The following is a 56,460-nucleotide window of genomic DNA, read 5'->3' on the forward strand; positions in this document are numbered from 1 at the left end:
GAAGGCCAGGAAGTCAAGGAAGGCGACCTCATCGTCGTCCTCGAAGCCATGAAGATGGAACAACCCCTCAACGCCCACCGCTCCGGCACCGTGAAAGGCCTGTCCGCCGAAGTCGGGACATCGATTTCCTCCGGCGCGGTCGTGTGCGAGATCAAGGACTGAGTGTCGGCATTCCGTTCGTCTGCGCTGCGGAATTCTTGCACGGCCTGACAAAGCCCTGACACAAGCTCCGTTGAAAACCCCTTACGGGCCTCGGATACTGAAATTGAATTAATGAGCAGTGAGGAGAGGGAAAGCATGCACAGCACTCTGATCGTGGCTCGTATGGACACCGCTTCCAGCATTGATGTCGCCAAGATTTTCCGTGACTTCGACGACACCGAAATGCCTCACCGTATGGGCACGCGCCGGCGGCAGCTCTTCGAGTACCGCGGTCTCTATTTCCACCTGCAGGACTTCGACGAGGACCAGGGCGGCCGGCAGATACAGGAAGCCCGCCACGACCACCGCTTCCAGCAGATCAGTGAGGACCTCAAGCCGCTGATCGAGGCGTACGACCCCGCCACCTGGCGCTCCCCGGCGGACGCGATGGCGAAGCGCTTCTACAGCTGGGAGGCTTCCGCGTGAACGGGCGACGCGTGGTCATCACCGGCATCGAGGTGCTCGCGCCCGGAGGCGTCGGGGCGAAGGCCTTCTGGGACCTGCTGAGCGACGGCCGTACCGCCACCCGCGGGATCACCTTCTTCGACCCGAGCCCCTTCCGCTCCCGGGTCGCCGCGGAGATCGACTTCGACCCCCGGGAGCACGGTCTGGGGCCGCAGGAGATCCGGCGCATGGACCGCGCCGCGCAGTTCGCGGTGGTGGCCGCGCGCGGTGCCGTGGCCGACAGCGGCATCGACCTCGCCGCCTACGACCCCTACCGCGTCGGCGTCACCATCGGCAGCGCCGTCGGCGCGACCATGGGCCTCGACGAGGAGTACAACGTGGTCAGTGACGGAGGCCGGCTCCACCTGGTCGACCACGAGTACGCGGTCCCTCACCTCTACAACTACCTGGTGCCCAGCTCCTTCACCGCCGAGGTCGCCTGGGCCGTGGGCGCGCAGGGTCCGAGCACGGTGGTCTCCACCGGCTGCACCTCCGGCATCGACTCGGTGGGCCACGCCGTCGACCTGCTCCGTGAGGGCTCCGTGGACGTGATGATCGCCGGTTCCTCGGACGCCCCGATCTCGCCGATCACCATGGCGTGCTTCGACGCGATCAAGGCGACCACGCCCCGGCACGACGACCCCGAGCACGCCTCACGCCCCTTCGACAGCTCCCGCAACGGCTTCGTCCTGGGCGAGGGTTCGGCCGTGTTCGTCCTGGAGGAGCTGGAGAGCGCGAAGAAGCGCGGCGCGCACATCTACGCCGAGATCGCCGGCTACGCCACCCGTTCCAACGCGTACCACATGACGGGTCTGCGGCAGGACGGCAAGGAGATGGCGGAGGCGATCGGTGCCGCCCTCTGCGAGGCACGGGTGAACGCGACCGAGATCGACTACATCAACGCGCACGGTTCCGGCACCAAGCAGAACGACCGGCACGAGACCGCCGCGTTCAAGCGGAGCCTCGGGGACCACGCGTACCGCACCCCGGTCAGCTCCATCAAGTCCATGGTGGGGCACTCGCTCGGGGCCATCGGGTCCATCGAGATCGCCGCCTCCGCTCTCGCGATGGAGCACAACGTCGTGCCCCCGACCGCGAATCTGCACACCCCGGACCCGGAGTGCGACCTCGACTACGTACCGCTGGTGGCACGGGAGCAGCTCACCGACGCGGTGCTGACCGTGGGCAGCGGCTTCGGCGGATTCCAGAGCGCCATGGTGCTGGCGCGCCCCGAGAGGAGTGCGGCATGACCCCCTCAGTCGTAGTGACCGGCCTGGGCATCACCGCGCCCACGGGCCTCGGCACCCGGGACTACTGGGCCGCCACGCGGGCCGGGAAGAACGGCATAGGCCGGGTCACCCGCTTCGACCCCTCCTCCTATCCGGCGACCCTCGCGGGGGAGGTCCCCGGCTTCGCCGCGGAGGAGCTGCTCCCGAGCAGGATGCTGCCGCAGACGGACCGGATGACCCGCCTCGCGCTCGTCGCCGCGCAGTGGGCGCTCGACGACGCCGGTGTGGACCCGAAGGACCTCGCCGAGTACGACATGGGCGTGGTGACGGCCAGTTCGTCGGGCGGTTTCGAGTTCGGCCAGAACGAGTTGCAGAAGCTGTGGAGCCAGGGCAGCCAGTACGTCAGCGCGTACCAGTCGTTCGCCTGGTTCTACGCCGTCAACAGCGGCCAGATCTCCATCAGCAACGGACTCAAGGGCCCCAGCGGGGTGATCGTCAGCGACGAGGCGGGCGGTCTGGACGCCCTGGCTCAGGGGCGCCGGCTGATCCGCAAGGGAACCCGGATGATCGTCTCCGGTGGCGTCGACGCCTCCATCTGCCCCTGGGGCTGGGTGGCGCAGCTCGCCGCCGACCGACTGACCAGCAGCGACGAACCGGCGCGCGCGTTCCTGCCGTTCGACGCCGAGGCCTCCGGTTACGTGCCCGGTGAGGGCGGCGCGATCCTCATCATGGAGTCGGCCGACTCGGCCCGTGAGCGCGGGGCGCGCGTCTACGGAGAGGTCTGCGGCTACGGCGCGACCTTCGACGCCGCTCCCGGCAGCGGACGCGAGCCCGCGCTGCGCAAGGCCATCGAGTTCGCCCTCGACGACGCGGGCGTACGGCCGGAGGACGTGGACGTGGTCTTCGCCGACGCGGCCGGGGTGCCCGAGCTCGACCGGATCGAGGCCCGGGCCCTCGTGGACGTGTTCGGCGAGGGCGGCGTCCCCGTCACCGCGCCGAAGACGATGACCGGCCGGCTCTACTCGGGCGCGGCGCCGCTGGACGTGGCGACCGCCCTGCTGGCGATCGAGGAGGGGCTCATCCCCCCGACGGTCAACACGCGGCCGGCCGCCGAGTACGGCCTCGACCTGGTCACCGAGCACCCGCGCACCGCCGATGTGCGTACGGCGCTGGTGGTGGCCCGCGGCTACGGCGGTTTCAACTCCGCCGTCGTCGTCCGTGCGGCGGACTGACCCGCCGCACCCCGAGAACCGCCCCCCGCCCACGGTCTCATCCCCCGTGCCTGCGGGTGGGGGGCGCCCTTTCCCCCGTACGTACGTCCCGTGACGGGCGCGGCTGCCCGGAACCGCCGCCCGCTCCCTCCACCGGGCCCGCCCCCCCAGGAACCACCCGCGCATCCCGGGCCTCCGGCCCACCCACGCATGACCATGACGAAAGGACGACCCACATGACCACGCACGAATTCACCCTGGACGACCTGCGGCGCATTCTCCTGGAGGGCGCGGGGGCCGACGAGGGCGTCGACCTCGAAGGAGACATCCTCGACGTGCAGTTCGAGGCGCTCGGCTACGAGTCCCTCGCCCTGCTGGAGACCGGCAGCCGCATCGAGCGCGAGTACGGCATCGTCCTGGACGAGGACCTGCTCACCGACGCGGACACCCCGCGCGCGCTGATCACGGCGGTCAACGAGCACCTCCTGGCGGCACCGCGCGCCGCCTGAGCCGGCCGGCCACTCCTTCCCGCGTCCGGGCGGGGCGCACCCACCTGCCCCCGCCCGGACGAACCGCTCGACGAACCGCCAGGGCGAACCGCCCGACGAACCGCCGGGGCGAACCGCGCGAAGCACCCGCCGGGGCGAACCGCGCGAAGCACCCGCCGGGGCGAACCGCCCGGGCCCACCACTCACGGAACACACGGAGAAGAGACATGTCGTTGCAGGAGAAGCGGGTCGCCCTGATCACGGGCGCCACCAGTGGCATAGGCCTCGCGAGCGCGCGGGCGCTGGGCGCCCAGGGGCACCGGGTCTTCATCGGGGCGCGTAACGCGGAGAACGTCGCCGCCACCGTGAAGGAGCTCCAGGCCGAAGGGCTGGAGGCCGACGGGGCGGTCCTGGACGTACGCGACTCGGCGTCGGCCGCCGCCTTCGTCCAGGCCGCGGTCGACCGGTTCGGGAGCGTCGACGTCCTGGTCAACAACGCCGGCCGGTCCGGTGGCGGCGTGACCGCGGACATCGACGAGGAGCTGTGGACCGATGTCGTCGACACCAACCTCAACAGCGTCTTCCGGCTGACCAAGGAAGCCCTCAACACCGGTGGCATGCGCGGCAAGAGCCGTGGCCGCATCATCAACATCGCCTCCACCGCCGGGAAGCAGGGCGTGGTGCTCGGCGCCCCGTACTCCGCCTCCAAGCACGGCGTGGTCGGCTTCACCAAGGCGCTGGGCAACGAGCTCGCCCCCACCGGCATCACGGTCAACGCGGTCTGCCCCGGTTACGTCGAGACGCCGATGGCCCAGCGGGTCCGGGCCGGCTACGCCGCCGCGTACGAGACCACCGAGGACGCCATCCTCGACCGCTTCCAGTCCAAGATCCCGCTCGGCCGCTACTCCACCCCGGAGGAGGTCGCGGGGATGGTCGCCTACCTGGCCTCCGACACCGCCGCCTCCGTCACCGCCCAGGCCATCAACGTCTGCGGCGGCCTCGGCAACTTCTGATCCGTACACCGAGGGTGCCGAGGCATCCCAGATCCCGAAGAGGAAGTCCCATGACAACCCGCGAGGTTGAGCACGAGATCACCATCGCCGCGCCCGCGCCGGACGTGTACCGGCTGCTGGCCGACGTCACCAACTGGCCGCGGATCTTCCCGCCGACGATCCATGTGGACCAGGTGGAGTCCGACGGCTCGCAGGAGCGGATCCGGATCTGGGCGACCGCCAACGGGCAGCCGAAGAACTGGACGTCCCGCCGTGAACTCGACGCCGAGGGCCTGCGCATCACCTTCCGCCAGGAGGTCACGGCGCCCCCGGTCGCGGCCATGGGCGGCACCTGGATCATCGAGCCCCAGCCCGGTGGGTCCGCTTCCTCACGCGTACGGCTGCTGCACGACTACCGGGCCGTCGGCGACGACCCGCACGACCTGCTCTGGATCGACGAGGCGGTCGACAGGAACAGCCGTTCCGAGCTGGCGGCGTTGAAGGAGAACGTGGAGCGGGTGCACGCCACCGACGACGTCACCTTCTCCTTCGAGGACACCGTCCACATCGCCGGCTCCGCCAAGGACGCCTACGACTTCATCGACCAGGCCGGACTCTGGCCCGAACGCCTCCCCCACGTGAAGAGCGTCACCCTCACCGAGGACACCCCCGGCCTCCAGACCCTCACCATGGACACCCGCGCCAAGGACGGCTCCGTCCACACCACCACCTCCCACCGCGTCACCTTCCCCCACCACCGCATCGCCTACAAACAGACCACCCTCCCCGCCCTCATGACCCTCCACACCGGCCTCTGGACCTTCACCGACACCCCCACCGGCACCACCGCCACCTCCCAGCACACCGTCACCCTCAACACCGACAACATCACCCGCATCCTCGGCCCCCAAGCCACCACCCAAGACGCCCGCACCTACGTCCACACCGCCCTCTCCACCAACAGCCTCGCCACCCTCAACCACGCCAAGGACCACGCGGAGAAGAAGTCCTGACATGGCAGCGGACCACCGGGGCGCCGCCCAGGACACCGCGCTCGCCCTGAGGACCGACGTCCTGGTGGTCGGGGCCGGCCCCGCCGGACTCATGCTCGCGTGCGAGCTCAGGCTCGGCGGGGCCGAGGTGATCGTCCTCGACGAGCGCCCGGGACCGACCACCGAGTCACGGGCCACCACCCTCCACGCCCGCACCATGGAGATCCTGGACAGCCGCGGCCTGCTGGCCGCGCTCGGCACTCCGCCGTGCGAACCGCGCGGCCACTTCGGCGGCATCGGGCTCGACCTCACCCTGCCCAGCTCGCACCCCGGGCAGTGGAAGGTGCCCCAGGGCCGGACCGAGGAGCTCCTCCAGGACCGGGCCGCCGAGCTCGGCGCGGTCCTGCGCCGCCGTCACCGGCTGACCGGGCTGACCACCGGACCGGACGGGGTGAGCGCCGACGCCCTCGGCCCGGAAGGACCGGTCCGGGTCTCGGCCCGCCATCTGGTCGGCTGCGACGGCGAGGACAGCACCGTGCGGCGGCTCGTCGGGGCGGACTTCCCCGGCCGGGACGCCGGACGGGAGCTGCTGCGCGCCGACGTCTCCGGCATCCGCACCCCGGACCGGCGCTTCCTGAGGCTGCCGGACGGCCTGGCGATCTCGGCCACCCGCGACGGCGTCACCCGGGTGATGGTGCACGCCTTCGGCAGCAGGGCCCGCCACCGTACGGGCGCACCGGACTTCGCGGAGGTAGTCGACGCCTGGAAGCGGGTGACGGGCGAGGACATCGGCCACGGTGTCCCGCTGTGGATCAACGCCTTCGGCGACGCGAGCCGCCAGCTCGACCGCTACCGCCACGGCCGGATCCTGTTCGCGGGGGACGCCGCCCACCAGCAGATGCCCAGCGGCGGACAGGCCCTCAACCTGGGGGTGCAGGACTCCTTCAACCTGGGCTGGAAGCTGGCCGCCGAGGTCCGAGGCGACGCACCCGCGGGCCTCCTGGACAGCTACCACACCGAGCGTCACGCCGTCGGCGCCGACGTCCTGGCCAACATCCGGGCGCAGTCCCGTCTGCTGCTCGGCGGACCGGAGGTCGAACCGGTGCGGGCGGTCATGGCGGAGCTGATCGCCCTCGACGACGTACGGATCCGGCTCGCGGGGGCCATCAGCGGCCTGGCCGTCCGCTACGACCTCGCCGACGGCGGTGACCACCCGTTGCTCGGCCTCCGGCTGCCCCCGGCCGGACTCATCGGCCACCCGGCCGCCGGCGCCGCCACGGTCCGTACGGCGGAGCTGCTCCACGGGGGCACCGGCCTGCTGCTCGACCTCGGCGCGGACACGGACCGGGCCGCCGGCGGGAGCACCGATGCGGACCGCGCCCCCGGCGGCTTCCCCGGCGCGGCACGGTACGGGCGACGCGTCGTACGGGTCTCCGCGCGGCCCGCACCCGGTTCCCCGCTGCATGCCGGCGAAGCCCTGCTGGTGCGGCCCGACGGTTACGTCGCCTGGGCCGGCCGGAGCGCCGGTGACCCCGCTCTGCACACCGCGCTGCGCCGGTGGTTCGGGGAACCGGACCGCGTGCGCAGCGCCCCGCACCAGTCCACCGAAACCGCTGCCGCACGCTGAGACGACGGCAGGAACCAGGAAGGCACAGCCATGGATGCCGACGTCACGGCCGAAGTGATCGACGCCGAAGCGATCGACGCCGAACAGCTCGACGCCGACGTGATCATCGCCGGCGCGGGGCCCACCGGGCTCATGCTGGCAGGGGAGTTGCGACTGGGCGGCGCGGACGTCGTCGTCCTCGAACGTCTGGAGCGCCCCACCGGGCAGTCCCGGGGCCTGGGGTTCACCGCCCGCGCCCTGGAGTCCTTCGACCAGCGCGGTCTCGTGCCCCGTTTCGGCGGGCTGGAGACGAGCCCGATGGGGCACTTCGGCGGGGTGCAGTTCGACTTCACCGCGCTGGAGGACGCGCACTTCGGGGCGCGCGGCATCCCGCAGTCCCGGACCGAGGCGGTCCTGGAGGAGTGGGCGCTGGAGCTCGGCGCCGAGCTCCGCCGTGGCTGGGAGCTGCTCGGCCTCACCCAGGACGCCGACTCGGTCACCGTCACCGCCGCGACCCCGGAGGGCGAGCGCCGACTGCGCGCCCGCTATCTGGTGGGCGCCGACGGCGGTCACAGCCTGGTCCGCAGGAGCGCCGGCTTCTCCTTCCCCGGTACGGACGCCACGCGCGGCATGTACCTCGCCGACGTCGTCGGCTGCTCGATCCCGCCGCGGTTCCTCGGCGAGCGGGTCCCGGCAGGGATGGTGATGGCCGCGCCGCTCGCCGAGGGCGTGGACCGGATCATCGTGTGCGAGCACGGCGCACCGCCCGCCGACCGGAGCAGTACCCCCGGCTTCGAGGAGGTCGCGGCGGCCTGGCAGCGGCTGACCGGCGAGGACATATCCGGGGGCAGCGCCGACTGGGTCAGCTCGTTCACCGACGCCACCCGGCAGGCGAGCGAGTACCGGCGCGGTCGCGTGCTGCTGGCCGGGGACGCCGCGCACATCCACCTGCCGGCCGGCGGCCAGGGGCTGAGCACCGGCGTCCAGGACGCCGTCAACCTCGGATGGAAGCTGGCCGCGGTGGTGCGGGGCTGGGCGCCCGAAGGGCTGCTCGACACCTACCACGGCGAGCGGCACGCGGCCGGTGCGCGCCTGCTGGCCAACACCCTCGCGCAGGGCACGGTGTTCCTCGGCGGCGAGGAGTCGGAGCCGCTGCGGACGCTGTTCGCGGGACTCATCGAGCTGGACCCGGTGAAGCGGTTCCTCGCCGGGGTGGTCAGCCATCTCGACGTGCGGTACGACGTGGGCGGGGAGGGCGGGGGAGACCACCCGCTGCTCGGACGCAGGCTGCCGCCGCGTGTCCTGACGACGGCGTCCGGACCCGTCGGCACACCGACTCTGCTGCACTCCGCCCAGGGGCTCGTCCTCGATCTGGCCGACGACCCGGACGTACGGGAGGCGGCCGCCGGGTGGAAGGACCGGGTGTCCCTCGTCACCGGTGTGCCCCAGGATCCCGGTGTCTTCGCGGGCGCGGCGGCCGTCCTGGTCCGCCCCGACGGCTATGTCGCCTGGGCGGGCGCCGGCCCCTCGGGGCTCCGCGACGCCCTGCGCCGCTGGTTCGGCACCCCCGCCTGACCGGCCCCTACGCACGGCCGCGCAGCCATCCCCATCAGGTACCAGGAGGAGAACATGAGCCGAGCACCACAGCTCACCCGCACCGTCCGGGCCACACCGTGACCGCGCCCGCGGCCGAGCCGGTCACCGCGCCCGCGATGTCCCCCGGTGTGAGGCCGGTGGTCCTGGAAGCCGGGTCCTGCCGGCTCTCCGCGCTGATCGCCCAGCCGCAGGGCACCCCGCGTGCCACGGTCGTCGCGGTGCACGGCGGCGGCATGCGGGCGGGCTACTTCGACGGCCAGGCCCACCCCGACGTCTCCCTCCTCGCCCTCGGTGCCGCACTCGGCTACACCGTCGTCGCGGTGGACCGTCCCGGATACGGCCTGTCGGCATCCCAACTGCCGTACGGCCAGGACCTGTCGGAGCAGTCCGCCCACCTCGGTGCCGCGCTGGCCCATCTGGCCGACCGCTGTCCCACCGGCGCAGGGGTGTTCCTCGTCGCGCACTCCTTCGGCGGGAAGCTCGCCCTGACGTACGCGGCCGCCCAGGACCGCCGGGACCCGGCCGCGCCACCCCTGCTCGGGATGGATGTCTCCGGCTGCGGCCGGGACTACGCCGTCGACACCGGCGATCTGCGCGACCCCCACCGGCACGGTCACTGGAAGCGCAACTGGGGCGCCCTGCGCTTCTATCCGCCCAACACGTTCCGGGACGCCGCCGCCCTGGTCGCGCCCATGCCGGTGCGGGAGCGGGCGGAGGCGGCGCACTGGCCGGCGAGCTTCGCCGCGGCCGCCGCCCGGGTCTCCGTACCGGTCCGGCTCACCTTCGCCGAGCGCGAACTGTGGTGGCGGCACGGCGAGGAGGACCTCGCCGAACTCGCGGGTCTGTTCACCGCCTCGCCGTTCGTCACCGTCGACCGGCAGCCGGAAGCGGGCCACAACATCAGCCTCGGCTGGGCCGCCCGCGCCTACCACCTGCGGGCCCTGGCCTTCCTGGAGGAGTGCCTGGCCCGTGCGGGGGCGCCCGCCTGAACCGCGTACGGCCCCGGGAGGGCCGCGCCGAACGCACCGCGTACGGGCGAAGAAGCGGGGAGGGCCTCGACGACCGGCACCCGCCACCCGTGCACCGCCGATACAGACAGGAGACCCGCACATGCCGCCCGCGACACCCGACGCACTCACCGAACGGCTCACCGGACTGGAGTCCCGCAAGGAGGAGGCCAGGCACGGACCCGATCCCCGTGCCACCGACCGCCAGCACGCCAAGGGCAAGCTGACCGCGCACGAGCGGATCGAACTGCTGCTGGACAAGGGCAGCTTCTCCGAGGTGGAGGCGCTGCGCAGACACCGGGCCACGGGCTTCGGCCTGGAGGCCAAGAAGCCGTACGGCGACGGCGTGGTCACCGGCTGGGGCACGGTCGAGGGCCGGACGGTCTTCGTCTACGCCCATGACTTCCGGGTCTTCGGCGGGGCGCTGGGCGAGGCCCACGCCACCAAGATCCACAAGATCATGGACATGGCCATCTCGGCCGGTGCCCCGCTGGTCTCGCTGAACGACGGCGCCGGCGCCCGTATCCAGGAGGGCGTCTCGGCGCTCGCCGGGTACGGCGGGATCTTCCAGCGCAACACCCGCGCCTCCGGTGTCATCCCGCAGATCAGCGTGATGCTCGGCCCGTGCGCCGGCGGCGCGGCCTACAGCCCGGCGCTGACCGACTTCGTCTTCGCCGTCCGCGACATCTCCCAGATGTTCATCACCGGACCGGACGTCGTGAAGGCGGTCACCGGCGAGGAGATCACCCAGAACGGCCTCGGCGGCGCCGACGTGCACGCGGGGAGGTCGGGCGCGGTCCACTTCGTCCACGACGACGAGGAGACCTGCCTCGCGGAGGTCAGGTACCTGATCTCCCTGCTGCCCTCCAACAACCGGGAGCTGCCGCCGACCGTGCTCACCGGGGACCCGGCCGACCGCCCCGGTGACGCGCTCCTCGACCTGGTGCCCGTCGACGGGAACCGTTCGTACGACATCCGGGGCGTCGTCGAGGAACTCGTCGACGACGGGGACTTCATGGAGGTGCACGCGGCCTGGGCGCAGAACATCGTCTGCGCGCTCGCCCGGATCGACGGGCACACCGTGGGCATCGTCGCCAACCAGCCCGCCGCGATGGCGGGCGTCCTGGACATCCGGGCGAGCGAGAAGGGCGCCCGGTTCGTGCAGTTCTGCGATGCCTTCAACATCCCGCTGGTCACGCTGGTGGACGTGCCGGGCTTCCTGCCGGGCGTCGACCAGGAGCACGAGGGCATCATCAGGCGCGGGGCCAAGCTGCTGTACGCGTACTGCAACGCGACCGTGCCCCGGGTGTCGGTGGTGCTCCGCAAGGCGTACGGCGGCGCGTACATCGTCATGGACTCGCGATCGATCGGTGCGGACATCGCGCTGGCCTGGCCGGCCAACGAGATCGCCGTGATGGGCGCGGAAGGCGCAGCCAACGTGGTCTTCCGGCGGGAGATCGCCGCGGCCGACGACCCCGAGGCCATGCGCAGGGAGAAGATCGAGCAGTACAGGGAGGAGCTCGTCCATCCGTACTACGCGGCCGAACGCGGCCTGGTCGACGACGTCATCGATCCCCGCGACACCCGCTCGGTGCTGGCCCGTTCGCTGTCCATGCTCGTCGCCAAGCACGCCGACCTGCCGCGCCGCAAGCACGGCAACCCGCCCCAGTGACCCGAGGAGCAGCCATGAGGACGGACACGCACACGGAGACGGACACGGGGGCGGACGTGCGGTCCGCCGGGCTCTCGCTCCGCGTCGTCAAGGGGAACGTCTCCCCGGAGGAACTGGCCGCTCTGACCGCGGTCCTGATGGCCCGTGCGGCCGCCGCCGGCGTGGAGCCCGACGACCTGGCCCGCCGCCACCAGGCGGTCGCCCTGTGGCAGCGCCCGGACCGGGTCGCCGGCTTCGACGGCCCGCGCACCTGGCGGTCGGGCCCGGGGCCGGTGGCCAGGGCGGCCTGAGCGCCCTTCGCACACAAGGAGCACCGAGGGGCCGGGGAGGAATCCCCGGCCCCTCGGTGCTCCTTGCCGTGTCAGGCCCGCGTGTCAGGCCGCTCGTGTGCTGTCCCGTGCCCCGCCGACGGTGTCCCGCAGCAGGGCGTGCAGGCCCGGCTCCACCGTGGCGATCCGGTCGGCGGCGTCATGGGCGTACAGGAGGGGTTCGGGTACGGACCGGATGAGGACGCGCCGGTCGCCGCCGCCCATCACCGCCACCGCGGCGATATGGCTCTCGCACAGCGGGAGGTTGCCGACCACCCAGCCGTCGGGGCGGTCGCCCGTCCCGTACTCGCCCAGGTAGTCGAGATGGACCCCTCGGCCCAGCCCGGTCCCCAGCCCCTTCAGATACGCCTCCTTGCGGGTCCAGAGCCGGCCGAACGCCCGGGTCCGCTCGGCCCCGGACAGCCGCCCGAGCTCGTCCCGCTCGGCCGGGTGCAGAGCGGGCAGGCAGGCCTCGGCCGTCGCCTCGGACGGCAGCCGCTGGACGTCGGCGCCCACCCGCGGCCGGGTCACCGCCACCACGGCCAGGCCGTGGCTGTGCGAGAGGGAGAACTCCGGGGCGCCCGGCATCCCCAGCACCCGCGGCCTGCCGTGCCGGCCGCCGGCCCCGTCGTAGCGCTCGCCCGCGATGGAGAGCAGTCGCGGCTCCACACCGGTGTAGACGGCGAGCACGCGGCGCAGGCCCACGTGGGCCGCGGCGTACATCCGCTGGTTCTCGGCGGTGACGTACGCCGCCGCGCGCCGTCGCTCCAGCGCGTCGAGCTCGCCGATGGGCACTTCACGGGGCGAGAGCGGCGGCGGCAGCAGCCACAGATGCAGCTCCCCCTCGCCTATGGACAGCGCCTCGCCCACCGCCATCAGCGCTTCTCCGCGTGGTCTTTGGCGTGGTTGAGGGTGGCGAGGCTGTTGGTGGAGAGGGCGGTGTGGACGTAGGTGCGGGCGTCTTGGGTGGTGGCTTGGGGGCCGAGGATGCGGGTGATGTTGTCGGTGTTGAGGGTGACGGTGTGCTGGGAGGTGGCGGTGGTGCCGGTGGGGGTGTCGGTGAAGGTCCAGAGGCCGGTGTGGAGGGTCATGAGGGCGGGGAGGGTGGTCTGTTTGTAGGCGATGCGGTGGTGGGGGAAGGTGACGCGGTGGGAGGTGGTGGTGTGGACGGAGCCGTCCTTGGCGCGGGTGTCCATGGTGAGGGTCTGGAGGCCGGGGGTGTCCTCGGTGAGGGTGACGCTGTGGACGTGGGGGAGGCGTTCGGGCCAGAGTCCGGCCTGGTCGATGAAGTCGTAGGCGTCCTTGGCGGAGCCGGCGATGTGGACGGTGTCCTCGAAGGAGAAGGTGACGTCGTCGGTGGCGTGGACCCGCTCCACGTTCTCCTTCAACGCCACCAGCTCGGCCGTGGCGCCGCTCCCGACCTCCTCGGCGGCCCGGTCCAGGGCGGCCTCGTCCCCGGAGACCCGGAATTCGTGCAGCAGCCGGACCCGCGCGGAGTCCTCCCCGAGCGGTTCGACGACCCAGGCGCCGCCCAGTGAGGACAGCGGCGCTTCGACGTGCAACCGCTCGAAATTGACGCGGAGTTCGGCGTCCTGGACGATCCGGCGCAGCCGCCGGGACCGCAGCGGTCCGTCGCCGGCCTCCCAGATGCGCAGCAGCTGCTCGCCCTCCGGCGCCTCGTCGTGGGCGACGTGGACGGTCGCGGGGAAGACCCTCGGCCAGTTCTCCACGTCGGCCAGCAGCCGGTGGACCGTGGCGGCCGGCACGGCCACGGTGATCTCGTGCGCCGTCCGGCGCACGCCTGATTCATTCATGTGCGGACTCCTCGTCCGTGAAGGGCGCGGGGAGTGCGGGTGCCGGATCAGCCCATGGGGCGGTGGCCGTCGCCGTGTCGACCCGTGACGACGGCGCGGCCCTCCCGGGGAGTCCGGCGCCCGATTCGCCCGCGAGGGGAAGAACACTGTCTGCCCGGTCCGCCGACGGGCCGGAAGCCGGGACTGCCGCTGCCGGTCGGTGCCCGGCAGCGGCAGTGCGGGTGGTCCCGTCCGGGACCGCCACGAGGCGTACGTAGCGCTACGCGCGCCCGGCCGGGACCCCGGCCGGGCCGGCCGTCACTCGCCCGCGGCGCGGGTGTGGACGACGCGGTAGGTGTTGGAGTCCTGCCAGGTCGCCAGGGCGGCGACCCGGGCGTCGACCTTCTGACGCTCCGGAGCGCGGTCCGCCTCCGGCGTGCCGCGGAAGGCGTCGTACGCCTCCTTGCTGTCCCACTGCGAGTAGGAGACGACGAACTTGCCCTCGACGCCACGGGCGCGCAGACCGCGGAGCACGGTGTGGGTGCGGTAGCCCGGTACGTCCTGGAGCCACTCCTGTGAGGTGCCCAGCGCGTCGACGAGGTCCTCCTGCTCCTCCTCGGCGACACCGAACAGCTCGATGGCGGTGTAGTCGTCGCGGTCCGGGGAGATCTCGGTGCCGTCCAGCCCGGGCTTCGACTGGGTGAAGGCGATCTCGTTCTGCAGCAGCCGGATCGAGGTGGTGATCTCACCGAACAGCGGCAGCGTGCGGTGCTTGAACTCCTCGCCGGCGTAACGGGCTTCGAGGTCCTCGGCGCTGTTCCACTGGATGAAGTTGGCGGTGCCCGGCTTGTCCTCGCCCGCGTGGACGGTGCTGGAGATCCAGCCCTCGTAGGCGGCGGAATCGACGATCTCCCGCATCGCGGCGAGAAGCTTCACCTGCTTCTCCGGGACGTCGGTCGAGAACAGGTTGAGAACAGTCAGATGCTGACCGTCGGCTGCAATCTTCGGCATTCTCTTCTCTTCCATTCGAGGAAAGGGATGTGCGAACGGCCATAAACACTCGGGCCGGGTGTTCCCGTCACAGCCTGGCAGGGGAAAAGTGGCGCGGGAAAGGCCTCACCCGTCATGATTCGGCGCGGTTCTGTCAAGTTTCCGGTGCGCGCGTAAGATCTTCCGCATATTCGTCAGGTCTCTGAAAAGCGGCCTTGGCCCGCCATTGGAATGGCGGCCATGCTCGGGTAATGCATCCAGGCCAGGCAATAGCCGACATACGTACGCTGCTTGACCGGTATCTCATCGGTCTCGACGACGAGGAACTGGACGACGCGTGGGCCGCGGCGCTGTTCACCCGTGACGCCCGGGTCGAGTTCCCCATGAGCGGCCACAAGGGCCTCGAAGGGCTCGCCGCCTATCACCGTGATTCGCTCGCGGCCTTCGCCGCCACCCAGCATCTGGGCTCTCCCGCGGTGGTGGACATCGAGGAGGAGGGGCGCGCGGTGCTGCGTGCCAACCTCGTCTCGACCCATGTGCACCACCCGGGCACCGGAGGCCGGCCGCTGTTCACCGCCGGCACGCTGGCCACGGGCGAGGCCCGGCTGACCGATGAGGGCTGGCGGATCTCGGCGCTGTCGTTCCGGGTCCTGTGGACCGAGGGTGCCCCGCCCGGGTCCCAGGAGTCCCGGTGAACGCCCTGGCGGCCGGCGGGGTCAAGGAGTCGACCCTCGCGATGCTGCTGCTCGGGATCGGCGTGGTGCTGCTGGCGGGCGCCCTGCTCGGCCGGCTCGCCCAGCGGTTCCGTCAGCCCGTGGTGGTCGGTGAGATCACCGCGGGCATCCTGCTGGGACCCAGCGCTCTCGGGCTGCTGCCGGGCAACGTGTCGGAGCGCCTCTTCCCCGCCGAGGTACGCCCGTTGCTGTCGGCGGTGGCCCAGGTCGGGCTCGTCCTCTTCATGTTCGTGGTCGGCTGGGAGTTCGAGAGGCGCCTGGTCCGGCCGCACGCGGGGCTCGCGGCCGGCGTCTCCATGTCGTCCATCGTCCTGTCGTTCGGCCTCGGTGTCGCGCTCGCGCCCGTGCTGTACGACGAACACGCGACCGTGGCCGGCAAGGAGATCTCCTTCGTCGCCTTCGCCACCTTCCTCGGCACGGCCATGTCGGTGACCGCCTTCCCGGTGCTGGCCCGCGTCCTCACCGAGAACCGGCTCCTGGGGACCCGGATCGGCTCACTGTCCCTGGCCAGTGCCGCCGTCGACGACCTGCTGGCCTGGTGTCTCCTGGCGTACGTCTCCGCCCTCGTGAGTTCGGACGGCGACTACACCCAGCTGGGCCGGATCGCCCTGCTCAGCGTCGGTTACGTCGCGCTGATGTTCCTGGTCGTCCGGCCGCTGGTGGCCCGCCTGGTGTGGCGCTGGGCGGCGGCGGAGCGCTGGCCGATGCTGCTGGCGGTGCTGAGCGCGGGCGCGCTCGGATCGGCGGTGCTGACCACCTGGATCGGCATCCACGCGATCTTCGGGGCGTTCCTCTTCGGCTTCGTGATGCCGCGCGAGCCCGCCCGGGTGCTGACCGAGCACCTGCGCAAGCCGATGAGCAACGTGAGCACCGTCCTGCTGCCGGTCTTCTTCATCGTCACCGGTCTCGGTGTGGACCTCGGCGCGCTGACCCGCTCGGACTACGTCGGGCTCGCCCTGATCATCGGGGTGGCCTGTGCGGGCAAGCTGATCGGCGCCATCGTGCCGGCGCGGCTGGCCGGCTTCACCTGGCGGGACTCCATGGACCTCGGCCTTCTCATGAACACCAGGGGCCTGACCGAACTCATCATCCTCAACGCGGCCGTCAGCCTCGGCGTCCTGGACGGGCGCATGTTCACCATGCTCGTGATCATGGCGCTGGTCACCACCGCGATGGTGGGCCCGCTGCTCTCCCGCCCCGCGCTCCCCGCCGTCCCCGCAGGGCACGGCACGGACCCGGACGTACCCGGGAAGCAGCGCGTGCCGGAGGACGCCGCGCACCTCATCACCCCACGCACCTGAGAAAGGGCATGTCGTGATCCCTGTCCAGTCAGCAACCACCAAGAAAACGGCCCCGGTCGACGGGCGCGCCCTGCGCGACGTGTGCGGGAACTTCGCCACCGGCGTCACGGTCATCACCTCCGGCGCGGGGCAGGAGGCCGCCGGCACCACGGTGAACTCCTTCACCTCGGTCTCGCTGGAGCCGCCGCTGGTGCTCATCTGCCTGCACCGCGCCTCCCGACTGCTGCCGGTGGTCCAGGAGTCGGGCGGCTTCGTGGTCAACTTCCTGACCCAGCACCAGCAGAGCCTGGCCTGGGCGTTCGCCGGCCGCGCCTCCGCGCGGATGGACGAGGTCGTCCACCACCGCTCGGAGGCCGGACTGCCGGTCCTCAGCGAGGCACTGGCCTTCCTGGACTGCCGTCTGATCACGGAGTACGACGGCGGCGACCACGCCATCCTGCTCGGCGAGGTCGTCGAACTCGGGGCACCGGCCGCCCAGGAGGATCCGCTGATCTTCTTCCAGGGGACCATGCGTGAGCTGGACGGCGATGCGGCAGCCGCGCGCGCGAGCTGACGCCCCGGGCGCGGCGCGCCGCCGCCGGACCGCCCGCTCAGCGACCGCGGCCGGCGGCCGTCTCCTCCGCGGTGTCGAACTCCTCCCGTGCCTGCTCCACGCGCGGCAGGTTGTCGGCGGACCAGTCGGCGAGGTGGGCGAAGAGCGGCGCCAGGCTGCTGCCGAGCTCACTGATCTCGTACTCCACCCTGGGGGGCACCTCGGGGTGGTAGGTGCGCAGGACCAGCCCGTCGCGCTCCATCTGCCGCAGACGCTGGGTGAGCACCTTCGGGGTGATCGTGCCGATGTTGCGCTGCAGCACGACGAAGCGCTGGCGGCCGAAGGCGTGCAGCGTCCAGAGGATCGGCGTCGTCCACCGGCTGAAGACGATGTCGAGCACCGGGGCGATCGGGCACGCCTGCGCCGAGGTCGCGCCGTGTGCGGGGGCGCCCCCGACGGCTGCCATGGCGGTGCTGCTGGTGGTCATGCGAACCCTCCAGGTAGTCACTTTCCTCTAGGTACCTACTTTACCCAGGATGCTAGCTTCCTGGAAGACGTCACAGAGCACCGCCGTCGTCACCGACAGTCAGCCATGCCGTTCTCCCCGCGCCACCGGGCTCCACCCCGGCTCCACCGGCTCCGAGCATCGCCCGGGACCCACCCGGTCCACCGGCTCCATCCGCTCTCCCCGTCCCGTCCCCTCATCCGTTCCGCGTTCCCGTAGGAGTTGTCATGTCAGTCCAAGAGTCCCCGAGCACCTCCGCAGTGAAGCCGGACGGCGGGCCCGCCCACCGCCCCGGCCTCATCCTGGCCTTCCTCTGCCTGGCCGGCTTCATGACCTTCCTCGACGTGTCGATCGTGAACGTCGCCCTGCCCACCATCGAGGACGAGCTCCACATCTCCCAGACGGCCCTGCAGTACGTCGTCACCACGTACGGCATGCTCCTCGGCGGCTTCCTGCTGCTGACCGGCCGGCTCGCCGACACCCTCGGCCGCCGCCGGATGCTCCAGACCGGCCTGGTCCTCTTCGCCGTGTCCTCGCTGCTCGCGGGCCTGGCGCAGAACTCCGCCATGCTGATCGGCGCACGCGCCGGGCAGGGTCTGGCCGCCGCCTTCATGGCCACCGCCGCGCTCAGCCTGCTGACGAACAACTTCGAGGAGGGCCCGGCGCGCAACAAGGCGCTCGGTGTGTGGGGCGCGCTCAGCGGGGTCGCCGCCGTCGCCGGTGTCACCCTGGGCGGGCTGCTCACCGACGGGCCCGGCTGGCGCTGGATCTTCTTCCTCAACGTGCCGATCGGTCTCATCGGCGCCGTCGTCGCCCCGATGATCGTCGGTGAGAGCCGCGCCGCCGAGCGCACCCGCAGCTTCGACGTCGCGGGCGCCGTCGTCCTCACCGCCGGCCTGATCCTGCTGATCTTCACCCTCGGCCAGACCGTCGACGACTCCGACGTCCCGATGGCCCGTATCTACGGCGGGTTCGCGCTCTCCGCCCTGCTCCTGATCGGCTTCCTGCTGATCGAGCGCCGCGCGGCCGCCCCGCTGATGCCGCTCGGCGTCTTCCGCCGCCCGTCCCTGCGTGCCGCCAACATCATCGCGATCCTGCTCCTGGGCACCTGCGTCAGCCTGTTCTTCTTCGCCAGCCTCTTCATGCAGCAGGTGCTCGACTACTCGGCCATCACCACCGGTCTGGCGTACGTCCCCCTCGCCCTGACCACCGCGGTCGGCGCGGGCATCGCCTCCCAGGTCGTCACCAAGGTCGCCGCCAAGCCGGTCCTGATGACCGGTCTGACGCTCGTCGGCACCGGCATGCTCCTGCTGTGGAGGGCCCCGTCCGACGCGGCCTACCTCGTCGACCTGCTGCCCGCGTTCATCATCTGCGGCCTCGGTCTCGGTGCCTCCTTCGTGCCGCTCCAGATCTCCGCCTTCGCCGGCTCCGAGGAGCACGAGTCGGGTCTGGCCGCCGGCCTCATCAACACCTCCCAGGAGATCGGCGGCGCCCTCGGCCTCGCCGTCGCCGCCACCTACGCCTTCCGCCGGATCGACGAGCTGGAGGCACAGAGCAAGGGCGTCCCCGAGCTGGTCGACCAGGCCCGCACCACGGTCTTCCACGACGCCTTCCTCATCAGCGCCGGATTCGCGGCGGCCGGGCTCCTGGTCACCCTGGTGCTGCTGCCGCTGACCAAGGCCAAGGACCTGCCCGCCGGCACCCCGGCCGCCTGAGGAACGGAACATCCCATGGCACCGACACGGACACCGACGCCCGTACTCTCCGCCGAGGCCCAGGCGTTCCTGACGGAGAACCACCTGTGCACCTTCACCACCCTCCGTCCCGACGGCAGCCCGCACACGGCGCCGGTCCGGTTCACCTGGGACAAGGACACGGGTCTGGCCCGGGTCATGACCGCGGTGACACGGCGCAAGGCCAGGAACGTACTGGCCCGGCCGGGCAGCCGGGTGTCGGTCTGCCAGATGGCCGGCTGGCACTGGATCACGCTGGAGGGCACCGCGACGGTCTCCACCGAGCCGGCCCGGGTCGCGGAGGGCGTGCGCCTCTACACCAAGCGGTTCTGGTCGCCGCCGCCCCGGCCGCCGGGGCTGGCCGTCATCGAGATCCGGGTCGACCGGGTCCTCGGCGGCTGACCCGGCGGGGACACGCAGAGCCGTGAGGGTGCCGGAAGCCGCGCTTCCGGCACCCTCACGTGTCTTCCCCGGGCAGCTCCGGAGCACCGGCTGACACACATACCGGAGATCTGACGAACTTGTCAGAGCCCTGTACCGGAGACCGTTCAGCTTCCCCGGTCCCGTCGGAATACTGAAGAAAACACCAGCGGGAGAGGGAAGATGGACGACTTGAATGCCGATGTGATTGTTGCCGGAGCGGGTCCCGCGGGACTCATGCTCGCCGGCGAGCTCCGCCTTTCGGGGCTTTCCGTCATCGTGCTCGACCAGCTCACCAAGCCCATGCAGCAGTCCCGCGCCCTGGGATTCTCCGCCCGAACCATCGAGGAATTCGGGCAGCGCGGACTCCTCGAGGAATTCGGCGAGCTGGACACCATTCCCGGAGGCCACTTCGGCGGCCTCCCCATCGACTACCGCATCATCGAGGGCGGCAACTTCGGCGTACGGGGCGTCCCGCAGTCCCGCACCGAGGGCATCCTCCACACCTGGGCCGTGGGCCTGGGTGCCGAGATACGCCGCGGCCACCAGGTCGTGGGCATGACCGAGACCGCGGACGGCATCGAGGTCGAGGCCGAGGGCCCCGACGGGTCCGAACGCCTGCGCGCCTCCTACCTGGTGGGCTGCGACGGCGCACGCTCCACCGTCCGGCGTCTGGCCGGCATCGACTTCCCCGGCACCAACGCCACCATCGAGATGAAGATGGCCGACGTGACGGGCGTACCGCTGCGGATCCGCCCGACCGGTGAGGTCGGCGAGGCCGGCATGGTCGTCGTCCTGCCCCTCGGGCCGAAGGCCACCCGGGTCGTCGTGTTCGAGCGCGGCGCCGGTGTCCGCCCGACCCAGGAGCCGCCCACCTTCCAGGAGGTGGCCGAGTCCTTCCAGCGGGTGACCGGCGAGGACATCACCGGTGCGACACCGCTGTGGACCAGCTACTTCACCGACGCGAGCCGGCACGCCGCCGAGTACCGCAAGGGCCGGGTCTTCCTCGCCGGCGACGCCGCCCACATCCACCTGCCCATCGGCGCGCAGGGCATCAGCGCCGCCGTCGGCGACGTGGTCAACCTGGGCTGGAAGCTCGCCGCGGTGGTCAAGGGCCAGGCCCCCGACAGCCTGCTGGACACCTACCACGCCGAACGGCACCCGGTCGGCGCCATGATCGTCGCCAACACGCTGGTCCAGCGCTCCCTCTACCTCGGCGGCCCCGAGATGCAGCCGCTGCGCGACATCTTCGCCGACCTCGTGAAGATCGAGGAGGTGCAGCGCCACCTCGTCGGCCTGGTCACCGGCCTGGACATCACCTACGGCGCCGCCCCCGGCGACCACCCGCTGCTCGGCCGCCGTCTGCCGGACCAGGAGCTGATCACCGGCGACGAGAAGTCCTCCACGTACGCGCTGCTCCACCAGGGGCGCCCGGTCCTGCTCGACCTGCACGACAGTGCCGAGCTGCGCGCGGCCGCCGCGGGCTGGGCGGACCGCGTCGACATCGTCACCGCGACCCGCGCCGACGCCGACGCGCCGGCCGCGAGCCTGCTGGTCCGCCCCGACGGCTATGTGGCCTGGGTGAGCACCGACGGCGCCCCCGAGGGGCTCGGATCCGCCCTGACCCGCTGGTTCGGCGAGCCCCAGCCCGCCGCCTGACCCGACCTGCCCGGCGCCGTGCGAGCGCCGCCCGGAACGACGAAGAAGAAGGAGTGCGGTCTTGTCCACCAAGGATCAGGCAGTCAAGGCTCAGGCAGAGAAAGAGGCCCCGCGGGCCGGCGAACGGAACGAGTGCGACGTCCTGATCCTGGGGTCGGGCCTCGCGGGCTCCATCACCGGCGCCATCCTGGCCCGGCAGGGGGCGAACGTCGCCCTCATCGACGCGGGCCAGCACCCGCGGTTCTCCATAGGCGAGTCGCAGAACCCGCAGCTCGTCGAGTGGCTGCACATACTCGCCGCGCGGTACGACGTGCCGGAGATCAAGCACATGCTCGACGTGAAGGCGATCACCGAGCACATGGGGCCGCACCACGGCCGCAAGCAGAGCTTCGGCTTCGTCTCGCACCGGAAGAACCGCGAGCCGGATCCGCGCGAGGCCAACATGTTCGTGATCCCCAAGATGCTGACGGAGGCCATCCACCTCTACCGGCAGGACACGGACTCGTACTACCTCAACGTCGCCGCGAAGTACGGCTGCACGCTGCGCCAGAACTGGCGCGCCACCGACCTGGACTTCGACGACGACGGCGTCACCGTCACCGGCGCCAACGGCGAGGTCTTCCGGGCCAAGTACCTCATCGACGCCAGCGGTTTCCGCTCCCCGCTCGCCGAGAAGTTCGACCTGCGCGACAACCCGCCCCGGCACAAGCACCACGCGCGGTCGCTGTTCACCCACTACGTGGGCATCAAGCCGTACGACGACGTGTGCAACTACCCCGAGGCGCTGCGCCCGCCGGCGGAATCGCCCTTCCACGGCGGCACCCTGCACCACCTCATCGAGCGCGGCTGGTTCTGGATCATCCCGTTCGACAACTACAAGGACTCCAAGAACCCGGTGTGCAGTGTCGGGCTCACCTTCGACGAGCGGCTGTACCCCAAGCCGAAGGACATGACGCCGGACGAGGAGTTCAACCACTACCTCGACATGTACCCGGCGGTGAAGCGCCAGTTCGACGGCGCCAAGCGGGTGCGCGAGTGGGTCTCCACGGACCGGATCCAGTACTCCTCCAAGCAGACCGTCGGCGACCGCTGGTGCCTGATGTCGCACGCCGCGGGCTTCATCGACCCGCTCTTCTCGCGCGGGCTCTCCAACACGTTCGAGGTGGTCGACGCCCTCGCCTGGCGGGTCCTGGACGCGCTGCGTGAGGACGACTTCAAGGCGGAGCGCTTCGAGTACGTGGAGCGGCTGGAGCAGGGGCTGCTGGAGTACAACGACAAGATCGTCAACAGCTCCTACATCGCCTTCAGCCACTTCCGTCTCTGGAACGCGGTCTTCCGGGTCTGGGCCTGCTTCACCACCCCGGCCACCATGCGTCAGATCCAGGCGCGCCAGAGCTTCGAACTCGACGGTGACGACCGGCACTTCAAGGAGATGGAGAAGTCCCCCTACACCGGGCTGTGGTGGCCGGACAGCCACGCCTTCAAGCACCTCTTCGACATCACGGCCGAGACCTGTGAACGGTACGAGGCCGGGGAGATCGACGGGGACAAGGCGGCCGACATCGTCTTCGAGGCGATCCGCGACTGCGAGTCGGTCAACACTCCGTTCGGCTGGAAGGGGCCCGAGGACCTCCGGTTCTTCCGCGCCACCACCCCCACGATGATGAAGTTCATGTGGTGGGCGAGCACCTCCGGCCCCAAGGAGATGCGCGATCTCGGCCGCTCCATGCTGAAGGGCGTCGTCAAGCAGGGCATACGCGGCCGCAAGGTCTCCTGACCCTCCGCCCTCCCCGAACGCGGCGCCGGCCGCCACGGCCTGCGGGTGCCCGCACAGCGTGAACACCTCCCCCGGGGGGGGGGTGCCCGCACAGCGTGAACACCTCCGGCCCTTCCCTCCCTCCGGGCACGGGAGCCGTGGCCCGGCGCCGCCCCTCCGCACGCCCCCTCCCGCACGTCTTCCCTCACCTCCGTCCGCCCACCTCGACCCATGGGACACCCGTGATCACTCGCAGAGCACTTCTCGGTGCGGGCACGGCCGTCGCCGGCCTGGCCGCCCTGCCCAGCACGTCCGTCGCCGCGAGCACCGGGGCCGGCACGGCCCCCTGGGCCCAGCTCGCCCGCAACCTCCGGGGCACGCTGGTGCTGCCCACCGACGCCTCGTACGGAGTGGCCCGGCAGCTGGAACTCGCGCAGTTCGACGCGGTGGCGCCCAAGGCCGTCGCCTACTGCGCCGGTTCGGCCGATGTCTCCGTCGCGCTCCGGTTCGCCCAGGACAACTGCCTGCCCACCGCGGTGCGCAGCGGCGGCCACAGCTACGGCGGCTACTCGACGACGCCGGGCCTGGTCATCGACGTGTCCAGGATCAACGCGATCACCGTCGGCAACGGCTCGGTCAGCGTCGGTCCCGGTGCCAGGAACGTGGACATCCTGGGCGCGCTCTCCCCGCACGGTCTCGTGGTCAGCGAGGGCGGCTGCCCGACCGTCGCGAGCGGCGGCTTCCTTCAGGGCGGCGGCTTCGGCTTCCTGACCCGGTCCACGGGCATGGCCTGCGACGCGCTCACCTCGGCCGAGGTGGTCCTGGCCGACGGCCGGGTGGTGACCGCCTCCCCGACCCGCTACAGCGACCTGTTCTGGGCGATACGGGGAGGGGGCGGCGGCAACTTCGGCGTCGTCACCCGCTTCACGGTCACCCCGCACGTCGGCGACCAGATAGCCATGGCCAACCTGATCTTCCCGTACGACCGCGCGGCGGACGTCCTGGACGCGGCCTCCCGGTGGCTGGTGGACGCGCCCCGCACCATCGGCGGCGGCGGATACGTCGTGCAGCCGGACGCCGCGCCGGGCTCGGTGCCGAACGTCAACATCATGCTGGCCTCGCGCGGCACCCCGACGGAACTCGCCTCGGAGACGGCCCGGCTGCTCTCGCTGACCGGTCCGGCCGTGGACCGCCAGGAAGCCGTCATGACGTACCAGCAGCTGATGATGATGGTCTTCGGCTGCGGCACGCTCAGCCAGGACGAGTGCCAGCGCTCCGGGAAGACCCCCACCGGGGTCCTGACCCGCCCCGAGTTCGGTCTGGAGCGGACCAGGCTGGGCAGCACGCCGTACACCGGCAGTGGCTGGGCCGACGTGATGACGGCCTTCGACGCCGACCGGGCGGCCGGCCAGGCCCGTTACCTCGACCTGCACTTCTTCGGGGGAGCGGCCAACGACCCGGCCCGCACGGACACGGCCTATGTGCACCGCGACTCGCTGTTCTCGGTGAACTACCGGGCGCTGATCAACGATCCGCGGCAGAACACCGCCGAGGCGAGGGCCGTCGCGGGCCGCTGGGTGGACAACGGGTTCAGGGTGATCGACCCGCTGTCCAACGGTGAGACCTACCAGAACTGGATGGACCCGTCCCTGAAGGACTGGAAGCGGTCGTACTACGCCGAGAACTACGCGCGGCTGGCGACGGTCAAGACGACGTACGACCGCCACCGGTTCTTCTCCTTCGCGCAGGGCGTCGGATCGGCCGGCTGACCCCGGACGCACCGGAACGGAAAGGGGCCGCCGTCACCGGACGGCGGCCCCTCCCCTCCGGCGTCTCAGGGGCGACGGCCGTACCAGCCCACCAGCTTGTCGATGTCGGGAGCGTCCTCGTGTACCTCGACCACCGGTCCGAACGGGACCTGCCCGCCGCGCGGCTCGGCCGGCACGGCACGGTGCATCACCGCCAGCGGTGCCGCGAGCACCTCCGGGTCCCACTGCGGGCTCTGGCCCGTGGCCTTGGCGATGTCCCAGGTGTGCAGCACGAACTCGTTGGTGTAGATCACCGAGGCGACCGCGCCGGGGACCGGGCCCCACGGCAGAGCGATCTGCCGGCCCAGGACCGCCGGGTCGGACCACACGGCGTCGAACTCCTTCGCCGCGCCGGTCCAGGCTTCGGCCCACGTGCCGTCGGCGACGTCGGGGGCGAGGTTCGGGACGCTCATGAAGGAGCCGCCGTTGCCGAGCACGGTGAGGCGCCGCAGGACCGAGACCACGTGGTTGGCGAGGTCGCGCACCGAGTACTCCGGACACGGGGTGGCCTGGTCGTACTGGTCGGGGCGGATGGCGGCGAGGACGCCGGTGGCCAGCTCGACGGCCTTGAAGAGGCCGCCGCGCGGGTCGGCGGGCGGACGGGTGGCGGAAGCGCCGGAAGCCTGCGAAGTATCAGTCATAACTTCATCTTCCCTATAAAACAGGTCACCTCATGGCCTATTAGAAAGAGCTGGACAAAATGAAGGCAGACCGTCTGGTGGCGACCCTGCTCTTCCTCCAGGCGCGCGGCCGCGTGACGGTGCGTCAGGTGGCGGAGGAGCTGGAGATCTCCGAGCGCACGGCCCGCCGGGATCTGGAGGCGCTGTCCGCCGCCGGTGTGCCCGTCTACTCGCAGCGTGGGCGCGGCGGGGGATGGAGCCTGGTGGGAGGCGCCCGTACCGACCTCACCGGATTCACCCAGCGTGAGATCGGCGCGCTGTTCCTGGCGGCCGGCCCGCTCTCCGCCTCGCCCGAACTCCGCGCCGCCCTCCGCAAGCTGGTGCAGGCGGTGCCCGCCCCGATGCGGACCCATGCCGAGGCGGCGTCCAAGGCGCTGGTCGTCGACGGCCTCGACTGGTCCCGCGCGGCGGTGCGGGCCGCCGGCGGCCCGCACCACCACGCGCTGGAACAGGCGGTGCTGGACCGGGTGCGCATCACCGTCGGTTACGCGGACGAGGGCGGCCGGTGCCGGGAGCGGACCGTCGACCCGCTCGGCCTGGTCTGCAAGGCGGGCCGCTGGTACACCGTCGCCGCCGACGGGGAGGGGCTGCGCTCCTTCCTGCACACCCGGGTCACCTCGGTCACCGTCACGGGTGAGCCCGCCCGGCGGCCGGAGGGCTTCGACCTGGCGGAGGCCTGGCAGGGCCTCGCGGCCGAGGCCGAACGCCGGCTGCGCGCCGTCACCGTGCGTGCCGCCGCCGGGCCCGCAGCGGTCCCGAGGCTGCGCGAGCTGCTGGGCGACCGGCTCCGTACGGGGGAATTACGCCCCGACGGGCGGTGCGCGATCGAGGCCGACGGCCCCTCCGTCGAGATCCTGGTGGCGCAGCTGGCGGGCGCCGGGGCCGAGGTCGAGGTGCTCGGGCCGCCCGAGGCCCGCGCCCGTCTGGCGCGCCTCGGACAGGAGCTCGCCGCCACCCACGGCGGCGTTCCCGGGGACGGCTCCGGAGCCCCCCGAAACGAAAGCCACTTTCCTCTAGGTACCTACTATGTTGAGGATGCTAGCGTCGGTGACGTCACGGCGAACGACACCGTGCGACCGTCGCGGCGGCGTCCCCGACAGCGGTTGTCCACCCCTTACATCCCTTACCGAGGAGCTGTCTCATGATTGTTGTCACCGGATCCACCGGAAACGTGGGCCGCACGCTGGTCGCCGCCCTCACCGCCCGGGGCGAGAAGGTCGCCGCCGTCTCGCGGCGCCCGCTCCCCGTCGAGCTGCCCGAAGGTGCCCACCACGCACAGGCGGACCTGGGGGAGGCGGAGAGCCTCCGCGGTGTGCTGACGGGTGCCGACGCGCTGTTCATCCTGCTGGCCGGAGAGATGCTGGCCGGCGGTGAGAGTGCGGAGACCCTGCTGGGCGTCGCCAAGGAGGAGGGCGTGCGCAAGGTCGTCCTGCTCTCCTCGCAGATCACCTCGACCCGCCCGGAGGCCGGCTCGCACGACCGGCTGCGGGAGTTCGAGGACGCCGTCCGCGGTTCGGGCCTGGAGTGGACGGTCCTGCGGGCCGGCGGTTTCGCCTCCAACGCCTTCGCGTGGGCCGAGTCGGTGCGCGCCGAACGCACCGTTCTCGCACCGTTCGGCGATGTCGCGCTGCCGGTCGTCGACCCGGCGGACATCGCGGAGGTCGCGGCCGTCGTCCTGCGCGAGGACGGGCACGCCGGGCAGACCTACGAGCTGACCGGCCCGGTCGCGGTCACCCCGCGCGAGCAGGCCGCCGGTCTGGCCGAACTCCTGGGTGAGCAGGTGACGTTCGTCGAGCTGACCCGTGAGGCGGCCGCCGCCCACATGTCGCAGTTCATGCCGGCGGGCGTGGTCGAGGGGACGCTGGACATCCTGGGCCGGCCGCTCCCGTCCGAGCAGCGCGTCAGCCCGGACGTCGAGAAGGTCCTCGGCCGCCCGGCCGCCCCCTTCACGGCCTGGGCGGAGCGCAGCCTGCCCGCCTTCCGCTAGGGCCTTCGCGGGTCGGTGGCCGCGCCCTTCCGGGGGTGCGGCCACCGGTTCGTTCCGCCGCACGCCGCCGGAGGGGCGGGCCCGGTTGACGGCGGCCGGGTGCGGGCATAGCGTCGCCGGGCCGCCGAGCCCGCACGTCGAGAGGCCGTTCGTGCCGCACACCGACCCCAGCAGTTCACCCGACCCCGCGGCCCTCGCCCGTGTCGAGGCCACGCTGACCGCCCCCGGGGCGCCCTTCGCCGTGGTGCGCGCGGAGCACGGGCCGCTCGTCTACGCGAACGGTCCGCGCACCCTGCGGGAGTTCGCGGAGACCACCTGGGCCTTCGGCGACCAGCCGTTCCTGGTGTCCGGCGAACGGACCTGCTCGTACGGCGAGTTCTTCGCCGCCGCCTCCTCGCTGGCCCGCCGGCTCACCGGTCCGTACGGGCTGCGCCCCGGCGACCGGGCCGTCGTGGCGATGCGCAACCGGCCCGAGTGGCAGATCGCGTTCTGGGCGGCCCAGCTGGCCGGTCTCGTCGCCGTACCGCTCAACACCTGGTGGACCGAGGGGGAGTTCGGCCACGCCCTCGACGACTGCGAGCCCGCGGTGCTGCTGGTCGACGGGGAGCAGCTGCCGAAGGTGGCGGGCTGGGCCCGAGGGGCGGGGGCGCGCCTGGTCGTCTTCGAGGACGGGGACCGCGAGGGCGCGCTGCCGCAGGACGCCGAGCGGTACGCGGACCTGCCGGAGCCCGATCCGTACGCCGCACCGCCCGACGTGGAGATCAGGCCCGAGGACGACTCGACGATCATCTACACCTCCGGCACCACCGGGCGGCCCAAGGGGGCCGTGGCCACCCACCTCGCGCAGGCGGGCGCCGCCCTCAACCCGCGCTTCCAGGCGGCGGCCTCGGCCCTGGCCCGAGGGGTGCTCCCGGGCCAGGGGCCGGCACCGGTCACCCTGATGACGTTCCCGTTCTTCCATGTCGCCGCGTTCACCGGCCTGTACGCGGCGATGGCGGCGGGCGGCACCCTCGTCCTGATGCCGAAGTGGGACGCCGGCGAGGCACTGCGGCTGATCCGCCGGCACGGGGTCACCCACTACGCCGGCGTCCCGGCCACCGCGCTCCAGCTGCTCGCGGAGGCCGACCGCGCGGGCGACGGCCTGGAGAGCCTGAAGGGGCTGAACACCGGTGGCGCCGCGGCCCCGCCGGACCTGGTCGCCCGGCTCACGGCCCGGCACGGCGAGCGGATCGAGCCGCGCAACGGCTACGGGCTGACGGAGACCAGCGGCGGGGTGCTGGCCGCCTTCGGCGCCGCGTACCGCGCGCACCCGGACTCCGTCGGCACGCCGACACCGGTCACCGAGGTCCGGATCGCGGGGCCGGCGGGCGAGGCGCTCCCCGACGGCGCGACGGGTGAGCTGTGGCTGCGCGGCCAGTCCCTGGTCCGGGGCTACTGGCGCGACGAGGAGGCGACGGCCGAGGCGTTCACCGGCGGCTGGTTCCGTACGGGCGATCTCGCCGTGGTCCGGGACGGGCGGGTGGCCGTCGTGGACCGGATCAAGGACCTGGTGATCCGGGGCGGCGAGAACGTCTACTGCGTGGAGGTCGAGGCCGTTCTGCACGACCATCCGGACGTCGAGGACGCGGCGGTGCTCGGCGTCCCGCACCCGGTGCTCGGCGAGGAGGTCGCGGCGGTCGTCCGGGTGCGCCCGGACTCCGGTGTCACGGCGGAGGCGCTGCGGGCGCACGTGGCCCGGAGCCTGGCGGCGTTCAAGGTGCCGGCCCATGTGCGGGTGACACGGGAGCCGCTGCCGAGGAACGCCACGGGCAAGATCCTGAAGCGGGAGCTGCGGGACGTGACCGGGACGGGGACCCGGGGGCTCACGGCCGGGTGATCCGCACCCGGTAGTTCCCGTCGGCGTCCTTCTCCAGTACGGAGATGCGTATGCCGTTGGCCCGGTCGGTGAAGGTCTCGCCGGGTTCGAACGGGGCGTCGGAGAGTTCGGCGTGGACGTTCGGCCGGCGGGTGCAGCCGCCGCTGTCCTCGGTGCTGTCCTCGACGGAGACCGGGCCCCGGCCGGTGTCCACGTCGGAGCTCACCTTGTAGATGAGGACGCCGGGCCGGCAGACCGCCTCGTCGTTGCCCCCGGCGGTCCGTACCTCCACGGCGTACCCGGACTCCGCGCTCACCGGCACGAAGGCCAGCTTCGGGCCGCCCGCCGTGGACAGCGGCCCGAGGGTGTGTTCGCTGGTGCCGGGCATGGCGGCGCAGCTCACCTGGTCGCCGTCCAGCCAGCCCAGCTTCCACTTGTGCCAGCCCAGGAAGTCGTTGTTGGCCCCCCAGTCCTCGGACATGATGTCCCAGTGCCCGACGGCGCCGCCGCCCTCCATCGTGTAGAGGTCGGGCAGCCCGAAGACATGGCCGTTCTCGTGGGGCAGGACCCGGTAGCCGGTCTCGGCGTACGAACCCGAGCCGTCGTCCTGCCGGCTGTAGACGAAGGACGTGTTGGCGAGCGGGGTGCCGTCGGCGAAGGGCGCGTCGTCGTTGCCGGAGAAGGTCACCGACAGGACGGTGTCCAGCGCGGAGGGCCCGGCGTTCGGGGTGACCAGCACGTTGACCAGGTCGTAGTCGGAGAAGTCGACCTTCGGGTCGGCGACGGCCACCAGGTCCTTGACCATCTTGCGGTAGCCCGGTTCGTACGGTGAGCCGCGCTCGATCCCGTACTCGGAGAACGGCAGCGGCATCCGCAGCCAGTCCTTCACGGGGGTTTCGGGCAGGTAGGTGAGCCGTCCGTAGGAGCTCGTACGGAACCATTCGGAGGTCTGCGGGAAGAATTCCGCGAGCCGGTCCGCCGCAGGTTCCGTCGCCTGCGCGTCGGGGAAGTCGATCATCAGGTTGAGCGCTCTGATCCGGCCGGTGGAGCGCGCGTAGCCGGGCGGGGTCGGCATGCCCTCCGACATCTGTACGCCCATGGCCGTGGGTATTCGGCACGGCGCGAGACCGGTTCCGCGCGGGGCGGCCACCGGCCCGGCGGAGGCGCGGCTGGCGATGGGGAGGGTCGAGCTGGCCGAGGCCATCGTCGCGATGACCAGGGCCGTCGCCCCGGCGAGCGCGAGGGGCCGGTGGTATCCGCGTATCCGGTGGCGGGACTGCTGCATAGGGCGTCGCCTTCGGTCCGCGGCAGCCGGCCGGCCCTGACTGCGCTCTGGCGATCAGCCTCTGCCGGGTCGTGGGGGACCGCTCGCTGGGTGCGCCGATGGAGGGTTTCCGCCGGGAACCGCGTGTGACACAGGTCACATAGGGCCGGGAAATATCCGGGGAGCCTCTCCCCGTTTGCACCTGTGTCCCCGGGAAGCGGGGAAGCGGTCCCCGGTTCGCCGGAGGGCCGGCCGCACACCGGAAGGGAAGCCGTGGAGACCGTCGCCGACACCGCCGCCTGCGCCGCACAGCGCCGTACGACCCGTCCGCGGGCCGACGCGTTGCGCAACCGCGAGCGGATCGTGACGGCCGCGCGCGAGATGTTCGTCGAGTTCGGGCCGGACGTGCCGCTCGACGAGATCGCGCGTAGGGCCGGGGTCGGCAATGCCACGCTCTACCGGAACTTCCCCGACCGTGCGGCGCTCATCCATGAGGTCGTCCTCGCCGTCACCTCCCGCACCACCGACCGGGTCCAGGAGGCCGTCGCGGCCGAGTCCGACCCGTTCGCCGCGCTCAGCCGCTTCGTGCACGCGGCGGCCGACGAGCGGATCGGCGCCCTGTGCCCGATGCTGTCCGGCGGCTTCGACACCGACCATCCCGAACTGCTCAGCGAGCGCCGGCGCCTCGAAGAGGCCGTCGAAGGGCTCGTGGAGCGTGCCATGTCCGCAGGGAGGCTGCGCACCGACATCGCCGTCGGTGACGTACTCGTCGCCCTCTCCCAGCTCACCCGGCCGCTGCCCGGCATCGCCTGCCTGGACATCGACCGGTTCACCCACCGTCATCTGCAGCTCTTCCTGGACGGCCTGGAGGCCCCGGCCCGTTCCGAACTGCCCGGATCGGCGGCGACCTTGGAGGACCTGCGCAGCGGGCGCTGACGCCCGCGCACCGGAGAACCGACCCACACACCACAGCCCTCGGCGGGCAGCCCCTGGCGGCGCCGCCGGTCCTTGAACGCCGGCCCGGACCTCGCGTGTCCGGCCGCCGGCACCCTCCGCCCTTTTTCGGTTCCGTACGCGGGTCCCACCGCGGCCCGTGCGGCGAACTCGCAACTCTTCGTGTCCTTAGGTGGCTACTCCCATGTCGAAAACAGCCGGCACCGTCCCGGATCCCAGCCGCTGGAAAGCGCTGGCGTTCATCGCCCTCGCCCAGCTGATGGTCGTGCTCGACGCGACCATCGTGAACATCGCCCTGCCGTCCGCCCAGACCGACCTGGGCATCTCCGACGGCAACAAGCAGTGGGTCATCACGGCCTACGCCCTCGCCTTCGGCGGGCTCCTGCTCTTCGGTGGACGCATCGCCGACCTGTGGGGCCGTAAGCGCACCTTCGTCGTCGGCCTGCTCGGCTTCGCCGCGGCCTCCGCGCTGGGCGGCGCGGCCCAGGGCGAGGCGATGATGTTCGGCTCCCGCGCCCTGCAGGGCGTCTTCGGCGCGCTGCTCGCGCCTGCGGCCCTCTCCCTGCTCGCCGTGATGTTCACGGACGCCAAGGAGCGCGCCAAGGCCTTCGGCATCTACGGGGCCATCGCCGGTGGCGGTGGCGCGGTCGGCCTGATCCTGGGCGGATTCCTGACCGAGTACCTGAACTGGCGCTGGACCTTCTTCGTCAACATCCCGTTCGCGATCATCGCCGCCGCGGGTGCCTACTTCGTCATCCGTGAGCCGGCCGGCGGCCGCAACCGCTCGCCGCTCGACATCCCCGGCGTCGTCCTGTCCACGCTGGGCCTGGTCTCGCTGGTCTACGGCTTCACCCGCGCCGAGTCGGCCGGCTGGTCGGACTCGCTGACCATCGGCATGTTCGTCGCCGCCGCCGTGCTGCTGCTGGCCTTCGTGGTCACCGAGTCGCGCGTGAAGTCGCCGCTGCTGCCCCTGCGCGTCCTGACCGAGCGCAACCGCGGCGGGGTCTACCTCTCGCTGGGTCTGGCCATCATCGCGATGTTCGGCCTCTTCCTCTTCCTGACGTACTACCTCCAGGTCGTGAAGGGCTACACGCCGGTCAAGACCGGCTTCGCGTTCATGCCGATGATCGTGGGCATGATCACCGGCTCCACGCAGATCGGTGCCCGGCTGATGACCCGGGTCCCGCCGAGGCTGCTGATGGGCCCCGGCTTCCTGGTCGCCGCCGTCGGCATGCTGCTGCTGACCCAGCTGGACATCGACACGTCGTACGCGTCCGTCATCCTGCCGGGCCAGCTGCTGCTCGGCCTGGGCATGGGTACCGCGTTCATGCCGGCCATGTCGCTGGCCACGCACGGCATCGAGCCGCGTGACGCGGGTGTGGCCTCCGCGATGGTGAACACCTCGCAGCAGGTCGGCGGTGCCATCGGTACGGCGCTGCTCAACACCATCGCCGCCGGCGCCACCACCGCGTACATCGCGGATCACGTGGCCGGTGCGAGCGACCCGAAGCTGCTCCAGCTGCAGGCCATGGTCGCCGGTTTCGCGAGCGCCATCTGGTGGGCGGTGGGCATCCTGGTCGCCGCCTCGGCGATCGCGATGGCCCTGATCAACACGGGCCGCCCGGGCTCCGGTGCCGCCACCGGCGGTCAGGGGGACCTGGCGGACGGCGTCGAGGACGAGTTCAGGATCCCGGTCGTCGCACACTGAGCGGGACGCCGGACCGGGTGCGCCGCACCCGGTCCGGCGGCGAGCCCGCCTTCACGCTCTGCCCTGGTTCCGCTCAGCTTCTGCTCAGCGGAGCCAGGGCAGATCCGCGTCCGTGTCCTCCGGCTGGAGACCGGCCGCGATGACCCGCATGATCTCGCCGAGGCTCTGCACCTGCTGAGGACTGAGCCGGGCGAACATCGCCTGGCGTACGGCCTCGACGTGCCCCGGTGCGGACCGGGCCAGCATCGCGTGGCCCTCGTCCGTGAGGATCGCGTTCTGGCCGCGCTTGTCGGAGGGGCAGTCCTCGCGGCGGACCCAGCCGTTCTTCTCCAGCCGGGCGACAGCGTGCGAGAGGCGGGAGCGGGTGATCTTCGCGTCCTTCGCCAGCTCGGTCATGCGCTTCCGCCGCCGGGGGGCCTGGGAGAGGTGGACGAGCAGCCCGTAGTAGACGTGCGGCATGCCGGCGTCGCGCTGCAACTGGCGGTCGAGATGGTCCTCCATGAGCGTGGTGGCGTGAAGGTACGCGCGCCACACGCTCTGTTCTTCGTCGGTGAGCCACCGGGGCCCGCCGGGGGATGCCGTGGTCATGTACTCCACTGTACGACCTTTTCTTGAAAGTTGAACTAGATAGAGCTAAGGTCTCCGGTAGTTGGAACTTGAAGATTCAAGAACCTGCCCCTGATCGGATCCTGGCCGGATCCGAGTGACCCGAAGAGCCGGTCCGCCGAATGCCCCGTGCTCGCTCAGCTGCCCGTTCCCGGTACCTGTAGTGAACACACATACCTTGATCGGCGGAGGAATGGGAGCGTCATGACTGTCACCGCGGAACGCATGCCCGCCCTCTACCTCTCGCACGGCGCCCCGCCGCTCGCCGACGACCCGGTCTGGCCCGGGGAGCTCGCCGCCTGGTCGGCGGGGCTGCCGCGCCCCAAGGCGATCCTGATGGTCTCCGCGCACTGGGAGGAGGCCCCGCTCGCCCTCGGCGCCACCGAGACCGTGCCGCTCGTGTACGACTTCTGGGGCTTCCCGGAGCACTACTACGGCGTGCGGTACGCCGCCCCGGGCGCCCCGCAGCTCGCGGACGACGTGCGCAAGCTGCTGCGCGGCGCCGGCAACCCGGTCCAGGACATCCCCGACCGCGGCCTCGACCACGGGGCGTACGTGCCGCTCGTCGAGATGTTCCCGGCCGCCGACATCCCCGTGCTCCAGATCTCGATGCCGACGCTCGACCCGCAGAAGCTGATGGACATCGGGCGCAAGCTCGCGCCGCTGCGCGACGAGGGCGTGCTCATCGTCGGGAGCGGCTTCTTCACGCACAACCTCGCGGCGCTCCGGCACACCGGCGGCTCCGCGCCCGGCTGGTCCTCGGAGTTCGACGACTGGGGGCACCGCGCGCTCCAGGCGCAGGACATCGACGCCCTGCTGGACTTCGAGCACGCGTCGCCGGCGGGCGCGCTGGCCCATCCCCGTACCGAGCACTTCGCCCCGCTGTTCGTCACGCTCGGCGCGGCCGAGGGCGAGCTCGACCGGGGCCGCAGTGTCATCGACGGCTTCTGGATGGGTCTGGCGAAGCGCTCGGTGCAGTTCGGCTGAGCGAGGGCATCCGCCTGCGGTGCGGCCCGGCCGGGCGGCGCATCCTTCTTACGGTGCAGGTCCGGCCGGGCAGCGGCTCCCTCTTACGGTGCGGTCCGGCCGTGCAGCGGCTTCTCGTACCAGGCCACGTCCCAGTAGCGGCCGAACTTCCGGCCCACCTCCTCGTACGTGCCGACGTGCCGGAAGCCGAAGGCGTCGTGCAGCCGGACCGACGGCTCGTTCGGCAGGGCGATCGCGGCGTAGGCGCGGTGGAGGTCCTCGCCCGCCAGGGCCTCGAACAGCTCCTTGTAGAGCAGCGTGCCGACGCCGCGGCCGACGGCGTCCGGGGCGCAGTACACGCTCACCTCGACCGAGGTGCTGTAGGCCGCCTTGGGGCGGTAGGGGCTGCTGGTGGCATAGCCGAGGACATGCGGAGCGTTGTCCCGGGTACCAGGGTCCAGAGCAACCAGGAGCCGGTGGGGGCCGTCTTCCGGGTGGGAGCGCAACCAGGGGAGGCGTTCGTCCCGGGTGAAGGCAGCCGTGTCGAATGTGAGCGCGGTCTCACGGACGTAATGGTTGTAGATGTCCGTCAAGGCCTCCAGGTCGGCCTCCGTGCCGGGCCTGACCTGCACTTCTGTGGGTATCTGCACCTTGTGTCCTCAACTTGCGGGCGACAGGGTACTGCATGATCTCAAAAGTGAATGGTCCCCGTGGGAATTCTGTCCGGATTCCAGTCGTTGTTTCCATCGGATGCAGGGCACCCGGGAGGGTGTCGCGACCTACTCAGCAAGGGAGCACGCATGGCAACCCGTGCCGTCGCCCGTCGTTCGTCCGCCAGCACCGGCGGGACCGACCGGGCAAGCAGTGTTCGCGCCGTGGGCGGGGAGATCGCCGATCGCGACCTGGTCGGCATGTACCTGGACGAGATCGCTCGCACACCGCTGCTCGACGCCGCCAAGGAGGTCGAGCTGTCCCAGACGATCGAGGCGGGCGTCTACGCCCAGCAGATCCTCGCGGGCGAGGTGGAGAGCGAAGCCGGCGGAGCGAAGCGTGAGGAGCTCGAGGCGCTGGTCGCCGAGAGCGAGCGCGCCAAGGACATATTCATCCGCTCCAACCTCCGGCTCGTCGTTGCCGTGGCCAGGCGCTACCCGAGGGCGGGTCTGCCGCTGCTCGACCTGATCCAGGAGGGCAACGCCGGCCTGGTGCGCGCGGTCGAGAAGTTCGACTACGCCAAGGGCTTCAAGTTCTCGACGTACGCCACGTGGTGGATCCGCCAGGCCATCACCCGTTCCATCGCCGACCAGTCCCGCACGATCCGGCTGCCCGTCCACCTCGTGGAGGAGCTCGGCAGGATCAGGCGTGTGCAGCGTGAGTTCAACCGTGAGCACGGGCGCGACCCGGAGCACTCGGAGATCGCCGCCGAGCTCGACTCCAACACCGAGCGCGTCAGCAACGTCCTGGACTGGGCCCGTGACCCGGTCAGCCTGAACATGTCCGTGGACGACGACGGCGACACCCAGTTCGGGGACCTCCTGGAGGACACCTCCGCCGTCTCGCCGGAGCAGTCCGTGATGACGCTGCTGCGCAGCGAGGAGCTCGAGGACCTGATCGGCAAGCTCGACAACCGCACCGCCTCCATCATCAAGATGCGGTACGGCATCGAGGACGGCCGCGAGCGGACCCTGACCGAGGTGGGCAAGCAGCACGGTCTGACGCGGGAGCGGATCCGCCAGATCGAGAAGCACGCGCTGCTCGAATTGAAGCGAATGGCTCACGACACGGGCTTTGACGCTGCGGCGTGAGCGAATAACCCGTAATCTCCCCATCAAGCCGGTTCGCACCGGCCCGACGACCGGTCTCCTTCCGGTCCCCTGAGCTGAGTCCCGGCGCCCACCCCCCCCCCCGGCGCCGGGGCTCATCCATGTCCGCCCCCGGTCTGCCCCGGTGACGCGGCGCGCGTCAGCCGCGCGCCCAGGGCGGCGAGGTGTTCCACCAGGTGGGCCGGGCCGTGCACCTCGAACTCGCAGTCCACGAGCGCCAGCCGCAGTGCCACCCACTCCAGCGAGTCGGCGGAGACCGCCCGCAGTCGGCAGGTGCCCTCACCCGTCGGCTCCACCGTGCCGAGCGTCGCGGGGAGCCGGGCCGCCACGAAGTCCGCCGGGGCGCGGAAGGAGACGTCGAGACGCAGCTCGGGCTGGGCGCGCGCCATCGACCGGGAGAGGAACTCCGCCGCGTCACCGCTCCCGGTCGGCAGCTCGCGTGGGGTGAAGCGGGACCCGGTGGCGAAGGGGTCGCTCACCCGGTCCACCCGGAAGGTCCGCCAGTCCTCGCGGCCCAGGTCGTACGCCACGAGGTACCAGCGGCTTCCCGTGCTCACCAGCCGGTACGGCTCGGCCTGCCGCTTGGAGGCGGTGCCGTCCCCCGACCGGTAGTCGAAGCGCAGCCGCTCCCGCCCGGTGACCGCCGAGGCGATCGCCGTGAGCGTGCGGGGGTCGATGGTCGAGCCGTCGCCACGGGTGAGCGGCACGGTGGCGTTCTGCAGCGAGGACACCCGGTGCCGCAGCCGGGACGGAAGCACCTGCTCCAGCTTGGCCAGCGCCCGTACGGACGCCTCGTCGACGCCCTCGATGGCATGCCCGGCCCCGGCGCGCAGGCCCACCGCGATGGCCACCGCCTCCTCGTCGTCGAGCAGGAGCGGCGGCATGGCGGACCCCGCGACCAGGCGGTAGCCGCCGACCGAACCGCGCGACGCCTCGACCGGATAGCCGAGGTCGCGGAGCCGGTCGATGTCACGGCGGATGGTGCGCGGAGTGACGCCGAGCCGCCCGGCGAGCTCGCTGCCCGGCCACTCGCGCGGCGTCTGGAGGAGCGACAGCAGCTTCAGCAGTCGTGCCGGGGTGTCGGTCATGGGACCAGGATGCCCGTCCATCAGGTCACAATCTGACCTGATGGGCCTCTAGCTTCTCCGCATGACTTCATCCGAATCTCTGCCGGCCACGGCAGCCGCCCGCACGGTGCCGACCGGGCCGGGCACGCCGCAGGACCCGGCGGACCGGCGCCGCTGGTTCGCGCTCGCGATCGTGATGACCGCGGCCTTCATGGACCTGGTCGACGTCACGATCGTCAACATCGCCATCCCGAGCATCACGCGGGACACCGGCGCCTCGTTCACCTCGATCCAGTGGATCACCGCGGGATACGCCCTGGCCTTCGCCGCCGGGCTGATCACGGGCGGCCGGCTCGGCGACATCCACGGCCGTAAGCGGATCTTCCTCATCGGCATCGGCGGCTTCACGATCGCCTCGGCCCTGTGCGGCTTCGCCGTGAACCCGGAGATGCTGGTCGCCTCGCGCATCCTGCAGGGCGGCATGGCCGCGCTGATGGTGCCGCAGGTGCTGTCGATCGTGCACGCCACCTTCCCCGCGCACGAACGCGGCAAGGTCTTCGGGCTGTTCGGGGCGATCGTCGGGCTGGGCGCGGTGTCCGGGCCCCTGCTGGGCGCCCTGCTCACCGAGTGGAACCTCTTCGGTCTCGAATGGCGGCCGATCTTCCTGATCAACCTGCCGGTCGGCATCGCCGGACTGCTCCTGGGCCGGACGTTCATCAGCGAGTCCAGGGCCCCGAAGGCGCTCCGGCTCGACCTGGTCGGCGTGGCCCTGGTGACCCTCGGCCTCCTCATGCTGCTCTACCCGCTGACCCGGGGACGCGAGCTGGGCTGGCCGCTGTGGGGTCACCTGTCGATGGCCGCCAGCCTCCTGGTCTTCGCCGCGCTCGTCGTGTTCGAGCGCCGGAAGGCGGGCCGGGACGGCTCACCGCTCATCGAACTGTCGCTGTTCAGGGTGAAGAGCTTCGCGGCGGGCACCGCCGTGCAGCTGACCTTCGGAATCGCCCTCGGCATCTTCTTCCTGGTCTGGACGCTGTACCTGCAGATGGGGCTCGGCTGGAGCGCCCTGCGGGCCGGCACGACGGGCATCCCGTTCTCGATAGCCGTCTCGGGCGCCGCCGGGATCTCCGTGCAGAAGCTGGTGCCCCGCTTCGGCCGCAAGGTGCTGCAGGCCGGCGCGCTGCTGATGATCGCCGGGCTGCTGCTCTACATCTGGGAGGCCGGACGGTACGGGGCGGAGATCAGCCCGTGGCAGATGGCGCTCCCGCTGGTGGTCATGGGCGTGGGCATGGGGCTGATCGTGGCCCCGCTGACCGACGCGGTGCTCTCCGGAGTGCCGAAGGAGCACTCCGGCTCGGCGTCCGGGCTGATCAACACCGTGCAGCAGATGGGTACGGCGCTGGGGCTCGGCCTCGTCTCGGTCGTCTTCTTCGGAGCGATCGGCGACCGGCTGCCGCCGGAGGCGATGGGCGCGGCGTTCGTGGACGCGTTCCAGCGGTCGCTGTGGTGGGTCGCCGGGGTGCTCGCGGTGATCTTCCTCGTGATGTTCGCCCTGCCGGCCCGGCCGCGGGTGCATCTGGAGGGCGGCGAGGACGAGGCGGCTCCCGGAGAACCGCGGGCCGACGAGGTACGGGACGACGAGGTACGGGACGACGAGGGACGGGACGACGGGGGACGGGACGACGGGGTCCGGAAGGCGCCCGCGCTGACGAGCTGAACCCCGGGCGGGCCGGGGCTAGCCGGGAGGCCGTCAGCAGATCCGGGTGCGGTCCTCCATGGCCAGGCGCGCGGCCTGCTCGTCGTCGTACACCTCGCACATGTGGCGGCCGTCGGGTGTGGCCGTGTGCTCGACCTCCCACAGGCTGGTCTCGCTGCCGTCCAGCAGGAGGAAGGCGTGCTCGTACAGCGTGAAACCGGCGTCCCGCCCGTCCACGTGGTACTGGCGGCCGAAGACCTGGGTGATGTGGTGGGCGAAGGCGGCGCGGAGGAGCCCGGCCGTCGCGGCGCCCGGCCGGTCGCCGTTCTCCGCGCGGCGCAGGACGCGGCGGGCGTGGTCCGCCGAATTGTCCGGGGCGTACATGCGGGGCAGGGGGGCCGGGGGGACGCTCATCAGCAGCGTGAGCGCCTCCAGGTCCTCCCGCAGGCTGTCGTCACCGAGCGCGGGCGTGTCCCAGAAGCTGCCCGCGAGGCGTGCGGCGGCGAGCTGCGCGTCGCCCTCGTCGTCGTACAGCTCGTGACGGCGCGGGGCCGTGTCGTCCCTGCCGCCGCCGTGCACCAGCTCCCACAGGGTGAGCGTGGTGCCGTCGGACAGCAGGTAGGTGTGCCGGTAGGTCTCGCGGTGCAGTACGGAACTGTGGTGGGACGAGTGCAGGGAGGAGCTGTGCGCCAGCGCCGTCCCGAGCCGCTCGACCGTGCTGTCGGACAGGTCGAAGGAGTTGAGGGCGCATCGCAGGAGTCGCTCGAGGTGCTGCTCGGTTGTCTCGTACGGATCGCTCAAGGTGCTGTCTCCAGGCCGTCGCCGCGTGTTACCCGATGCGTGCATAACGTAGTCCCTGGGTCTGACATCGTGACCGGGGTTCGCAAAAAACGTACCGCGCACGCAGAAAGTTCCCCGGCTGTCCGAGGGGGAACGCACGAGGTTCCCGGGCTTCTCAGGATGCGGCGTAGAGCTCGCTGTACGAGGGGAACGTGCCTCCGGGGCCGTCGGCGCCCCGGGCGGCCCTGACGGCCTTCACGACGGCGCGGGCCAGGGCATCCGCACCCGCCGCCAGGATGCCGTTGAGCGCGGCGGTGGGCTCCGGCGGCAGCGGCAGCCGGCCGGTGGAGAGGGCGAAGACGGTGTCCCCGTCAGTGAGCAGATGGACCGGCCGGACGGCGCGCGCCAGCCCGTCGTGCGCCGTGCCCGCGAGCTTCTGCGCCTGGGCCCGGGTCAGGGCGGCGTCGGTGGCGACGACGGCGATCGTCGTGTTGAGGACTCCGCCGGTCCGCCCCGCCCGGCCTTCCCGCGCGCCCCGGATCCCGTCCAGCCGCCGGAGCGCGGCCTCGTGCACCGAGGGCGACGGGTGCGCCGGAGGCTCCCCCGCCCCGTACGCGCCGTACAGCACCCCCGTCACCGGATCGAGGACGGAGCCCGCCGCGTTGACGACCGCGAGCGCGGCCACCGTGGCCCCGGAGGGCAGGCGCAGGCTCGCCGTGCCGACACCGCCCTTGAGCTGCCCGGCCACCGCTCCCGTACCGGCGCCCACCGAGCCCTCGGCGACCGGGGCGCCCGGCGCGGAGGCGGCTGCGGCCTCCACGGCGGCACGGCCGGTCGAGGCGTCGGGGCGGGCCCGCCAGTCGCCGCCCCGGCCCAGGTCGAAGAGGCAGGCCGCCGGCACCACCGGCACCACCTGGGAGGGGTCCGGGCCGACCTGGACGCCACGCCCCTGCTCCTCCAGCCAGGCCGTCACGCCGGAGGCCGCGTCGAGTCCGTACGCGCTGCCGCCGGTCAGGACGACCGCGTCGATCCGCTGCACCAGATTGCGCGGGTCCAGCGCGTCCGTCTCCCTGGTGCCGGGGCCGCCCCCGCGTACGTCGACGGCCGCCACGGCTCCGCCCTCGGGGGCGAGGACCACGGTGGTCCCGCTCAGCGCGCCGTCGCCCGGGACCCGGGCGTGCCCGACGCGGATCCCGGCCACGTCCGTCAGTGCGTCCAGCGGTCCCTGGCCGGGCAGTTCCTCGGTCATGAGAGCTCCTCGTGAGTGCGGGGGTGCCGTCCACCGCGAACGTACAGGCGCCTGCCGGGGGAGCGGGGGCGCGGCCGGGAACGCGCGCCGCGCGGCGTCGCGCGGACCGCTCGCCCGCCCGTCGCGGCCATGGAGCATCCCGGTCCGAAGGGGCCCCGGATAGACTCGTCCGCATGGTCCGACCGTCCCGTGGCGACGCGCGCCCCGGGATGTGGAGGCGCGAGGCGGGCACCGTCGTGCGCCGGGTCGAGCCGCTCCCCGAGCAGGCCACGGGTCCCTTCGCCATCATCGCGGGGCTGCGGATACCCGCCGTTCCCACGGAGTGGGCGCCCCACTCGCACGCCCTCCACGAGCTCGTCTGGGTACGCGGGGGGACGCTGACGTCCCGCGTGGAGGACCGCGTCTTCACCGTGTCCGAGGGGCACGGCCTGTGGATGCCCGCCGGGCTGGTGCACGGCGGCAGGGCGACGGCCGGCGCCGAGTTCCACGACGCGTTCTTCGTCCCCGGCCGGGTGCCGATCGCGTTCGAGGAGCCGCAGGCGATCGCGATGACGCCGCTGCTGGAGTCACTGCTGTCGCATCTGTCCCGTACGGACCTCGACGAGGCGGCCAGGGCCCGGGCGGAGTCGGTCGTGTTCGACGTGCTCCAGCCGTCGGAGCGCCAGTTCGTGCTGCCGTTGCCCGGCGACGCCCGGATCGACGCCATCGCCGAAGCGCTGCTGGACGATCCGGCCGACTGCCGTTCGCTGGAGGAGTGGGCGCGCGGGCTGGGGACGAGCGAGCGCACCATCACCCGTGCGTTCCGCCACGCGACGGGGCTGTCCTTCGCGCAGTGGCGGCAGGTGCTGCGGGTGCACCGGGCCCTGACGCTGCTCTCCGAGGGGCTCGATGTGACAACTGTCTCGGAGACGCTCGGCTACGCGCAGCCCAGCACGTTCATCGCCTCTTTCCGGCGCGTCATGGGCACCACACCGGGCGCCTACTTCGACGTGGCCGATGAATTCCCCCAGGATGTCCGGAATCGTTCGTCCGAGGGTGTCCGGAATCCCGTATTGCCTGTCCAAAACTCCTGATTGCCGACAGGACAAGCGGAACATACCCTTCTCGGAGTTAGGCAACCCTTAGTTTCGTTCGCCGCGCATGGCTTCCCCATGCGTGGGGGAGACCGCTGCCCGGCCGGAACGCCGGACGGAGGGTGCCGCAGCCCCTGCCCCTCCGAGTGTCCGGACCACCGATGTTCACAAGCCCCTCCCGGCGAGCGGATCGCCCCGCGGCCGACCCGGCCCCGCCGGCGGCCGCCCTCAACGGGCACGACCTGGTGCTGCGCTACCACGGCACACCGGTCGTCCACGGCGTCTCGATCGCCCTGGAACCCGGCCGTGCGACCGCTCTGGTGGGGCCGAACGGCAGCGGGAAGTCCACCCTGCTGCGCGCGCTCTCCCGGCTGCACCGGGTGGACGGCGGCCGGGTGACGCTCGGCAGCCCCGGCGATCCCTCCGAGCGCGACGCGGCACTGCTCAGCGCCCGTCACTTCGCCCGCGAGGTCACGCTGTTCTCCCAGTCGCGACCGTCACCCCAAGGGCTGACGGTCGCGGAGGTGGTGGCGTTCGGACGCCACCCCTACCGGCGCGGCTTCGCCGGACCGAGCGCCGACGACCGGAGCGCCGTCGACCACGCCATGGGCGTGACCGGCGTACGGGACATGGCGGGCCGGCCGGTCGGGGAGCTCTCCGGCGGGGAGATGCAGCGTGTCTGGCTCGCGGCCTGTCTGGCCCAGGACACCGGCGTCGTACTGCTGGACGAGCCGACCAACCACCTGGACCTGCGCTACCAGATCGAGACGCTCGACCTGGTGCGCGATCTCGTCGAGGAGCACGGCATCGCGGTCGGCATCGTGCTGCACGACCTCGACCAGGCGTCCCGCGTCGCGGACACGCTGGTCCTGATGCGCTCCGGCCGGGTGCACGCGGCGGGAGCGCCCGCCGACGTCCTCACCGCGGAGAACATCGGCGAGGTCTACGACATCCGCGTCGAGGTCGGCACCGACCCTCGCACGGGCCGCCTCCGCATCGACCCGATCGGGCGCCACCCCGGCTGAACCGGTCGGCTCCCCCCACTTCATCGCAACGCAGCACCCCATCCGATTCATCGCACCGCACTGCACCGCACTGCACCGCACTGCACCGCACTGCACCGCACCGCATCGCGGAGAACAAGAAAGAGGCCCCTTCATGAACCGTGCCCATCGCCTGGCGGCGTCCGCCTCCACGGGGCTCATCGTCCTCGCCGCAACGGCCTGCGGCACGACCACCGTCGACAAGGCCGGCGCCGACAGCAGCAGCGCCGCCGCGTCGCCCGCGTCGGAGAGCTGCGCCGACGACACCACGACCACCTCGACGAAGCCGGTCTCCTTCAAGGACGGCGTGGGCCGTCAGGTGAAGCTCGACAAGCCCGCCAAGCGGATCGCGGTCCTGGAGTGGCAGCAGGTCGAGGACGCGCTGACGCTGTGCGTCACCCCCACCGCGGTCTCGGACGCCAAGGGGTACAGCACCTGGGTCAGCGCGGAGAAGCTGCCCGGCGGGGTGACCGACATCGGCACCCGCGAGGAGCCCGACCTCGACACCCTCTACGCGGCGAACCCCGACCTCATCGTCGTCGAGGCGTTCGACGCCGACGACGAGACGCTCGCGAAGCTGGAGAAGCGCGGCGTCCCCGTGATGGCCACCCGGGGCGCGAACCCGAAGGACCCGATCGGGAACATGCGCGAGGTGTTCAGCATGATCGGCAAGGCGACGGGGCGCACCGAGCGCGCCGACCAGGTGCTCAAGGAGTTCGACGACCACCTCGCCACGGCGAAGAAGCAGGTCATCGACGCCGACCTGCCGACGAACGACTTCCTGTTCTTCGACGGATGGCTGGAGGGCGGCAACCTCACCGTGCGCCCCTACAGCAAGGGCGCCCTGTTCACCGAGATCGGTGAGGAGCTCGGCTTGAAGTCCGCGTGGACCGACGACGTCAACAAGGCCCACGGCGACGGCGGTGTCGACCCCTCGTACGGTCTCGCGCAGACCGATGTCGAGGGACTCACCTCGGTGGGCGACGCCAACCTCTTCTACGCCAACGACGAGGGCGCCGGCGGGTATGTCGCCGCGCTGGAGAAGAACCCGCTCTGGAAGAGCATGCCGGCCGTGAAGGAAGGCCGGGCGCACGCCTTCCCGGCACGGGTCTGGGGCGCCGGCGGTCCGCGCTCGTGCGAGCAGGCGATCGACGCGTACGTCGACGTACTCGACAAGAAGTGAGCAACAAGAAGTGAGCACAGCGCGGACACCGGCGCTCCGAGCGGGAGCGCTGCCACGCACGGAGAGCGGCGGCGGTCCCACCGGAGTGGCCGTCCTGGCGGTCCTGGCCGTCGTGACCGTCCTGGTGGGCATGTGGCACCTGACGCAGGGGACCTCCGGTGTCGGCGTCGGCGACCTGGTGCGGTACCTCGGCGGGGAACGCGAGAACACCGGCGGGGCGCCGGTCGGTGAGATCCTCACCGGCTCGCGCCTGCCGCGCCTGTTCGCGGGCGTGGCGGTGGGCATCGCCCTCGGCGCGGCCGGGGCGCTCCTCCAGTCCGTCACGCACAACCAGCTCGCCTCCCCCGACACCCTCGCGGTCACGGCCGGGGCCTACTTCACGCTCTCGCTCGTGGCGGCGCTCGGTCTCGCCGTCCCGCTGTGGGCGTCGGGTGCCGTGGCCTTCGCGGGCGGCCTGGCCGCGGCGGTGCTCGTGCTGCTCCTCGCGGGGCGGGCTGCGGGGACCACGGGCACCCGTCTCATCCTCGCCGGATCGGCGACGGCGATGGCCCTGGACGCGGCCACCGCGATGGTCCTGATCCTGTTCAAGCAGAACACGACCGGCCTCTTCGCCTGGGGGAGCGGCTCGCTCGCCCAGATCAACATCGACGCGTCGATGCGCGCCCTCCCCCTCGTGGCCGTGGTGCTGTGCGCCGCCCTGGCGCTGTCCCGCAGGCTCGATGTGATGAACCTCGGCGACGACGCCGCGTCCACCCTCGGCGTGCCGATCCGGACCACCCGCGTGATCGCCGTGATCTGCGCGGTGGTCCTGACCGGCACGGCGGTGACACTCGCGGGCCCGATCGCCTTCGTCGGCCTCGGCGCCCCCGTGTTCGCGCGGCTGATCGCGAGCCGGATCCGGGCGCTGCGGCGGCACATCTTCCTGGTGCCCGCGGCCGGACTGCTCGGCGCGCTGCTCATCCTGCTCGCGGACGCGACGCTGCGGGCGGTGCAGGGCGCGGACGGGGCCGCCTCCATCCCCACCGGCGTGCCGACCGCGCTGCTCGGCTCCGTCGTGATCGTGATCCTCGCGCTCCGCCTCCGCGACACGGGCCGGCTCCGTCAGCCACCGCACGCGCGGGTCGCCGCACGGTCGCGCCGCGCCTTCCTCCTCGTGGTGTCCGGCTCGGTGGCGCTCCTGGCCGCCGCCGCCCTTGTGGCGGTCCTGGCGGGAAGCCTCTGGCTGCGTACGGGGGACATCGCGCTCTGGGTCCAGGGCACCGCTCCCGGTCTCGTCGGGCAGGCGCTCGACGACCGGGTCCCGCGCGTGCTCGCCGCGATCCTCGCCGGTGCCGCCCTCGGTCTGGCCGGATGCGTCGTCCAGGGCGCGGTACGCAATCCGCTGGCCGAGCCGGGCGTGCTCGGCATCACCGCGGGGGCCGGGCTGGGTGCGGTCGCCGTCGTCACATCGGGACTGCCCGGCGGACGGCCGCTGCTCATCGTGGCCGCGGTCGTGACGGGACTGGCCACGTTCGGGCTGATCGCGCTGCTGTCCTGGCGCGGGGGGTTCCTGCCGGACCGGTTCGTACTCATCGGCATCGGCTGCGGGTACGGCATCAGCGCCGTCACCACCTTCCTGCTGCTGCGTACCGACCCGTGGAACACCCCCCGGATCTTCACCTGGCTCTCCGGCACGACCTACGGGCGTACGTTCGCCGACGTCGTGCCGGTCACGGTGGCCCTGGCGCTCGCGCTTCCCGTGCTGCTCGCCATGCGGGGCCATCTCGACCTGCTCGCCGTCGACGAGGACACCCCGCGCGTCGTCGGCGTCAGGCCCGAACGCACACGGTTCGCCGCGCTGTCCATCGCCGCGGTGCTCGCGGCGCTCAGCGTGATCGCCGTCGGGGTCGTCGGCTTCGTGGGGCTCGTCGCCCCGCACCTCGCCCGGTCACTGGTGGGCGCCCGGCACGGACGGTCGATCCCGGTCTCGATGCTGCTCGGAGGGCTGCTGGTCTGCGTGGCCGACGCCCTCGGCCGCACGGTCGTGGCGCCGGCCCAGGTGCCGGCGGGCCTCATGATCGCCCTGGTCGGAGGCCCGTACTTCATCTGGGTGCTCCGGCAGTCCCGCGCCTGACGCGGGGCGCGGCGCCCTCCCTCTCGTCCCGCCGACCGCATCCGTCCCTCCGACTCCACCTGGAGCGCCCGCAATGCCGTCCCCGCAGTCCCAGTCCCCGCAGGCCCAGCCGCGCACTCCCGCCGTGCAGGACTTCGTCGTCGTACCGTTCGACCGCGACGCGCCGCCGAGCCTGCTGGGGCGCCTCGCGCACGAGGTGCCGGAGCGCTGGCGCACGGTCGACCGCTCCGCCCACGCACCCCGCCTCGTCGTCGTTCCGGGGGGCGACGGTACGGACCCGGCCGGTGCCGCGCTGGTGACGGCACGCCCGCACACGGCCTACCTCAAGATCGTCGACGCGGTCGGCGACGTACCGGCGGTCGTCGAGGCCGTCGTCGCGCACGCACGCGGCCTGGGGCTCGCGCAGGTCAAGTGGGAAGGGTGGACGGTGAGCCCGGGGGAGGCCGCGGCCGCCGGCTTCGCCCCGCTGCACCCGCCGCTCACACCGGTGGAGGACGGGGCGGGCCCGGACGGCGGTCACGTTCGCTGGCTGGGCGACGGACCGGGCACCGCACCCCCGTACTACGGGCAGACCGAGCACTTCTCGTGCGGCGCCGTCACCGCTCTGGTCGCACAGGCGCACGCGGGGACGCTGAGCCGGGAGGCACTCGACCGGGAGGCGGAGCTGACCCTGTGGCGCGACGCGACGAACTTCCCCTCCTGCGAACCGGTCGGACTGGGCGTCGCCGTACGCCGTGCGTGGCCGTCGTCCCCCGTCACGGTCCACCTCGACACGGACCTGCCCGTCCTGCTCGGCCACCTCACGGAGAAGGAACAGGGGTGGCGGGCCCTGCTCCAGCGCGCCTCGCGTACGGAAGCCGCCCGGACCGGCGTGCCCGTCTCCCCGGGCCGTCTCTCGCTGGCCGCGATCCGGGACGCGATCGGCCGACGGGAGCAGGTGCTGCTCCTGGTCTCGCTCGCCGGGATGCAGGGGTTCGACGTGCCGCACTGGGTGCTCTGCCACGGAATCGTGCCCGGTGCCGTCGTGATCGAGGACCCCTGGGCCCACGCGGTCGCGGGGGACACCTGGGTCGACGCCCATCTGCTGCCCGTCCCCGACGCGTCGCTCGACACCATGTCGGTCCTCTCGCCGGAAGACTTCCGCGGCGCGGTGGCCGTCGGACGCCCGCAGGGGCGTGAGACGCCCCCGAACTGACCGGCGACGCGGGCCACCTGGGCGACGCACTCACACCTTAGCGGGACAAAACGGGACCGAACGCCTGTTACGGCCCTACGGTGGCCGGGTGACCGAGCCACCAGAACCCGCCGCAGCCGAGCAGCCCGAGACCGGTGCCCGCACCGGCACGACCGGCGGGACGGGCGGCCGGCACCCCGGCAAGGGGACCTCTGTCGCCGCGAGGGCCGCCCGGAGCCTGCCGCGATCCGTCTCCGGCCGCGCGGCCCTGGCCGGTGCCGTCGTCTCCGGCCTGCTCATCCTCGCGATCGTCTTCGGCAGCCGGCTGCTGCACGACTTCGACTCGGCGCTGCTCCCGTACGCCGTCGCCACCGTCTTCCTCGCCTTCGGGGTCGCCTACCGCTACACCGTCTGGGTCTCGGCCCCCGGTGCCCGGCGGCTCTTCAAGAAGGGCTGGCGCAGCCTGTTCTCGGCCGAGAACTTCCGCCGGGCACCCACCGCCCTGCCGAAGATGATCGCGACGTATCTCGGCTTCCAGAAGTTCCTCGGCGCCCGCTCCCACGCCCGCTGGGCCGCCCACCAGCTGATCTTCTGGGGCTGCGTCCTCGCCGCGCTGATCACCTTCCCGCTGACCTGGGGCTGGTTCACCTTCACCTCCGACAGCGGCCCGGGGCCCGGCTACGCGATGCGCGTCTGGGGCATCAAGGTCCTCGGCTTCGACTCGCTGAGCTTCATCGGCTGGGTGATGTTCCACGGCCTGGACCTCGCGGCCGTACTCGTCATCCCGGGCGCGGGGTACTTCCTCTGGCGCCGAATGAAGGACCGCGGGGCCATCACCGGACAGCGGTTCGCCTACGACATGGTGCCGCTGCTCGCACTGATCGTCATCTCCGTGACCGGTCTGCTGCTCACCTTCTCCTCGATCTTCCTGCACGGCGGGGGCTACGAGTTCCTGGCGATCCTGCACATGGTGTCGGTGGTCTTCACCCTCATCTACATCCCGTTCGGGAAGTTCTTCCACATCGTGCAGAGACCGGCGGCGGTCGGCATGCAGCTCTTCAAGTACACCGGGCGCCAGGACGACGAAATCTTCACCTGCCGCCGCTGCGGGGCAGCCATCGACACCGCCCCGTACGTCGAGAACCTGCGCGGCACCATGCGCGACCTCGAACTCGGCTTCGACGCGTGGGCCGAGTACTGCCCGCGCTGCAAGCGGGTCCTGCGCGGCAGCGCCTACCTCACCCAGGTCAAGAAGGGCTTCAAGTGACCGCGGACCCCCACGCAGCCGACAGCCGTACGATCCTCCCCCTCGACCCCTCGCTCGCCCCTCCGGGCACCCGGGGCTTCCGGGACGCGGGCGGCATCCCGGCGGACCAGTGGCACGCCGACCAGAACGGCGAGACGCTCGTCCCCACCCACTGCTGCTTCTGCGGCGTCCAGTGCGGGATGTACCTCCGCGTGGACCGCGGCGGCAAGGTCTTCGGCGTGGAGCCCCGCAACCACGACATCAACCGCATGCGGCTCTGCCCCAAGGGCATCAACGCCTACCAGCAGGTCAACCACCCCGACCGGCTCACCGCCCCGCTCATCCGCCGCTCCCGCGACGAGGAACTGCGCGAGGCCACCTGGGAGGAGGCGCTCGACTTCACGGTCTCCGAGATCGAGCGCATCCAGCGGGAGCACGGGCGCGACGCCTTCGGCGTGCTCGGCGGGGCCAGCCTCTTCTCCGAGAAGACGTATCTGGTGGGCAAGTTCGCCAGGGTGGCGCTGAAGACCAAGCACGTCGACTACAACGGCCGGCTCTGCATGGTCAGCGCCGCCGGGGCCAACAAGCTCGCCTTCAACATCGACCGGGCCGGCAACCCCTTCTCCGACATCCTGCTCACCGACTGCCTGCTGCTCGCCGGGGCCAACGTCGGCGAGTGCTTCCCCGTGCTGACCCAGTACGTCTGGGGCGCCCGGGACCGCGGTGCCACCCTGATCGTCGTCGACCCGCGCGAGACGGCGGTCGCGCGCACCGCCGACATCCACGTCGCGCTCAAGTCGGGCACCGACTCCGCCTTCTTCAACGCCGTGCTGAACGTGGTCGTCGAGGAGGGCCTCACCGACGAGGCCTACCTCGCGGCGCACGCCACCGGCTGGGAGGAGGTCAAGGCCAACGCCGCCCTGTACCCCCCGTCCCGCGCCGCCGAGATCTGCGGGATCCCCGCGGAGCAGGTCGTCCAGGTCGCCCGCGCCTTCGCCCGCGCGCCCAAGGCCATGGCCTTCCACGCCCGGGGCATCGAGCACCACACCCAGGGCGTCGAGAACTGCCTCAGCGTGATCAACCTCTGCACCGCCACCGGCCACATCGGCAAGCCCGGCGCCGGCTACGGCACCCTCACCGGCCAGGGGAACGGTCAGGGCGGCCGCGAGCACGGCCAGAAGGCCGACCTCCTCCCCGGCGGGCGCTCGATCCTCAACGAGGAACACCGCCGGCAGATCTGCGAGATCTGGGGCATCGAGGAGTCCGAACTCCCCGCCGCCGGTACCTCGATGATGGAAATGATCTGGCAGATGCAGCGCCAGGAGATCCGCGGTCTGATCGGCATCTGCAACAACCCCTTCGTCTCGCTCCCCAACTACGCCGTGGTCAAGGAGGGGTACGACACCACCGAATTCCACGCCCAGTTCGACTTCTTCCTCTCCGAGACCGCCGCCAACGCCCACGTGGTCTTCCCCGTCACCATCTGGGCCGAGGACGAGGGCGTGATGGCCAACGCCGAGGCACGCGTCGTCAAGCACAACAAGGCGCAGGAACCGCCGGCCGGGGTACGGACCGACACCTGGGTGATGTGCGAGATCGCCCGCCGTCTCGGAGCCGGGGACAAATTCGCCTTCGGCGGCTCCCGCGAGGTCTTCGACGAACTGCGCAGGGCCTCCGCGGGCACCGTCATCGACTACTCCGGCATCACCTACGAACGGCTGGAGGAGACCGGCGGGATCTCCTGGCCCTGCCCGTCCACCGACCACCCCGGGACCCCCCGGCTGTTCGAGGACGGCACGACCTACCACGCCGACGGCAAGATCCATATGCAGGTCGTCGAGTGGCACCCGCCGGCCGACCCGTACGACGAGGAGCATCCGATGACGCTGACCACCGGCCGCACCGTCGCCCACTTCCTCTCCGGCAACCAGACCCGTCGGCTGGGCGCCCTCGTCGAACAGACCCCTCGGCCCTGGGCCGAGGTCCACCCCTCCCACGGATTCCGCAACGGCGAACCCGTCCGCGTCGTCACCCGGCGCGGCAGCGAGGTCTTCCCCGCGCTGGTCACCGAGGCGATCCGGCCCGACACGGTGTTCATCCCCTACCACTGGCCCGTCCCGACCGCGGCCAACGCGCTCACCATCGACGCCCTCGACCCCCGCTCCAAGATCCCCGAGTACAAGGTCTGCGCCTGCCGCATCGAGCACGCCGAAGCGATCGACGAGGTCCCCGCACCTCCGGTCGCCCCCGGCCACGTCGCCTATCCCGAGACCCAGGTCTCCCGCACCGACCCACTGCCGCCCACGGCCCCGCAGGGCCGCGGCACCTCGGAAAGGAGCTGATGGTCCCGATGATGGGCAGAACGATGTTCATCGACCCGGGGCGCTGCATCGGCTGTCAGGCCTGTGTCTCCGCCTGCCGGGAATGCGACTCGCACCGAGGCAAGTCGATGATCCACCTCGACTACCCCGACGAGGGCTCGTCCGTCGCCTCCCTTCCCACGGTCTGCATGCACTGCGAGGACCCGGTGGCCCCCTGCGCCGAGGTCTGCCCCGCCGACGCGATCCTGGTCACCGCCGACGGTGTCGTGCAGCAGGCCGACACCACCCGCTGCATCGGCTGTGCCAACTGCGTCAACGCCTGTCCCTTCGGCGTACCGAAGATCGATCTCCAGGCGAAGCTCCAGCTGAAGTGCAACCTCTGCTACGACCGCACCGCCTACGGGCTCGCCCCTATGTGCGCCACCGTCTGCCCCACCGGGGCGCTCTACTACGGCACCGTCGAGGAGCTCCAGGCGGAGCGCCCCGGAGTGCAGGTCGCCGACACCTTCGTCTTCGGCGAGAGCGAGGTCCGCACCGGCGTGGCCATGGTCGTGCCCGCGGAGCGGGTCCAGTGGCCGGTGCCCGGCGGACTTCCCGTCGTCGAGATCAACGGGAAGGACGTCCGCCGATGAGCGTCACCGAACAGCCGCAGCCGGGCCCCGACCACGGTCCCGGGAGCGACCCCCGGGAGGCGCTGCACGACCGGATCGCCGCCGACTCGCTGACCACCCGGCGCGACTACCTACGGATCGTCGCCACCGTGTCCGGCGGCCTCGCCGTGGGCGGCCTGGCCGTCGCGGGCGGCATCCTCCACCGGCACGGCGAGACGGAGGACGGCAAGGCACCGGCCCCGAAGCGGATCGCCGCGCAGCTGCTGCCCGGGGAGTCCCTCGCCTTCCGCTACCCCGGCGACGAGGACCGTGCGGTCGCCGTCCGGATGGACGACGGCACCCTCGCCGGCTACTCCGCCGTCTGCACCCATCTGGCGTGCGGGGTGCTCTGGCGCAAGGACCGCGGTACGGAGGGCGAGCTCTACTGCCCGTGCCACGAGGGAGTCTTCGACGCCCGCACGGGCGAGGTCACGGCCGGCCCGCCGCCCCGCGGGCTGCCCAAGGTGGTGCTGACCGAGCTGGACGACGGCAGTATCTGGGCCGTCGGGACGACCCGCTCGGGGGAGAGCGCCGAGGAGGGACTCTGCCGCCAGCTCGGCGAGGACCGCCCCGACCTCGCCGAACGGATCGGCTGCCCCGGCACCGGAGGCGGCGCGGAGGCGCCACCCGTCCCGGCCGCGTCCGCCGCCGCGTCCACGGTGAGGCCGTCATGACCGAGCCCCTGGACCCGGTCGAGCCGCCCCGCCCGCCCCGGCCGTCCGGGACGGCGTACCCCGACTACCATCCGGGCAGCGAACGGGCCGAGCTGAACCGCCCCCTCCACGAGCGCTACCCCCAGATCCGGCCCACCAGCGGCTATGCCGATCCCCGCGTGCGCCACACCGGCCCGGGCCCCGGGGCGGGCTCGGAGCAGGAACCCGAACGCTCGGCGAAGCTGACGGCCAGGCTGGTGCTGGCGATGAGTGTCGTCATCGGCCAGCTCTGGGCGCTGACGGAGGTCGTCAACGTGTGGATGGAGGGCGACACCGGCACGGCCTGGTGGGGCGCAGGCTTCCTGTGTCTGTCGTTCCTCGTGGTGCTGGGGCTGTGGCTGCTCGACCCCAAGGATCGCTGAGCCGGGCCGTACCCTGGAGGCATGAGTACCGCCCCCGCCCCCGGACCGCGAGAGTCGAAGCCGCCGGAGCCCCGTCAGAAGCCTCCGCAGGAGCCGGGGCCCAAGCCGTCGGCCCTGGTCTTCGACGATCCGCTGGACCGGCAGTCCGCGGACGACACGGACCAGGGATGGGGTGAGCGGGCTCCTGCCGGCAGCGCCTCCGACCTGGCCCGCTTCCTCGACGAGAAGCCGCCCCACCACATCTGACACCGGCACCGGCACCCGCTTCCTGATCCGTGTCGGCGACCGGAAGCGGCCCCCGCCGCACGGGCGGTGCCTCAGCTCCGGCCCCGCTGGGCGACCAGCGCGTCGCGGATCTCCTTCAGCACCTCCAGCTCGCTGACCTCCAGCGTCTCCTGCACGCCCTCCTTCGCGGCCTGCGCGGCGGCGCGCCTGGCGAGGTACTTCGCCATCGGCAGCACCAGCAGGAAGTAGACGACGGCGCCGGTGATCAGGAAGCTGAGGGCGGCGCTGAGCACCGAGCCCCACAGGATCTCGATGCCGTCCATCCTGCCGGTCTCCGGATCCACCGCGCAGGGACCCTGGAGGCAGGACGTGTACTTCTCCAGGTCCTGGGTGCCGAACGCGCCGACCACCGGATTGATGATGCCCTTCACGACCGCGTTCACCACGTTCGTGAACGCGGCACCGATGACCACGGCGACCGCGAGGTCGATCACATTGCCGCGCGTCAGGAAGGCCTTGAAGCCTTCCAGCAGACCGACCTTCTTCTCGCTCACAGGTGAGCCTTCCTCTGCGCGTGCCGTGGGGGGAGCTGACTGCCCCGTCACATAAGGCGGCAGAGGACCACCCTGTCCAATCGGGTACGTCCGACGGGTGAGTTGACGCGATACCTGTTCTATTCGGCACGGGACACCGCCACCGAGAGCAGCCCCGACGCACCGGCACCCGCCAGGGCCGCGGCGGTGTCCCGCTCCACGGCCAGGACCACCAGTGCGCCCTGCCCCATGCCCGCCCCGCCGTCGGTCCCCGGGTACGCGACCGATCCGCCGCCGGCGCCCTGCGGGACCTCTGTCACCCGTACGTCGCGCGCCACCACATCGGCCCGCGACTCCCCGTCGACCGCGGCGATCACATCGACGCGGTCGCCCGGCCGCAGCAGCCCGACCGTCGCCGCGTCGGCGATCCGCACCGGCGCGGACACCAGACGGGGAGCCTGCCGTCCGGGCCCCGGCGGCCCGCCTCCCGGGACGGCCGCAGCCCCTCTCTCACCGCTCAGCCCCGACGCGGCGAGCACGGCGGAGGCCAGCGCGAAGCCCGCGGCCAGCGCCCGGCGCCGCCCGCGCAGCGCTCGCCGCAGCCGTCGCCCACCCCCGCCCCGCACCCGCAGGGGCCCGAAGGGCGGGACTCCGCAGGGGGCGGGAGACGCGGGACGTGTATCGGGCGCGGAGGGGAACATGGCCAACACCACCTGACGTGAGGGGAGTCCGCCGGGGAGCCCCGCCGGACTCCTCCCACGATCCACCGCCGGCGAAGATCCCGCCGGGCCCTGTGGACAGCCAGGACGATGTGGAAAACCCCGTCACCCGCACGGGGCACCAGGCCACCCGCTCGGAGCGCCGGGCCGCCCGCACGGGGCACCAGGCCACCCGCTCGGAGCGCCGGGCCGCCCGCACGGGGCACAAGCCCACCCGCACGGGACACCGCCCCACCCGCTCGGCCCGTAGCGCGCAGAACCCGCCGCGCTACGGCAGTCCGATCCCCGTCTCGATCCCGTCCAGCGCGTGCGCGCAGACGCAGTCACGGCCGTCGTTCGGGGGCAGGGCGGCCACCGCGTCGAAGAGCACCGACCGCAGCCGGTCCACGTTCTCCGCGAACACCTCCAGCACCTCCGCGTGGCTGACGCCCTCACCGGCCTCGGCCCCCGCGTCGAGGTCCGTCACCAGCGTCAGCGTCGTGTAGCAGAGGTTCAGTTCACGGGCGAGCACCGCTTCCGGATGGCCCGTCATCCCGACGACCGACCAGCCCATCGCGGCGTGCCAGCGCGACTCCGCGCGGGTCGAGAAGCGCGGGCCCTCGACGACGACCAGGGTCCCGCCGTCCACCGGCTCCCAGTCGCGGCCGCGCGCCGCGGCCAGGGCGGCCTTGCGGCCCTCGGGGCAGTACGGGTCGGCGAAGCCGAGGTGCACCACGTTCGGCCGGCTCCCGTCGGGCAGGGGCTCACCGTCGTAGAACGTCTGCGTGCGCGCCTTGGTGCGGTCGACCATCTGGTCCGGTACGAGCAGGGTGCCCGGGCCGTACTCCGGGCGCAGCCCGCCGACCGCACACGGGCCGAGCACCTGGCGTACGCCCACGGACCGCAGGGCCCAGAGGTTGGCGCGGTAGTTGATCCGGTGCGGCGGGAGATGGTGCCCACGGCCGTGGCGCGGCAGGAACGCCACCCGGCGGCCCCCGAGCTCACCCAGGAAGAGGGCGTCGCTCGGCGCTCCGTACGGGGTGTCCACCTGGATCTCGGTCACGTCCTCCAGGAAGGAGTAGAAGCCCGATCCGCCGATGACACCGATGTCCGCTGTAGCCGCACCCGCAGCCGTCTCCGCATTCGCCATGCGGTCACAGTAACCGGAGGCGCACGGCCAGGACCCCGCCGAGTCGATCAGCGGGGTCCGGTGGAACGTGTGTGGTGCGGGCGCGTGGCCTCAGGCGGCCGACGTACCGCTCGACGACGTGGAAGAAGCCGAGGAGGTGGACGACGACGCTGCCGAAGCGGCCGGCTTCGCGTCCGACGAGGACGACGACGAGTCGGACGTCTTGGCGGACGAGTCCGACGACTTCGAGGACGACGACGTGGCCGGCGAGCTGCTCGACGAGGAGCCACGGCTGTCGTTCCGGTAGAAACCGGATCCCTTGAAGACGATGCCGACGGCCGAGAACACCTTCTTGAGGCGTCCCTCGCAGTTCGGGCACACGGTCAGGGCA

54 protein-coding genes (1 of these 54 only partly in view) are annotated in these 56,460 nt (G+C 71.9%); 39 read left to right on the forward strand and 15 right to left on the reverse strand.

Annotated elements, in window-relative coordinates; all coding sequences use genetic code 11:
• The 12 genes from ACZ607_RS30310 to ACZ607_RS30365 all read left to right on the forward strand — a co-directional run.
• Positions 1-162 (forward strand): acyl-CoA carboxylase biotin carboxyl carrier protein subunit (locus tag ACZ607_RS30310; protein ID WP_469740435.1); only part of this gene is annotated, 162 nt, incomplete at its 5' end.
• A 135-nt stretch (positions 163-297) separates the two neighbouring features.
• Complete coding sequence (locus ACZ607_RS30315) at positions 298-627, forward strand: TcmI family type II polyketide cyclase (protein WP_099177865.1); 330 nt, start codon at positions 298-300, stop codon at positions 625-627.
• Positions 624-1,895, forward strand: coding sequence for a beta-ketoacyl-[acyl-carrier-protein] synthase family protein (locus tag ACZ607_RS30320; RefSeq protein ID WP_099177864.1), 1,272 nt, complete (start codon positions 624-626; stop codon positions 1,893-1,895). Before ACZ607_RS30315 ends, ACZ607_RS30320 begins: the two co-directional genes overlap by 4 nt.
• The gene (locus ACZ607_RS30325; RefSeq protein WP_469739950.1) at positions 1,892-3,106 is read left to right on the forward strand and encodes a ketosynthase chain-length factor; all 1,215 of its coding nucleotides are present in this window, start codon (positions 1,892-1,894) and stop codon (positions 3,104-3,106) included. The genes ACZ607_RS30320 and ACZ607_RS30325 overlap by 4 nt, the downstream gene beginning before the upstream one ends.
• Before the next feature lie 215 nt (positions 3,107-3,321).
• Positions 3,322-3,594, forward strand: coding sequence for an acyl carrier protein (locus ACZ607_RS30330; RefSeq protein ID WP_469739952.1), 273 nt, complete (start codon positions 3,322-3,324; stop codon positions 3,592-3,594).
• Between the two features lie 206 nt (positions 3,595-3,800).
• Complete coding sequence (gene fabG / locus ACZ607_RS30335; protein ID WP_124277445.1) at positions 3,801-4,586, forward strand: 3-oxoacyl-ACP reductase FabG; 786 nt, start codon at positions 3,801-3,803, stop codon at positions 4,584-4,586.
• 50 nt (positions 4,587-4,636) lie between these two features.
• A complete protein-coding gene (locus tag ACZ607_RS30340; RefSeq protein ID WP_469739954.1) occupies positions 4,637-5,578 on the forward strand; it encodes an aromatase/cyclase in 942 nt (313 codons plus the stop codon).
• A 1-nt stretch (position 5,579) separates the two neighbouring features.
• Complete coding sequence (locus tag ACZ607_RS30345; RefSeq protein WP_469739956.1) at positions 5,580-7,184, forward strand: FAD-dependent monooxygenase; 1,605 nt, start codon at positions 5,580-5,582, stop codon at positions 7,182-7,184.
• A gap of 30 nt (positions 7,185-7,214) precedes the next feature.
• On the forward strand, positions 7,215-8,738 hold the full coding sequence (locus ACZ607_RS30350) for an FAD-dependent monooxygenase (protein WP_469739958.1): 1,524 nt from the start codon (positions 7,215-7,217) through the stop codon (positions 8,736-8,738).
• Between the two features lie 98 nt (positions 8,739-8,836).
• Positions 8,837-9,748: an alpha/beta hydrolase gene (locus tag ACZ607_RS30355; protein WP_469739960.1), complete on the forward strand. Its 912-nt coding sequence runs from the start codon at positions 8,837-8,839 to the stop codon at positions 9,746-9,748.
• A gap of 121 nt (positions 9,749-9,869) precedes the next feature.
• Positions 9,870-11,438: an acyl-CoA carboxylase subunit beta gene (locus ACZ607_RS30360; RefSeq protein WP_469739962.1), complete on the forward strand. Its 1,569-nt coding sequence runs from the start codon at positions 9,870-9,872 to the stop codon at positions 11,436-11,438.
• A 14-nt stretch (positions 11,439-11,452) separates the two neighbouring features.
• A complete protein-coding gene (locus tag ACZ607_RS30365) occupies positions 11,453-11,728 on the forward strand; it encodes an acyl-CoA carboxylase subunit epsilon (protein WP_469739965.1) in 276 nt (91 codons plus the stop codon).
• Positions 11,729-11,812: 84 nt separating this feature from the next.
• Here ACZ607_RS30365 and ACZ607_RS30370 read toward each other — a convergent pair whose 3' ends face one another.
• From ACZ607_RS30370 to ACZ607_RS30380, 3 genes are all read right to left on the reverse strand, one after another.
• Positions 11,813-12,622 carry a 4'-phosphopantetheinyl transferase family protein gene (locus tag ACZ607_RS30370; RefSeq protein WP_469739967.1) on the reverse strand — a complete coding sequence of 270 codons (810 nt, stop codon included), beginning with the start codon at positions 12,620-12,622 and terminating at the stop codon, positions 11,813-11,815.
• Positions 12,622-13,560 carry an aromatase/cyclase gene (locus ACZ607_RS30375; RefSeq protein ID WP_469739969.1) on the reverse strand — a complete coding sequence of 313 codons (939 nt, stop codon included), beginning with the start codon at positions 13,558-13,560 and terminating at the stop codon, positions 12,622-12,624. Before ACZ607_RS30375 ends, ACZ607_RS30370 begins: the two co-directional genes overlap by 1 nt.
• A 297-nt stretch (positions 13,561-13,857) precedes the next feature.
• Positions 13,858-14,550, reverse strand: a complete 693-nt coding sequence (locus tag ACZ607_RS30380) for an antibiotic biosynthesis monooxygenase family protein (RefSeq protein ID WP_469739971.1) — start codon at positions 14,548-14,550, stop codon at positions 13,858-13,860.
• Between the two features lie 230 nt (positions 14,551-14,780).
• On the opposite strand from ACZ607_RS30380, the gene ACZ607_RS30385 reads away from it, so the two are divergent.
• Genes ACZ607_RS30385 through ACZ607_RS30395 form a run of 3 tightly spaced genes read left to right on the forward strand, consistent with a single transcriptional unit; the run spans position 14,781 to position 17,117 of the window.
• Positions 14,781-15,224, forward strand: a complete 444-nt coding sequence (locus ACZ607_RS30385; RefSeq protein WP_469739973.1) for a nuclear transport factor 2 family protein — start codon at positions 14,781-14,783, stop codon at positions 15,222-15,224.
• Complete coding sequence (locus ACZ607_RS30390; protein ID WP_469739975.1) at positions 15,221-16,564, forward strand: cation:proton antiporter domain-containing protein; 1,344 nt, start codon at positions 15,221-15,223, stop codon at positions 16,562-16,564. Before ACZ607_RS30385 ends, ACZ607_RS30390 begins: the two co-directional genes overlap by 4 nt.
• 13 nt (positions 16,565-16,577) lie before the next feature.
• Entirely contained in the window at positions 16,578-17,117 is a 540-nt protein-coding gene (locus ACZ607_RS30395; protein WP_469739977.1) for a flavin reductase family protein, read from the forward strand.
• Positions 17,118-17,154: 37 nt separating this feature from the next.
• On the opposite strand, the gene ACZ607_RS30400 is transcribed toward ACZ607_RS30395, so the two are convergent.
• Complete coding sequence (locus ACZ607_RS30400) at positions 17,155-17,562, reverse strand: winged helix-turn-helix transcriptional regulator (RefSeq protein ID WP_469740437.1); 408 nt, start codon at positions 17,560-17,562, stop codon at positions 17,155-17,157.
• A 266-nt stretch (positions 17,563-17,828) separates the two neighbouring features.
• Here ACZ607_RS30400 and ACZ607_RS30405 point away from each other — a divergent pair, with 266 nt between their 5' ends.
• The 5 genes from ACZ607_RS30405 to ACZ607_RS30425 all read left to right on the forward strand — a co-directional run bounded on the left by ACZ607_RS30405 (position 17,829) and on the right by ACZ607_RS30425 (position 24,938).
• Entirely contained in the window at positions 17,829-19,316 is a 1,488-nt protein-coding gene (locus ACZ607_RS30405; RefSeq protein WP_469739979.1) for an MFS transporter, read from the forward strand.
• Between the two features lie 15 nt (positions 19,317-19,331).
• Positions 19,332-19,736 (forward strand): pyridoxamine 5'-phosphate oxidase family protein, encoded by a 405-nt coding sequence (locus ACZ607_RS30410; protein WP_469739982.1) that lies wholly within the window; start codon positions 19,332-19,334, stop codon positions 19,734-19,736.
• Between the two features lie 201 nt (positions 19,737-19,937).
• A complete protein-coding gene (locus ACZ607_RS30415) occupies positions 19,938-21,413 on the forward strand; it encodes an FAD-dependent monooxygenase (protein ID WP_469739985.1) in 1,476 nt (491 codons plus the stop codon).
• A gap of 61 nt (positions 21,414-21,474) precedes the next feature.
• Positions 21,475-23,190, forward strand: a complete 1,716-nt coding sequence (locus ACZ607_RS30420) for an NAD(P)/FAD-dependent oxidoreductase (RefSeq protein ID WP_469739988.1) — start codon at positions 21,475-21,477, stop codon at positions 23,188-23,190.
• A gap of 221 nt (positions 23,191-23,411) precedes the next feature.
• On the forward strand, positions 23,412-24,938 hold the full coding sequence (locus tag ACZ607_RS30425; RefSeq protein WP_469739991.1) for an FAD-binding oxidoreductase: 1,527 nt from the start codon (positions 23,412-23,414) through the stop codon (positions 24,936-24,938).
• 65 nt (positions 24,939-25,003) lie between these two features.
• On the opposite strand, the gene ACZ607_RS30430 is transcribed toward ACZ607_RS30425, so the two are convergent.
• Positions 25,004-25,618 (reverse strand): TIGR03086 family metal-binding protein, encoded by a 615-nt coding sequence (locus ACZ607_RS30430; protein WP_469739993.1) that lies wholly within the window; start codon positions 25,616-25,618, stop codon positions 25,004-25,006.
• A gap of 59 nt (positions 25,619-25,677) precedes the next feature.
• On the opposite strand from ACZ607_RS30430, the gene ACZ607_RS30435 reads away from it, so the two are divergent.
• From ACZ607_RS30435 to ACZ607_RS30445, 3 genes are all read left to right on the forward strand, one after another.
• Positions 25,678-26,802, forward strand: a complete 1,125-nt coding sequence (locus ACZ607_RS30435; protein WP_469739995.1) for a helix-turn-helix transcriptional regulator — start codon at positions 25,678-25,680, stop codon at positions 26,800-26,802.
• Positions 26,799-27,644, forward strand: coding sequence for an NAD(P)H-binding protein (locus tag ACZ607_RS30440; RefSeq protein ID WP_469739999.1), 846 nt, complete (start codon positions 26,799-26,801; stop codon positions 27,642-27,644). Before ACZ607_RS30435 ends, ACZ607_RS30440 begins: the two co-directional genes overlap by 4 nt.
• A 151-nt stretch (positions 27,645-27,795) precedes the next feature.
• Positions 27,796-29,520 (forward strand): class I adenylate-forming enzyme family protein, encoded by a 1,725-nt coding sequence (locus ACZ607_RS30445; protein WP_469740001.1) that lies wholly within the window; start codon positions 27,796-27,798, stop codon positions 29,518-29,520.
• Here the strand turns inward: ACZ607_RS30445 and ACZ607_RS30450 are convergent.
• Complete coding sequence (locus tag ACZ607_RS30450) at positions 29,507-30,784, reverse strand: M6 family metalloprotease domain-containing protein (protein WP_469740003.1); 1,278 nt, start codon at positions 30,782-30,784, stop codon at positions 29,507-29,509. The two genes, ACZ607_RS30445 and ACZ607_RS30450, sit on opposite strands and share 14 nt — an antisense overlap.
• Positions 30,785-31,036: 252 nt before the next feature.
• Here ACZ607_RS30450 and ACZ607_RS30455 point away from each other — a divergent pair, with 252 nt between their 5' ends.
• Together ACZ607_RS30455 and ACZ607_RS30460 are read left to right on the forward strand one after the other, a co-directional pair.
• Positions 31,037-31,699, forward strand: coding sequence for a TetR/AcrR family transcriptional regulator (locus ACZ607_RS30455; RefSeq protein WP_469740006.1), 663 nt, complete (start codon positions 31,037-31,039; stop codon positions 31,697-31,699).
• Positions 31,700-31,901: 202 nt separating this feature from the next.
• On the forward strand, positions 31,902-33,425 hold the full coding sequence (locus tag ACZ607_RS30460) for an MFS transporter (protein WP_469740008.1): 1,524 nt from the start codon (positions 31,902-31,904) through the stop codon (positions 33,423-33,425).
• An 84-nt stretch (positions 33,426-33,509) separates the two neighbouring features.
• Here ACZ607_RS30460 and ACZ607_RS30465 read toward each other — a convergent pair whose 3' ends face one another.
• Positions 33,510-34,022, reverse strand: coding sequence for a MarR family winged helix-turn-helix transcriptional regulator (locus ACZ607_RS30465; protein ID WP_469740010.1), 513 nt, complete (start codon positions 34,020-34,022; stop codon positions 33,510-33,512).
• A gap of 213 nt (positions 34,023-34,235) precedes the next feature.
• Here ACZ607_RS30465 and ACZ607_RS30470 point away from each other — a divergent pair, with 213 nt between their 5' ends.
• Positions 34,236-35,018, forward strand: coding sequence for a dioxygenase family protein (locus ACZ607_RS30470; RefSeq protein ID WP_469740012.1), 783 nt, complete (start codon positions 34,236-34,238; stop codon positions 35,016-35,018).
• A gap of 83 nt (positions 35,019-35,101) precedes the next feature.
• Here ACZ607_RS30470 and ACZ607_RS30475 read toward each other — a convergent pair whose 3' ends face one another.
• The gene (locus ACZ607_RS30475; protein WP_469740014.1) at positions 35,102-35,647 is read right to left on the reverse strand and encodes a GNAT family N-acetyltransferase; all 546 of its coding nucleotides are present in this window, start codon (positions 35,645-35,647) and stop codon (positions 35,102-35,104) included.
• Between the two features lie 150 nt (positions 35,648-35,797).
• On the opposite strand from ACZ607_RS30475, the gene ACZ607_RS30480 reads away from it, so the two are divergent.
• The gene (locus tag ACZ607_RS30480; RefSeq protein ID WP_099177391.1) at positions 35,798-36,799 is read left to right on the forward strand and encodes a sigma-70 family RNA polymerase sigma factor; all 1,002 of its coding nucleotides are present in this window, start codon (positions 35,798-35,800) and stop codon (positions 36,797-36,799) included.
• 113 nt (positions 36,800-36,912) lie between these two features.
• On the opposite strand, the gene ACZ607_RS30485 is transcribed toward ACZ607_RS30480, so the two are convergent.
• Entirely contained in the window at positions 36,913-37,905 is a 993-nt protein-coding gene (locus ACZ607_RS30485; RefSeq protein ID WP_469740017.1) for a helix-turn-helix transcriptional regulator, read from the reverse strand.
• Between the two features lie 61 nt (positions 37,906-37,966).
• On the opposite strand from ACZ607_RS30485, the gene ACZ607_RS30490 reads away from it, so the two are divergent.
• Positions 37,967-39,598: an MFS transporter gene (locus ACZ607_RS30490; protein ID WP_469740019.1), complete on the forward strand. Its 1,632-nt coding sequence runs from the start codon at positions 37,967-37,969 to the stop codon at positions 39,596-39,598.
• Positions 39,599-39,631: 33 nt separating this feature from the next.
• Here the strand turns inward: ACZ607_RS30490 and ACZ607_RS30495 are convergent, their stop codons facing one another.
• A complete protein-coding gene (locus ACZ607_RS30495) occupies positions 39,632-40,378 on the reverse strand; it encodes a DUF6227 family protein (RefSeq protein WP_469740021.1) in 747 nt (248 codons plus the stop codon).
• Between the two features lie 154 nt (positions 40,379-40,532).
• The gene (locus tag ACZ607_RS30500; RefSeq protein ID WP_469740023.1) at positions 40,533-41,606 is read right to left on the reverse strand and encodes a P1 family peptidase; all 1,074 of its coding nucleotides are present in this window, start codon (positions 41,604-41,606) and stop codon (positions 40,533-40,535) included.
• 209 nt (positions 41,607-41,815) lie between these two features.
• Here ACZ607_RS30500 and ACZ607_RS30505 point away from each other — a divergent pair, with 209 nt between their 5' ends.
• From ACZ607_RS30505 to ACZ607_RS30555, 11 genes are all read left to right on the forward strand, one after another.
• The gene (locus ACZ607_RS30505; protein ID WP_469740438.1) at positions 41,816-42,679 is read left to right on the forward strand and encodes a helix-turn-helix domain-containing protein; all 864 of its coding nucleotides are present in this window, start codon (positions 41,816-41,818) and stop codon (positions 42,677-42,679) included.
• Between the two features lie 161 nt (positions 42,680-42,840).
• Entirely contained in the window at positions 42,841-43,704 is an 864-nt protein-coding gene (locus ACZ607_RS30510; RefSeq protein ID WP_469740025.1) for an ABC transporter ATP-binding protein, read from the forward strand.
• A gap of 133 nt (positions 43,705-43,837) precedes the next feature.
• Complete coding sequence (locus ACZ607_RS30515) at positions 43,838-44,905, forward strand: iron-siderophore ABC transporter substrate-binding protein (protein ID WP_469740029.1); 1,068 nt, start codon at positions 43,838-43,840, stop codon at positions 44,903-44,905.
• Positions 44,906-44,915: 10 nt separating this feature from the next.
• Positions 44,916-47,018, forward strand: a complete 2,103-nt coding sequence (locus ACZ607_RS30520; protein WP_469740031.1) for an iron ABC transporter permease — start codon at positions 44,916-44,918, stop codon at positions 47,016-47,018.
• A 73-nt stretch (positions 47,019-47,091) separates the two neighbouring features.
• The gene (locus ACZ607_RS30525) at positions 47,092-48,213 is read left to right on the forward strand and encodes a peptidase C39 family protein (protein ID WP_469740033.1); all 1,122 of its coding nucleotides are present in this window, start codon (positions 47,092-47,094) and stop codon (positions 48,211-48,213) included.
• An 88-nt stretch (positions 48,214-48,301) separates the two neighbouring features.
• On the forward strand, positions 48,302-49,459 hold the full coding sequence (locus tag ACZ607_RS30530; protein WP_469740035.1) for an MFS transporter: 1,158 nt from the start codon (positions 48,302-48,304) through the stop codon (positions 49,457-49,459).
• On the forward strand, positions 49,456-51,780 hold the full coding sequence (locus ACZ607_RS30535) for a molybdopterin oxidoreductase family protein (protein ID WP_469740038.1): 2,325 nt from the start codon (positions 49,456-49,458) through the stop codon (positions 51,778-51,780). The genes ACZ607_RS30530 and ACZ607_RS30535 overlap by 4 nt, the downstream gene beginning before the upstream one ends.
• 8 nt (positions 51,781-51,788) lie before the next feature.
• Positions 51,789-52,391: a 4Fe-4S dicluster domain-containing protein gene (locus tag ACZ607_RS30540; RefSeq protein WP_469740041.1), complete on the forward strand. Its 603-nt coding sequence runs from the start codon at positions 51,789-51,791 to the stop codon at positions 52,389-52,391.
• On the forward strand, positions 52,388-53,083 hold the full coding sequence (locus tag ACZ607_RS30545) for a QcrA and Rieske domain-containing protein (RefSeq protein WP_469740044.1): 696 nt from the start codon (positions 52,388-52,390) through the stop codon (positions 53,081-53,083). The genes ACZ607_RS30540 and ACZ607_RS30545 overlap by 4 nt, the downstream gene beginning before the upstream one ends.
• A complete protein-coding gene (locus ACZ607_RS30550; RefSeq protein ID WP_469740046.1) occupies positions 53,080-53,484 on the forward strand; it encodes a hypothetical protein in 405 nt (134 codons plus the stop codon). Before ACZ607_RS30545 ends, ACZ607_RS30550 begins: the two co-directional genes overlap by 4 nt.
• A 21-nt stretch (positions 53,485-53,505) precedes the next feature.
• Positions 53,506-53,730 (forward strand): hypothetical protein, encoded by a 225-nt coding sequence (locus tag ACZ607_RS30555; RefSeq protein WP_469740048.1) that lies wholly within the window; start codon positions 53,506-53,508, stop codon positions 53,728-53,730.
• 71 nt (positions 53,731-53,801) lie between these two features.
• On the opposite strand, the gene ACZ607_RS30560 is transcribed toward ACZ607_RS30555, so the two are convergent.
• The 4 genes from ACZ607_RS30560 to ACZ607_RS30575 form a co-directional block, all read right to left on the reverse strand.
• Entirely contained in the window at positions 53,802-54,263 is a 462-nt protein-coding gene (locus ACZ607_RS30560; RefSeq protein ID WP_469740049.1) for a large conductance mechanosensitive channel protein MscL, read from the reverse strand.
• 119 nt (positions 54,264-54,382) lie between these two features.
• Complete coding sequence (locus ACZ607_RS30565; protein WP_469740051.1) at positions 54,383-54,943, reverse strand: RcpC/CpaB family pilus assembly protein; 561 nt, start codon at positions 54,941-54,943, stop codon at positions 54,383-54,385.
• A gap of 286 nt (positions 54,944-55,229) precedes the next feature.
• Positions 55,230-56,090, reverse strand: coding sequence for an S-methyl-5'-thioadenosine phosphorylase (locus tag ACZ607_RS30570; RefSeq protein ID WP_469740053.1), 861 nt, complete (start codon positions 56,088-56,090; stop codon positions 55,230-55,232).
• Positions 56,091-56,180: 90 nt separating this feature from the next.
• A protein-coding gene (locus ACZ607_RS30575) for an FmdB family zinc ribbon protein (protein ID WP_469740055.1) crosses the window boundary here: on the reverse strand, positions 56,181-56,460 show its 3' portion. Its footprint extends 71 nt past the window's final position; only the last 280 of its 351 coding nucleotides appear in the window; the start codon falls outside the window, past its right edge; it ends in the stop codon at positions 56,181-56,183.

This window comes from Streptomyces sp. NPDC104381 (assembly GCF_055583745.1).

Bases quoted from the DNA above. Each gene is read 5' to 3' on its own strand.
- ACZ607_RS30315 (WP_099177865.1), top strand. From the start codon at position 298: ATGCACAGCACTCTGATCGTGGCTCGTATGGACACCGCTTCCAGCATT.
- ACZ607_RS30325 (WP_469739950.1), top strand. From the start codon at position 1,892: ATGACCCCCTCAGTCGTAGTGACCGGCCTGGGCATCACCGCGCCCACG.
- ACZ607_RS30330 (WP_469739952.1), top strand. From the start codon at position 3,322: ATGACCACGCACGAATTCACCCTGGACGACCTGCGGCGCATTCTCCTG.
- fabG (WP_124277445.1), top strand. From the start codon at position 3,801: ATGTCGTTGCAGGAGAAGCGGGTCGCCCTGATCACGGGCGCCACCAGT.
- ACZ607_RS30340 (WP_469739954.1), top strand. From the start codon at position 4,637: ATGACAACCCGCGAGGTTGAGCACGAGATCACCATCGCCGCGCCCGCG.
- ACZ607_RS30345 (WP_469739956.1), top strand. From the start codon at position 5,580: ATGGCAGCGGACCACCGGGGCGCCGCCCAGGACACCGCGCTCGCCCTG.
- ACZ607_RS30350 (WP_469739958.1), top strand. From the start codon at position 7,215: ATGGATGCCGACGTCACGGCCGAAGTGATCGACGCCGAAGCGATCGAC.
- ACZ607_RS30360 (WP_469739962.1), top strand. From the start codon at position 9,870: ATGCCGCCCGCGACACCCGACGCACTCACCGAACGGCTCACCGGACTG.
- ACZ607_RS30365 (WP_469739965.1), top strand. From the start codon at position 11,453: ATGAGGACGGACACGCACACGGAGACGGACACGGGGGCGGACGTGCGG.
- ACZ607_RS30370 (WP_469739967.1), bottom strand. From the start codon at position 12,622: ATGGCGGTGGGCGAGGCGCTGTCCATAGGCGAGGGGGAGCTGCATCTG.
- ACZ607_RS30375 (WP_469739969.1), bottom strand. From the start codon at position 13,560: ATGAATGAATCAGGCGTGCGCCGGACGGCGCACGAGATCACCGTGGCC.
- ACZ607_RS30380 (WP_469739971.1), bottom strand. From the start codon at position 14,550: ATGCCGAAGATTGCAGCCGACGGTCAGCATCTGACTGTTCTCAACCTG.
- ACZ607_RS30385 (WP_469739973.1), top strand. From the start codon at position 14,781: ATGCATCCAGGCCAGGCAATAGCCGACATACGTACGCTGCTTGACCGG.
- ACZ607_RS30400 (WP_469740437.1), bottom strand. From the start codon at position 17,562: ATGGCAGCCGTCGGGGGCGCCCCCGCACACGGCGCGACCTCGGCGCAG.
- ACZ607_RS30405 (WP_469739979.1), top strand. From the start codon at position 17,829: ATGTCAGTCCAAGAGTCCCCGAGCACCTCCGCAGTGAAGCCGGACGGC.
- ACZ607_RS30410 (WP_469739982.1), top strand. From the start codon at position 19,332: ATGGCACCGACACGGACACCGACGCCCGTACTCTCCGCCGAGGCCCAG.
- ACZ607_RS30415 (WP_469739985.1), top strand. From the start codon at position 19,938: ATGGACGACTTGAATGCCGATGTGATTGTTGCCGGAGCGGGTCCCGCG.
- ACZ607_RS30430 (WP_469739993.1), bottom strand. From the start codon at position 25,618: ATGACTGATACTTCGCAGGCTTCCGGCGCTTCCGCCACCCGTCCGCCC.
- ACZ607_RS30435 (WP_469739995.1), top strand. From the start codon at position 25,678: ATGAAGGCAGACCGTCTGGTGGCGACCCTGCTCTTCCTCCAGGCGCGC.
- ACZ607_RS30440 (WP_469739999.1), top strand. From the start codon at position 26,799: ATGATTGTTGTCACCGGATCCACCGGAAACGTGGGCCGCACGCTGGTC.
- ACZ607_RS30450 (WP_469740003.1), bottom strand. From the start codon at position 30,784: ATGCAGCAGTCCCGCCACCGGATACGCGGATACCACCGGCCCCTCGCG.
- ACZ607_RS30460 (WP_469740008.1), top strand. From the start codon at position 31,902: ATGTCGAAAACAGCCGGCACCGTCCCGGATCCCAGCCGCTGGAAAGCG.
- ACZ607_RS30470 (WP_469740012.1), top strand. From the start codon at position 34,236: ATGACTGTCACCGCGGAACGCATGCCCGCCCTCTACCTCTCGCACGGC.
- ACZ607_RS30480 (WP_099177391.1), top strand. From the start codon at position 35,798: ATGGCAACCCGTGCCGTCGCCCGTCGTTCGTCCGCCAGCACCGGCGGG.
- ACZ607_RS30485 (WP_469740017.1), bottom strand. From the start codon at position 37,905: ATGACCGACACCCCGGCACGACTGCTGAAGCTGCTGTCGCTCCTCCAG.
- ACZ607_RS30490 (WP_469740019.1), top strand. From the start codon at position 37,967: ATGACTTCATCCGAATCTCTGCCGGCCACGGCAGCCGCCCGCACGGTG.
- ACZ607_RS30500 (WP_469740023.1), bottom strand. From the start codon at position 41,606: ATGACCGAGGAACTGCCCGGCCAGGGACCGCTGGACGCACTGACGGAC.
- ACZ607_RS30505 (WP_469740438.1), top strand. From the start codon at position 41,816: ATGTGGAGGCGCGAGGCGGGCACCGTCGTGCGCCGGGTCGAGCCGCTC.
- ACZ607_RS30510 (WP_469740025.1), top strand. From the start codon at position 42,841: ATGTTCACAAGCCCCTCCCGGCGAGCGGATCGCCCCGCGGCCGACCCG.
- ACZ607_RS30515 (WP_469740029.1), top strand. From the start codon at position 43,838: ATGAACCGTGCCCATCGCCTGGCGGCGTCCGCCTCCACGGGGCTCATC.
- ACZ607_RS30525 (WP_469740033.1), top strand. From the start codon at position 47,092: ATGCCGTCCCCGCAGTCCCAGTCCCCGCAGGCCCAGCCGCGCACTCCC.
- ACZ607_RS30540 (WP_469740041.1), top strand. From the start codon at position 51,789: ATGATGGGCAGAACGATGTTCATCGACCCGGGGCGCTGCATCGGCTGT.
- ACZ607_RS30545 (WP_469740044.1), top strand. From the start codon at position 52,388: ATGAGCGTCACCGAACAGCCGCAGCCGGGCCCCGACCACGGTCCCGGG.
- ACZ607_RS30550 (WP_469740046.1), top strand. From the start codon at position 53,080: ATGACCGAGCCCCTGGACCCGGTCGAGCCGCCCCGCCCGCCCCGGCCG.
- ACZ607_RS30555 (WP_469740048.1), top strand. From the start codon at position 53,506: ATGAGTACCGCCCCCGCCCCCGGACCGCGAGAGTCGAAGCCGCCGGAG.
- ACZ607_RS30565 (WP_469740051.1), bottom strand. From the start codon at position 54,943: ATGTTCCCCTCCGCGCCCGATACACGTCCCGCGTCTCCCGCCCCCTGC.
- ACZ607_RS30570 (WP_469740053.1), bottom strand. From the start codon at position 56,090: ATGGCGAATGCGGAGACGGCTGCGGGTGCGGCTACAGCGGACATCGGT.